Source organism: Humibacillus xanthopallidus (assembly GCF_006716675.1).
Lineage (GTDB): Bacteria > Actinomycetota > Actinomycetes > Actinomycetales > Dermatophilaceae > Humibacillus > Humibacillus xanthopallidus_B.
Genome location: NZ_VFPM01000001.1, coordinates 1,719,763 through 1,777,433 on the forward strand (window position 1 = coordinate 1,719,763; position 57,671 = coordinate 1,777,433).

Annotated in this window: 49 protein-coding genes and 1 pseudogene (1 of these 50 running past the window's edge); 22 read left to right on the forward strand and 28 right to left on the reverse strand. The window is 66.7% G+C overall.

Translation table 11 applies throughout. The features are described from left to right. The 8 genes from FBY41_RS07510 to FBY41_RS07545 form a co-directional block, all read right to left on the reverse strand. A protein-coding gene (locus FBY41_RS07510; protein WP_260439616.1) for a carbohydrate ABC transporter permease crosses the window boundary here: on the reverse strand, positions 1 to 790 show its 5' portion. It extends 86 nt beyond the left edge of the window; the window shows 790 of its 876 coding nt (coding positions 1-790); the start codon lies at positions 788 to 790; its stop codon lies beyond the left edge, outside the window. A 131-nt stretch (positions 791 to 921) separates the two neighbouring features. After that, on the reverse strand, positions 922 to 2,223 hold the full coding sequence (locus tag FBY41_RS07515) for an ABC transporter substrate-binding protein (protein WP_185748933.1): 1,302 nt from the start codon (positions 2,221 to 2,223) through the stop codon (positions 922 to 924). Positions 2,224 to 2,423: 200 nt separating this feature from the next. Next, positions 2,424 to 2,630 (reverse strand): hypothetical protein, encoded by a 207-nt coding sequence (locus FBY41_RS07520; RefSeq protein ID WP_141842789.1) that lies wholly within the window; start codon positions 2,628 to 2,630, stop codon positions 2,424 to 2,426. Positions 2,631 to 2,724: 94 nt separating this feature from the next. Next, positions 2,725 to 3,768, reverse strand: coding sequence for a LacI family DNA-binding transcriptional regulator (locus FBY41_RS07525; protein ID WP_141842791.1), 1,044 nt, complete (start codon positions 3,766 to 3,768; stop codon positions 2,725 to 2,727). Between the two features lie 91 nt (positions 3,769 to 3,859). Beyond that, entirely contained in the window at positions 3,860 to 5,713 is a 1,854-nt protein-coding gene (locus tag FBY41_RS07530) for an ABC transporter ATP-binding protein (protein ID WP_141842793.1), read from the reverse strand. Continuing rightward, positions 5,710 to 6,660, reverse strand: coding sequence for an ABC transporter permease (locus FBY41_RS07535; RefSeq protein WP_260439617.1), 951 nt, complete (start codon positions 6,658 to 6,660; stop codon positions 5,710 to 5,712). Before FBY41_RS07535 ends, FBY41_RS07530 begins: the two co-directional genes overlap by 4 nt. Beyond that, positions 6,657 to 7,646, reverse strand: coding sequence for an ABC transporter permease (locus FBY41_RS07540; protein ID WP_141842796.1), 990 nt, complete (start codon positions 7,644 to 7,646; stop codon positions 6,657 to 6,659). Before FBY41_RS07540 ends, FBY41_RS07535 begins: the two co-directional genes overlap by 4 nt. A 61-nt stretch (positions 7,647 to 7,707) precedes the next feature. Continuing rightward, positions 7,708 to 9,336, reverse strand: a complete 1,629-nt coding sequence (locus FBY41_RS07545; RefSeq protein ID WP_185748934.1) for an ABC transporter substrate-binding protein — start codon at positions 9,334 to 9,336, stop codon at positions 7,708 to 7,710. Between the two features lie 215 nt (positions 9,337 to 9,551). Here FBY41_RS07545 and FBY41_RS07550 point away from each other — a divergent pair, with 215 nt between their 5' ends. From FBY41_RS07550 to FBY41_RS07565, 4 genes are all read left to right on the forward strand, one after another. Next, positions 9,552 to 13,010, forward strand: coding sequence for a hypothetical protein (locus FBY41_RS07550; RefSeq protein ID WP_141842800.1), 3,459 nt, complete (start codon positions 9,552 to 9,554; stop codon positions 13,008 to 13,010). Between the two features lies 1 nt (position 13,011). Further along, positions 13,012 to 15,234, forward strand: a complete 2,223-nt coding sequence (locus tag FBY41_RS07555; protein ID WP_141842802.1) for a glycoside hydrolase family 3 N-terminal domain-containing protein — start codon at positions 13,012 to 13,014, stop codon at positions 15,232 to 15,234. After that, entirely contained in the window at positions 15,231 to 17,594 is a 2,364-nt protein-coding gene (locus FBY41_RS07560; protein ID WP_141842804.1) for a beta-galactosidase, read from the forward strand. Before FBY41_RS07555 ends, FBY41_RS07560 begins: the two co-directional genes overlap by 4 nt. A 328-nt stretch (positions 17,595 to 17,922) precedes the next feature. Continuing rightward, positions 17,923 to 20,472 (forward strand): NB-ARC domain-containing protein, encoded by a 2,550-nt coding sequence (locus FBY41_RS07565; protein WP_141842806.1) that lies wholly within the window; start codon positions 17,923 to 17,925, stop codon positions 20,470 to 20,472. 304 nt (positions 20,473 to 20,776) lie between these two features. Here FBY41_RS07565 and FBY41_RS07570 read toward each other — a convergent pair whose 3' ends face one another. Continuing rightward, a complete protein-coding gene (locus FBY41_RS07570) occupies positions 20,777 to 21,118 on the reverse strand; it encodes a hypothetical protein (RefSeq protein WP_141842808.1) in 342 nt (113 codons plus the stop codon). Positions 21,119 to 21,254: 136 nt separating this feature from the next. Between FBY41_RS07570 and FBY41_RS07575 the strand changes: the two genes are divergently transcribed. Continuing rightward, positions 21,255 to 21,515, forward strand: coding sequence for a DUF429 domain-containing protein (locus FBY41_RS07575; protein ID WP_141842810.1), 261 nt, complete (start codon positions 21,255 to 21,257; stop codon positions 21,513 to 21,515). Between the two features lie 306 nt (positions 21,516 to 21,821). Here FBY41_RS07575 and FBY41_RS07580 read toward each other — a convergent pair whose 3' ends face one another. Then, positions 21,822 to 22,346, reverse strand: a complete 525-nt coding sequence (locus tag FBY41_RS07580; RefSeq protein WP_185748935.1) for a hypothetical protein — start codon at positions 22,344 to 22,346, stop codon at positions 21,822 to 21,824. A 573-nt stretch (positions 22,347 to 22,919) separates the two neighbouring features. On the opposite strand from FBY41_RS07580, the gene FBY41_RS07585 reads away from it, so the two are divergent. Then, the gene (locus tag FBY41_RS07585) at positions 22,920 to 24,080 is read left to right on the forward strand and encodes a DUF4062 domain-containing protein (protein WP_185748936.1); all 1,161 of its coding nucleotides are present in this window, start codon (positions 22,920 to 22,922) and stop codon (positions 24,078 to 24,080) included. A 132-nt stretch (positions 24,081 to 24,212) separates the two neighbouring features. Here FBY41_RS07585 and FBY41_RS07590 read toward each other — a convergent pair whose 3' ends face one another. Continuing rightward, positions 24,213 to 24,689 carry a hypothetical protein gene (locus FBY41_RS07590; RefSeq protein WP_141842815.1) on the reverse strand — a complete coding sequence of 159 codons (477 nt, stop codon included), beginning with the start codon at positions 24,687 to 24,689 and terminating at the stop codon, positions 24,213 to 24,215. Between the two features lie 140 nt (positions 24,690 to 24,829). Here FBY41_RS07590 and FBY41_RS07595 point away from each other — a divergent pair, with 140 nt between their 5' ends. Continuing rightward, complete coding sequence (locus FBY41_RS07595; protein ID WP_141842816.1) at positions 24,830 to 25,420, forward strand: hypothetical protein; 591 nt, start codon at positions 24,830 to 24,832, stop codon at positions 25,418 to 25,420. Further along, the gene (locus FBY41_RS07600) at positions 25,414 to 26,019 is read left to right on the forward strand and encodes a restriction endonuclease (protein WP_141842818.1); all 606 of its coding nucleotides are present in this window, start codon (positions 25,414 to 25,416) and stop codon (positions 26,017 to 26,019) included. Before FBY41_RS07595 ends, FBY41_RS07600 begins: the two co-directional genes overlap by 7 nt. A 276-nt stretch (positions 26,020 to 26,295) precedes the next feature. On the opposite strand, the gene FBY41_RS07605 is transcribed toward FBY41_RS07600, so the two are convergent. The 4 genes from FBY41_RS07605 to FBY41_RS07620 all read right to left on the reverse strand — a co-directional run bounded on the left by FBY41_RS07605 (position 26,296) and on the right by FBY41_RS07620 (position 29,626). Beyond that, positions 26,296 to 26,673 carry a hypothetical protein gene (locus FBY41_RS07605; protein ID WP_141842821.1) on the reverse strand — a complete coding sequence of 126 codons (378 nt, stop codon included), beginning with the start codon at positions 26,671 to 26,673 and terminating at the stop codon, positions 26,296 to 26,298. Between the two features lie 598 nt (positions 26,674 to 27,271). Then, positions 27,272 to 27,838, reverse strand: coding sequence for a hypothetical protein (locus FBY41_RS07610; protein WP_141842824.1), 567 nt, complete (start codon positions 27,836 to 27,838; stop codon positions 27,272 to 27,274). A gap of 919 nt (positions 27,839 to 28,757) precedes the next feature. Then, complete coding sequence (locus tag FBY41_RS07615) at positions 28,758 to 29,447, reverse strand: DUF6338 family protein (RefSeq protein WP_141842826.1); 690 nt, start codon at positions 29,445 to 29,447, stop codon at positions 28,758 to 28,760. Beyond that, positions 29,447 to 29,626 (reverse strand): hypothetical protein, encoded by a 180-nt coding sequence (locus FBY41_RS07620; RefSeq protein ID WP_141842828.1) that lies wholly within the window; start codon positions 29,624 to 29,626, stop codon positions 29,447 to 29,449. Before FBY41_RS07620 ends, FBY41_RS07615 begins: the two co-directional genes overlap by 1 nt. Before the next feature lie 701 nt (positions 29,627 to 30,327). Here FBY41_RS07620 and FBY41_RS07625 point away from each other — a divergent pair. Continuing rightward, the gene (locus FBY41_RS07625; RefSeq protein ID WP_141842830.1) at positions 30,328 to 30,714 is read left to right on the forward strand and encodes a hypothetical protein; all 387 of its coding nucleotides are present in this window, start codon (positions 30,328 to 30,330) and stop codon (positions 30,712 to 30,714) included. 58 nt (positions 30,715 to 30,772) lie between these two features. Here FBY41_RS07625 and FBY41_RS07630 read toward each other — a convergent pair whose 3' ends face one another. From FBY41_RS07630 to FBY41_RS23350, 3 genes are all read right to left on the reverse strand, one after another. Beyond that, entirely contained in the window at positions 30,773 to 31,912 is a 1,140-nt protein-coding gene (locus FBY41_RS07630; protein WP_141842832.1) for a hypothetical protein, read from the reverse strand. Positions 31,913 to 32,390: 478 nt separating this feature from the next. Next, positions 32,391 to 33,212: a hypothetical protein gene (locus FBY41_RS07635; RefSeq protein ID WP_185748937.1), complete on the reverse strand. Its 822-nt coding sequence runs from the start codon at positions 33,210 to 33,212 to the stop codon at positions 32,391 to 32,393. A gap of 113 nt (positions 33,213 to 33,325) precedes the next feature. Further along, a complete protein-coding gene (locus FBY41_RS23350) occupies positions 33,326 to 33,544 on the reverse strand; it encodes a hypothetical protein (RefSeq protein WP_185748938.1) in 219 nt (72 codons plus the stop codon). A gap of 787 nt (positions 33,545 to 34,331) precedes the next feature. Between FBY41_RS23350 and FBY41_RS07640 the strand changes: the two genes are divergently transcribed. Further along, positions 34,332 to 35,204 (forward strand): tyrosine-type recombinase/integrase, encoded by an 873-nt coding sequence (locus tag FBY41_RS07640; protein WP_185748939.1) that lies wholly within the window; start codon positions 34,332 to 34,334, stop codon positions 35,202 to 35,204. A 2,386-nt stretch (positions 35,205 to 37,590) separates the two neighbouring features. Here FBY41_RS07640 and FBY41_RS07645 read toward each other — a convergent pair. Further along, on the reverse strand, positions 37,591 to 38,238 hold the full coding sequence (locus FBY41_RS07645; RefSeq protein WP_141842837.1) for a hypothetical protein: 648 nt from the start codon (positions 38,236 to 38,238) through the stop codon (positions 37,591 to 37,593). Between the two features lie 304 nt (positions 38,239 to 38,542). Here FBY41_RS07645 and FBY41_RS24255 point away from each other — a divergent pair. Together FBY41_RS24255 and FBY41_RS23855 are read left to right on the forward strand one after the other, a co-directional pair. After that, positions 38,543 to 38,776 (forward strand): annotated as a pseudogene (locus FBY41_RS24255) (site-specific integrase); the annotation flags it as partial. 112 nt (positions 38,777 to 38,888) lie between these two features. Next, positions 38,889 to 39,416, forward strand: a complete 528-nt coding sequence (locus FBY41_RS23855) for a tyrosine-type recombinase/integrase (protein WP_260439642.1) — start codon at positions 38,889 to 38,891, stop codon at positions 39,414 to 39,416. Positions 39,417 to 39,598: 182 nt separating this feature from the next. On the opposite strand, the gene FBY41_RS07660 is transcribed toward FBY41_RS23855, so the two are convergent. Both FBY41_RS07660 and FBY41_RS07665 read right to left on the reverse strand, forming a co-directional pair. Beyond that, on the reverse strand, positions 39,599 to 41,482 hold the full coding sequence (locus tag FBY41_RS07660; RefSeq protein ID WP_141842843.1) for an Ig-like domain-containing protein: 1,884 nt from the start codon (positions 41,480 to 41,482) through the stop codon (positions 39,599 to 39,601). A gap of 363 nt (positions 41,483 to 41,845) precedes the next feature. Next, entirely contained in the window at positions 41,846 to 42,259 is a 414-nt protein-coding gene (locus tag FBY41_RS07665) for an ester cyclase (RefSeq protein WP_141842845.1), read from the reverse strand. A 182-nt stretch (positions 42,260 to 42,441) separates the two neighbouring features. On the opposite strand from FBY41_RS07665, the gene FBY41_RS07670 reads away from it, so the two are divergent. Further along, positions 42,442 to 42,663 carry an alpha/beta fold hydrolase gene (locus FBY41_RS07670; RefSeq protein WP_141842848.1) on the forward strand — a complete coding sequence of 74 codons (222 nt, stop codon included), beginning with the start codon at positions 42,442 to 42,444 and terminating at the stop codon, positions 42,661 to 42,663. Between the two features lie 65 nt (positions 42,664 to 42,728). Here the strand turns inward: FBY41_RS07670 and FBY41_RS07675 are convergent, their stop codons facing one another. Next, the gene (locus FBY41_RS07675; protein ID WP_141843279.1) at positions 42,729 to 43,547 is read right to left on the reverse strand and encodes a nuclease-related domain-containing protein; all 819 of its coding nucleotides are present in this window, start codon (positions 43,545 to 43,547) and stop codon (positions 42,729 to 42,731) included. A gap of 342 nt (positions 43,548 to 43,889) precedes the next feature. Here FBY41_RS07675 and FBY41_RS07680 point away from each other — a divergent pair, with 342 nt between their 5' ends. Together FBY41_RS07680 and FBY41_RS07685 are read left to right on the forward strand one after the other, a co-directional pair. Next, complete coding sequence (locus FBY41_RS07680; protein WP_141842850.1) at positions 43,890 to 45,149, forward strand: IS256 family transposase; 1,260 nt, start codon at positions 43,890 to 43,892, stop codon at positions 45,147 to 45,149. A gap of 150 nt (positions 45,150 to 45,299) precedes the next feature. Next, a complete protein-coding gene (locus FBY41_RS07685; RefSeq protein WP_141842852.1) occupies positions 45,300 to 45,728 on the forward strand; it encodes a hypothetical protein in 429 nt (142 codons plus the stop codon). 331 nt (positions 45,729 to 46,059) lie between these two features. Here the strand turns inward: FBY41_RS07685 and FBY41_RS07690 are convergent, their stop codons facing one another. The 3 genes from FBY41_RS07690 to FBY41_RS07700 form a co-directional block, all read right to left on the reverse strand. Further along, positions 46,060 to 46,656, reverse strand: coding sequence for a dihydrofolate reductase family protein (locus tag FBY41_RS07690; protein ID WP_141842853.1), 597 nt, complete (start codon positions 46,654 to 46,656; stop codon positions 46,060 to 46,062). A gap of 535 nt (positions 46,657 to 47,191) precedes the next feature. Continuing rightward, positions 47,192 to 47,449, reverse strand: coding sequence for a hypothetical protein (locus tag FBY41_RS07695; protein ID WP_141842854.1), 258 nt, complete (start codon positions 47,447 to 47,449; stop codon positions 47,192 to 47,194). A 1,318-nt stretch (positions 47,450 to 48,767) separates the two neighbouring features. After that, the gene (locus tag FBY41_RS07700) at positions 48,768 to 49,226 is read right to left on the reverse strand and encodes a MarR family winged helix-turn-helix transcriptional regulator (protein WP_141842856.1); all 459 of its coding nucleotides are present in this window, start codon (positions 49,224 to 49,226) and stop codon (positions 48,768 to 48,770) included. A 75-nt stretch (positions 49,227 to 49,301) separates the two neighbouring features. Here FBY41_RS07700 and FBY41_RS07705 point away from each other — a divergent pair, with 75 nt between their 5' ends. The 3 genes from FBY41_RS07705 to FBY41_RS07715 all read left to right on the forward strand — a co-directional run bounded on the left by FBY41_RS07705 (position 49,302) and on the right by FBY41_RS07715 (position 51,444). Next, positions 49,302 to 49,931 carry a maleylpyruvate isomerase family mycothiol-dependent enzyme gene (locus tag FBY41_RS07705; protein ID WP_141842858.1) on the forward strand — a complete coding sequence of 210 codons (630 nt, stop codon included), beginning with the start codon at positions 49,302 to 49,304 and terminating at the stop codon, positions 49,929 to 49,931. Between the two features lie 245 nt (positions 49,932 to 50,176). Continuing rightward, entirely contained in the window at positions 50,177 to 50,797 is a 621-nt protein-coding gene (locus FBY41_RS07710) for a CG0192-related protein (RefSeq protein ID WP_141842860.1), read from the forward strand. 176 nt (positions 50,798 to 50,973) lie between these two features. Further along, the gene (locus FBY41_RS07715) at positions 50,974 to 51,444 is read left to right on the forward strand and encodes a UPF0158 family protein (protein ID WP_141842862.1); all 471 of its coding nucleotides are present in this window, start codon (positions 50,974 to 50,976) and stop codon (positions 51,442 to 51,444) included. Between the two features lie 142 nt (positions 51,445 to 51,586). Here FBY41_RS07715 and FBY41_RS07720 read toward each other — a convergent pair whose 3' ends face one another. Next, positions 51,587 to 52,351 carry an SDR family NAD(P)-dependent oxidoreductase gene (locus FBY41_RS07720; RefSeq protein ID WP_141842865.1) on the reverse strand — a complete coding sequence of 255 codons (765 nt, stop codon included), beginning with the start codon at positions 52,349 to 52,351 and terminating at the stop codon, positions 51,587 to 51,589. 539 nt (positions 52,352 to 52,890) lie between these two features. On the opposite strand from FBY41_RS07720, the gene FBY41_RS07725 reads away from it, so the two are divergent. Then, positions 52,891 to 53,328: a VOC family protein gene (locus tag FBY41_RS07725; RefSeq protein WP_141842867.1), complete on the forward strand. Its 438-nt coding sequence runs from the start codon at positions 52,891 to 52,893 to the stop codon at positions 53,326 to 53,328. A 48-nt stretch (positions 53,329 to 53,376) separates the two neighbouring features. Here FBY41_RS07725 and FBY41_RS07730 read toward each other — a convergent pair whose 3' ends face one another. Continuing rightward, positions 53,377 to 54,015 carry a hypothetical protein gene (locus tag FBY41_RS07730; RefSeq protein WP_185748941.1) on the reverse strand — a complete coding sequence of 213 codons (639 nt, stop codon included), beginning with the start codon at positions 54,013 to 54,015 and terminating at the stop codon, positions 53,377 to 53,379. Between the two features lie 195 nt (positions 54,016 to 54,210). Here FBY41_RS07730 and FBY41_RS07735 point away from each other — a divergent pair, with 195 nt between their 5' ends. From FBY41_RS07735 to heR, 3 genes are all read left to right on the forward strand, one after another. Further along, positions 54,211 to 54,735, forward strand: a complete 525-nt coding sequence (locus FBY41_RS07735) for a GNAT family N-acetyltransferase (RefSeq protein ID WP_185748942.1) — start codon at positions 54,211 to 54,213, stop codon at positions 54,733 to 54,735. A 53-nt stretch (positions 54,736 to 54,788) separates the two neighbouring features. Next, complete coding sequence (locus tag FBY41_RS07740; RefSeq protein WP_141842874.1) at positions 54,789 to 55,217, forward strand: GNAT family N-acetyltransferase; 429 nt, start codon at positions 54,789 to 54,791, stop codon at positions 55,215 to 55,217. Between the two features lie 65 nt (positions 55,218 to 55,282). Further along, complete coding sequence (heR, locus tag FBY41_RS07745; protein WP_141842876.1) at positions 55,283 to 56,128, forward strand: heliorhodopsin HeR; 846 nt, start codon at positions 55,283 to 55,285, stop codon at positions 56,126 to 56,128. Between the two features lie 60 nt (positions 56,129 to 56,188). Here the strand turns inward: heR and FBY41_RS07750 are convergent, their stop codons facing one another. Next, on the reverse strand, positions 56,189 to 57,571 hold the full coding sequence (locus tag FBY41_RS07750; RefSeq protein ID WP_141842878.1) for an MFS transporter: 1,383 nt from the start codon (positions 57,569 to 57,571) through the stop codon (positions 56,189 to 56,191). Positions 57,572 to 57,671: the final 100 nt, after the last annotated feature.

The following is a 57,671-nucleotide window of genomic DNA, read 5'->3' on the forward strand; positions in this document are numbered from 1 at the left end:
CCGAGCCGTGCCCGAAGTCCTGACCCGAGCCGAGCGCCGTGTAGTAGAGGTAGACGAGCGGCGGGCGCGCATACGGCGGATACGTGCCGAAGGTCGACAGGATGTTGTAGAACTCGTCGAACGCCTGGAAGGCGTTGATGAGCAGGAGCAGCAGCACCGCCGTCGACGTCGCTCGCAGCTGCGGAAGGGTGATGTGCCGCAACACCTTCCACCCCTCGGCGCCGTCGATCGCAGCGGCTTCATAGAGCGTCGGACTGATCCGTTGGATGCCGGCGAGGAAGAGGATCATGTAGAAGCCGATCTGCAGCCAGAGGCGGGCCGTCACGATGACGAGCCAGTACCACGGCGGCTGCGCGAGGCTGAGCCACGGCACGGAGTCGATGCCGAACCACCCGAGCACGGCGTTGGCCAGGCCCGACCGGATGCCGCTGAAGATCGACATCTTCCAGATGAGCGAGGCGACGACGTACGAGCACGCGACCGGCAGGAAGAAGACGGACCGGAAGAACGCCTGCATGACCGTCGTCCGCGCGACGAGCAGCGCGACCCCGAGCGAGGCGACGAAGGTGACCGGCACGATGAACGCGGCGAAGACGAGGAACGTCACGAGGCTGCTGCGGAACGCCGGGTCGCGCAGCATGTCGACGTAGTTCCCGAGGCCCACGAAGGTCGTCGGGGTGACGGTGTTGTAGGAGTCGAAGAACGACAGGTAGATCGACCAGGCGATCGGCACGTAGACGAAGACGACGAGCCCGATGACGAACGGGCCGACGAAGACCCAGAACCACACGTTGCGGTCCTGCCGCCCCCGGAGACGTCGACCCAGCGACGGGCGTGGCTGGGTCTGCGTTGACGCGGCGGTGCCGGTGCCAGCCTCCCGCGCACCACCCCCGCGGTATGCCGTCGGGCCGGCTGCCGCGCTCAGCCGAGGACCCGCTTCAGCTCGGGCTCGGCCACGGCCTTGACCTTGGCGATCTCGGCCATCGGGTCGGCGCCCTCCTTGACGATGCGGCTCATCGCGTCGCCGAACGCGGTGGCGCACTTGGGAGTCCAGAGGATCGGGCTCTGGGCGTGACCGACCTCGGTCGCAAGCTTGGCGGCTTCGGCGGCCGGGCCGTCCGTGAGGGTCGTCGCCTGGCTGATGAGGCTCGTCCGCGACGGGATGTGGAAGCCGTACGCTGTCGCGAAGTCGAGCTGGTAGGCGGTCTGGTCGACCCAGAGCCACTTGACGAACGTCTTCGCGGCCTCGACGTCCCTGCTCTTGGCGCTGACGCACGAGCCGTAGGCGCCGACCGGCACCGACTGCTTGCCGCTGCTGTCGTAGGCCGGCCACGCCATGACGCCGAAGTCGTCGCCGAGCCCCTTCTTGATGTCGGGGAAGGTCCAGAGGCCGGTGAACTGCATGGCCGTGAGCCCCGAGGTCAGGGCCGAGGCGTCGAACCAGTCCTTCGGCGCACCGAGCAGCACGGCCTTTGCGTCCCACAGCTCGCGCAGCTTGCCGAGCGCCGCTCCGGCCTTGGGGTCGTCGAAGCCGAACTGGTTGTCGGCGGTGAGGTAGTCGAAGCCGGCCGACCACAGCATCGGGCCGCCCATCAGGCCGGCGCCGCCGTCGTTGCCGAGGAAGAGGCCCTTGACGTTGCCCTGGGTCAGCTTCTTGGCCGCGGCGATGAGCTCGTCGATCGTCTGGGGCGGCGTGACGCCGACCTTGTCGAGCATCGATGTGCGGTAGACGAGCAGCTGCATGTCGACGACCTGCGGGACGGCATACACCTTGTCGTCGTAGGTCATCCTCGCGAGGATGCTCGGGTTGAAGTCGCTCTTGGCGTCGCCGAGCAGGTCGGTGAGGTCGACGACCTGGCCGCCCTTGATCATGTCGATGGTGGGGCCGTTGCCGTACTCGAAGACGTCGGGGCCGGCGTCGGTGAGCAGCGAGGCAGCGGTGGACTGGTCGTAGTCGCCGGGCTTCCAGCTCACCTTGACGGTCGCGTCCGTGTAGGCGGCGGCGTACTTCTCCACCGCCTGCTGCGTGCCGGCCTCGCCGTACTGGTGGTACCACTGGTTGATCGTGGCGCCGCTCCCGCCGCCGCTCGCGCCACCCGTGGCCGCCGGCTCGCGTCCGGTGTTGCTGCCGCACGCGGCGAGCACGCCGGTCGCGGCGGCTGCACCGCCGAGCGAGAGGAGCGACCGCCGGGTGAGCGGTGTTCTGAACACGTGGTGCGCCATGGTGACTCCCAGCTGGCTCGGCACCGACCCGGGTCGGTGGATCACAGAGGTCGCGATAGCGACATTCTCGGCATACCCGATGAAAGGGATCGTATGCCGTGGAAGGAGTCATCAGGAGGTTCCCGACGCCGAGCGCTTCGCCGCGGTCAGCGCCGTCAGCGCGGTCAGCGCGGTCAGCGCGGTCAGTGCGGTCAGCGCGGTCAGCAGAGCCGCTCGGCGAGCATGAGGAACCAGTGGCGGGAGAAGCAGCGGAGCTTCACGTGGTCGCCGTCGCGCCACTCCACCCACGTCGGCATGCCGCACTCGGGGCAGTAGAGCGCGCGGTGGTCCTCGTCGCGCAACGGCGCCGCGCGTGGCACCGGGGCGAGGTCGACAGCGCGGGGGCGTCCCTGATCCTGCGTGGCCATGGCGGTCCTCCGTCCTCGAGAGATGAAGGACAGAGACACGGGCCGGATCCGGTGATACCGGACGAGACCCGACTTCTCGGGTGCCAGGGAGCCCTCAGCCGAGGAAGGCGGTCTCGTCCCAGTCGCAGCCGCAGGAGCCGCGGAGCACGAGCCGGGTGGGCAGCACCTGCGGGTGTACGTCGAAGGTGCGGCCCGCGATGCGCTCGTGCAGGCGGATCGCCGCCCACCGGCCGAGCTCACGCATCGGCTGCTGCACGGTCGTCAGCCCGGGCGCGAGGTAGCGCGAGGTCATGATGTCGTCGAACCCGACGACCGCGATCTCACCCGGCACCGAGCGGCCCGCCCGGGCGAGCAGCACCATCGTGGCGAGCGCGAGCTCGTCGTTGGCGCAGACGAGCCCATCGATCGTCGTCCCGGCGGCCTCGACGGCCTCGATCGCGCCCAGCACGGCCCGGCCGTGGATCTCCTCGTAGCCGACCCGCACCGGAGGTGCGACCTGCGCGCCACGGCGGCGGGCAAGGGCGTGCTGGAAGCCGCGGTAGCGCTCGGAGATGTCGTGCGAGCCCTCCGGGTCGCCGACGAAGACGAGGGCGCGGCGCCCGTGGTCGAGCAGGTGGCGGGTGAGCTCCGCCGAGCTGATGAAGTTCTCGACCTGCACGGCGTCGCAGCCCTCGATCGCGTCGCGGGCCACGAGGACCGTCGGTGTCGAGCGGACGACCTGGCGCACCATCGCGTCGCTGATCGTGTCGTTGCCGATGACGATGCCGTCGATGCGCCCGAGGATCTTGCGCACCGCCGCGTCCTTGTCCTTGGACGCGTCGCACACGACGACCACCGTCGACTGCCCGTCGGCGGCCGCCGTCGACTCGAAGCCCGAGAGCAGCTCTGAGTAGTAGGGCCCGCGCAGGCCGGGCAGCACGAGGCCGAGCGTCTCGTGGGTGGGCCGGTCGACGGGCCGGCCGGCCCGCAGCGGCACGTACTCGAGCTCCTCCACCGCGCGCAGCACCCGCTGCCGGGTGCGCGCCGACGCCGGGGTCGAGCCGTTGAGCACGCGCGACACGGTGGCGATGGACACGCCGGCATGCTCGGCCACCGTGTAGATCGTGACCGGGCGCGCGTCGTCGTGCTCGAGGGACACCGGGGCTCCTTCTTCCGGGTCCACTGTGCACGGCACCGTGCCCGCCCACAAGGCGAACCGACGCGGGGTGGAGGGCAGCCTCCGTATGCCGTCAGAACGGGTTGGGGATCGCCTCCAGCAGGGTGCGGGTGTAGTCGTCCTGCGGGTCGCGGATCACGTCGAGGGTGGGTCCGTGCTCGACGACCTTGCCCCCGTTGAGGACGATGACCTCGTCGGAGAGCATGCGCGCGCTCAGCAGGTCGTGCGTGATGTAGAGGATGCCGACGTCGCTCTCCTTGACGAGGTCGCTCAGCAGCTCGAGTACCTCCGCGCGGATGGACACGTCGAGGCTCGAGATCGGCTCGTCGGCGACGATGATGTCGGGCTGCACGGCGAGCGCCTTGGCGATGATGACGCGCTGGCGCTGACCGCCGGACAGCTCGTAGCCGTAGCGGTTGACGAAGCGGTCGGCCGGTGTGAGGGCGACCCTCTCGAGCAGCTCGAGGACGCGCTCGCGCAGCTGCTCGCCTCGCAGCCCCTGGTAGTTGGCGAGGGGGCGCGAGAGCACGTAGCCGAGCCGCTTCGCGGGGTTGATCGAGCTGTAGGGGTCCTGGAACACCATCTGGACGTCGCTGCGGTAGTCGCGCAGAGCCCGCCCCTTGAACCCGGAGACGAGCTTGTCGCCCTGGGGGCCGTGGAAGACGATGCGCCCCTGCGACGGGCTCTCGACTCCGGTGATCATCTTGGCGAGCGTCGACTTGCCGCTGCCGCTCTGGCCCACGAGCGCGGTCACCTCGCCGCGTCGCAGCTCGAAGCTGACGTCGCTGACTGCCTCGGTGCGCGTCACGGTGAAGCCGCGCCGGCGCTCGAAGACCTTCGAGACGTGCTCGACCGAGAGGACGACCTCGTTGGTCAGGGCGCTGCGTGACTCGTCGCCGGTCTTGACGAACTGCGGGCCCACGAAGCCGCGCTTCGGCTCGCCGAACCGCTCCGCGCCGCCATCCCTCCGCTGGAGGGCGGCGACGTGACAGGCGGCCCGGCCGCCGTTCAGGGGCTCGAGCGGCGGCGTCTTCTCGAGGCAGAGGTCGATCCTCTCGGGGCACCGCGGGGCGAAGCTGCAGCCGACGATGTCGAGACTGAGGTCGGGCGGACGACCCGGCACGTAGGTGATCTTGACGGTCTCGGCGCGAGGGTCGCCGTAGGAGCCGAGCAGGCCCTTCGTGTAGGGGTGCAGCGGCTCGCGCAGCAGCGCGCCCGCGCTCTGGTCCTCGACGATGCGGCCGGCATACATGACGAGGATGCGGTCGGACAGGTCGAGGACGGTGCCGATGTCGTGGCTGATGAAGAGCACGGCGAAACCCTGCTCCGACTGGAGCCGCCGCACGTTCTCGAGGATCGAGTGCTGGACCACGACGTCGAGACCGGTCGTCGGCTCGTCGAGCAGGATGAACTTCGGGTCGAGCGCGAGGGCGAGCGCGAGGTTGACCCGCTGACGCATGCCGCCGGAGAGCTCGTGCGGGAAGGCCGTCATGAACTTCGGGTCGATGATGACCATGTCGAAGAGCTCGCGGACGCGTCGGGTCACGGCCTCGCCGCGCAGGCTGGAGTGGTGCTCGATGGCGTCGCGGAACTGGGCCTCGACGCGCACGACCGGGTTGAGGGAGTTCATGCTGCTCTGGAAGACCGTCGAGACGTCGCGCCAGCGCAGCGAGCGCAGGTCGTCCTCGTGCAGCGCGGTGATGTCGGTGCCGTCGAAGGTGATCGAGCCGCCGCTGATGCGCCCCGGCCGCTGGAGCAGACGAAGCAGGGCAGTCCCGAGCGTCGTCTTGCCCGAGCCGGACTCGCCGATGAGGCCGACGAACTCTCCGGGCTCGATGGCGAAGCTGACCTCCTGCACGGCGTCGAGCGGGCGCGAGGCCTTGGGCTCGTAGCGGACGCTGAGGTCGCGGACGTCGAGGAGTGTCATGCGTCCTCCCGGAGGTGGGGGTTGCTCAGGAGGTCGACCCCGAAGTTGATGAAGGTCATGGCGGTCATGAGGATCGCGAGGACGAGGCCGGGAACGAAGACCCACAGCCACAGGCCCTGCGCGATGGCCCCCTGGGCGTTGGACTGGTAGAGCATCGTGCCCCACGAGACGCTCTGGCTGTCGCCGAGGCCGAGGGCGGCGAGACCTGCCTCCGCGGCGATGGCGCCGGTCGCTGCGCCGACGAAGCTCGCCGCGACGAGCGAGGTCATGTTGGGCATGATCTCGCGGAAGACGATGCGCCAGGTCCCCTCACCGGAGAACTTGGCGGCCGTGACGAAGTCGCGGTTGCGCAGCGTGATGATCTGGGCCCGCTTGGCCCGCGCCGCGCCGGCCCACGAGGTGATCGAGATGACCCCGACGATGAGCCAGATGCCGCGCACCTCCGAGTAGGCGACGAGCGTGATGATGAGTGGCAGCGCCGGGATGACGAGGGCGACGTTCGTCACGAACGAGAGCAGATCGTCGAGGATCGTGCCCTCGGCGTAGCCCGAGATCATGCCGATGACGGTCGCGATCACCGTCGCGATGAGCCCGGCGAAGAGGCCGACGAGCAGCGAGATCCGCGCGCCGTAGATGAGCTGCGAGGCGATGTCCTGCCCGCTCGTCGTCGTGCCCAGCCAGTTCGTCGAGCTCGGCCCGGCCAGGGGGACGAAGGAGCTGTCGAGAGGGTCGTGCGGCGCGATGAGCGGGGCGAAGACGGCGACGACCACATAGACCGCCACGATCCCGATGCCCACCCGCGCCTTCTTGCTGCTCCAGACCACCTGCCACCACTGGTCGGGGCGGGTCGCGTCGCTCACCTGCTCGACGGCGAGGTCCTGCCGGGGCTCGCCCTCGGCCATGAAGTCCTCGCCCGGGGTGGGCAGCGGAGTCGTCTCGGTCGTCATCCTTCGGCCCTCCTGGCTCGGGGGTCGAGCACGCCGTAGAGCAGGTCTGCCGCGAGATTGGCGACGAGCACACCGGCCGTCGTCAGCAGCATGAGCGTCTGCAGCAGGGGATAGTCCTTGTTCTCGACGGCCTCACCCATGAGGCGGCCGAGGCCGGGATAGTCGAAGACCGTCTCGACGAGGATCGCGCCGCCGAGCACGCCGCCGAGGGCGAGCGCGAAGCCGGTGACACTCGGGAGCAGCGCGTTGCGGGCGGCATACTTCAGGGCGACGTGCCGGTCGGGGAGACCCTTGGCCTTGGCGAGGCGGATGTAGTCCTCACCGAGGTTCATGATCATCGTGTTGCGCATGCCGAGGATCCAGCCGATCGGCGTGACGATGAGCAGGGCGAGGGCCGGCAGGAACGAGTGCGAGACCGCCTCCTGGATGAACGGCCAGTTGAAGCCGGGCGTCGCCTCCTCGTAGCCGCCCGAGGTCGGGAACCAGCCGACGGTGTAGCCGAAGACGTAGAGCAGCAGCAGGCCGATCCAGAAGGGCTGCAGCGTGCCGAGGAAGGTGGAACCGAGGGTCACGACGGAGTCGAGGCGCGAGTTGCGGCGCCACGCGGCATACGCCCCGAGCACCACGCCGACGACGAACGACACGACCTGCGTGAAGACGACGAGCACGACCGTCCACCAGAAGGCCTGGCCGATCACCTCGGTCACCGAGTAGGGGTAGTACGTGTAGGACAGGCCGAAGTTGCCGTGGACCAGCTCGCCGAGGTAGGTGACGTACTGGTTCCACAGGGAGCCGTCGGGCGCGCCGAGCATCGCACGCATGGCCTTGACCTGGGCGGGGTCGAGAGCGGCGTCCTTGCCGGCCAGCCGCTTGACCATGATCTCTGCGGGGTCGCCGGGCTGCAGGCGCGGGATGAGGAAGTTGAGCGTCACGACCGCCCACAGCGTGGCGATGAAGAAGCCGAACTTCCTTGCGACATAAGTCATCTGGGCCTCCCTGACCCAGCCGGAGCGACTGCGGGAGCCGCTCCGGCGTATGGGCGGGTGGTCACTTCGGGGCAGTGAGGTGGGTCATCCACAGGAGCTTGTCGTCCTGCGGGTTGGCGTACGGGTCCTCCTCGCTCGGCCAGCCGACTGCCTTGTCCGTGCGGTAGAGGATGCGGGCGGGCGCGTAGATGAGCGAGGTGACGGGGTACTCCGTCATCATCGTCTCGACGAGGGGGGCCAGGTACTTCTTCTGTGCCTCTTTGTCGGTCTGGGCGGCGAGCTGGCTCACCGCGGCGTCGACGGCCGGGTCCTTGAAGCGCTGGACGTTGGGGAAGATGTCGGTCTTCGTCGGGATGCGCTTGCTCGACAGCTTGTCACCGAGGTTCTTCGCCAGCTCGCACCCGCCGTGCAGGTACTCGAGCAGCAGCTGGAAGTCGCCGGTCTTCTTCTGGCCGTCGATCGAGTCGGGGGCCGATGCGGTCACCTTGGCGTCGACCCCGGCGTCGTTGAGGCCCTTGACGACCACGTCGGCGATGGCCTGGTAGTCGATCCAGCCGGCCTGCACCGAGAAGTTGACCGCGAGCGGCGAGCCGTCGGGGTTGGTGCGCTTGCCGTCGGCGCCCTTCTTGTAGCCGGCAGCGTCGAGCAGCTGGTTGGCCTTGGCGACGTCGAAGGGCACGACGGTGTCCTTGCCCGCGTACTCCTCCGGAAGGAGGGACTCCATCGAGGGCAGCTTGAGGCCCGTCTGGCTCGCCGGCTTCATGACGCCGTAGGTCGCCTTGAGCGACATCTCCTCCTTGTTCATCGCGTAGGAGATGGCCTCACGGAACTTCGCGTCGCTGAACGGCGGCTTCTCGTCGTTGCCCGTGAGCACGGTCATGCCGTTCGGCGCGTAGTAGAAGTGGTTGTTCTTCGGGTCGGAGTCGACGAACGTCTTCTTCGGGTTGGGGATCTCGCCGAAGTAGGCGTCGAGCTGGCCGGAGCGCAGCTTGAGCGCGGCCTGCGCCGCGTCGTACTGCCCCTCGAGCACGAGCTTCTGCACCTTGATCTTGTCGGCCTGCCAGTAGTCGGCGCGCCGCTCGAGGACGAGCTGGCGGCCGTTGTAGCTCGCGACCTTGAAGGGGCCGGTCGAGACGGGCGCCTTGTCCACGTACTTCGTCGGGTCGCCGACCTTGGAGTAGACGTGCTCAGGAAGCATCTTCGTGCTGATGATGCCGTCGTACTTCGGGGCGGCGTTGCCCGAGAAGACGAAGACGACCTTGTTGCCCTCGGCCGTGACGGACGTGGCCGGCGCTCCGAAGGTGTCGTTCCAGACCCCCGCCTTGTCGAAGGCCGGGTACTGCTTCATGAGGTTGAAGGTGAAGGCGACGTCCTTCGCCGTGAACGGCGTGCCGTCGCTCCACTTCACGCCCTGGCGGATGTCGAGGGTCAGCTTCTCGCCCCCCTCCCACGTCGCCTTCTCGGCGAGCCACGGCGTCTCCTCGCAGGTGAGGCTGTTGCGCACGATGAGCGGCTCGTAGAGCCACGTGCCGGTCAGCGGCTTGGGCGAGTTGGGGTTGTAGTTGACGAGCCCGCCGACGGCCGCGTCGGCCTCGGAGGGGAACGTCAGCTGGGCGATCATGCCGTCCGCCGAGGCGGCGCCGTTCTTCTGCGCCGCGCTTCCGGCGCAGGCGCTCAGGCCGAGTGCCATGGCGACAGTGAGGACCAGAGTGGTGGATCGAGTGCGCATCGTTGCGACCTCCCATGGGGTGACTGGGGGCCAACGTAACCGCCGGAAGGGGCCTGTCAACGGCTTGGAAAGCATGTAACTACTTTCATGGCCCAGCCACGCGGGGAATCGGCTTTCATTTGTTTTCAAGGGGATTCGAGACATCGAAAGCGAAGCGCTCCTGATAGGAAAGACGGGTGCTCGACGAAGAAGCCGTCCTGACCGCGCTGTCCCGCCAGCTGCTCACCAGCCCCGGTGGCGTGACGGCAGAGGTGCTGCACCACGGTGCACTCCACCGTCTCGAGGCCTTCGGCCTCAGCCTCCTGCTCGCGCCGGCCACCGTCGCCGAGGCGGGTCTGAGCAACGTGCACCTGCGCGTCCACCGGCCGGGCGGCATCCGTCGGCGCCCCCTGCTGGGGCCGGGCAGCGGCTCCTCGGTGCGGCTCGGTGACCGGGAGGTCGTCGTCGAGGGCGCCCACGACGGGGTCGACTACCGGCTTGCCCTGCGTCTGGGCACCGAGCACGCCACGTGGCACTGGCTGCTCGAGGTGACCAACACGAGTGCGGCACCGGTCACCGTCGACGCCGTCCTCACCCACGACCCGGCCCTGGCCCCGATGGGCGCCGTGCGCACCAACGAGTACTACGTGAGCCAGTACCTCGACCTGTCGCCCGTGCAGACGGCCGACCAGGGCGTGGCCGTGGCCGTGCGCCAGAACATGCCCGGTGAGCGCGCTCCCTGGCTGATGATCGGAGCGATCGGTGGCGGTGAGTCGTGGGCGACCGATGCGCTGCAGCTCGTCGAGCGCACGGCCGGCGGGGTCAGGTGGAGCGGCCTCGAGCGCCCGTCGCTGCCGAGCCGGCGCCTCCAGCACGAGCACTCCCTCGTCGCCGTGCAGGACCAGCCGACCGAGCTCGCGCCCGGGCAGACGCACCTCACGGGCTTCTGGGGGATCGTGCTGCCCGACCACCCCGAGGCCACGTCGGACGCCGACGCCCGGTGGGCCGCGGTGGCCCTGCACGACGCCCCGTCGACGAGCGAGGACGAGCCGCAGCTCGTCGGCACCGATGCGGGCACACTCTGGTCGTCTGCCGCCGCCCACCCGTCGGCGCCGCTCGACCGGGCCACGCTCGACCGGGCCGGGCTGCTCTCCGGTCGCACGCACATCGAGCGCGACGCCTCAGGCACCGAGGTCGCCTGGATGGTGAACGACGGCCAGTTCGTCACTGCAGCAAAGGATCTCGCCGTCCTGCGCCCTCACGGCCACATCCTGCGCACTGGAGAAACGCTCACCCCCGACTCGCGCGGACTCACCTCGACGGTGTGGATGGCCGGCACCTTCCACTCCCAGATCACCCGCGGACACGTCGGCCGCGACCCGGTCGCGACCGGGCGGCGCACCTACCTCGGGCTCCAGCGCGCCCACGGCGTGCGCGTCTTCGTCGAGGACGACGCCGCAGGCTGGCAGCTGCTCGAGTGCCCGAGCGCGTGGTTCCTCGGCCTCGACCACTGCCGATGGTGGTATGCCGCCGCGTCAGGTCCCGCGGTCGAGGTCACCTCCAGCGCGCCCGCCGACGAGCACATGCTCGGCCTGCGCATCACCCAGCACGGCGGAGCAGCCCGCCGCCTCCTGCTGGCCTGGCAGGTGGCCGACGACCTCGGAGAGCCGCCGGCCGTGGCGGTCGGCGAGCAGGCCGCGCACCTGCGAACGGCCGACGCCCCGCACGACTGGCGTCTCACGTGGTCGGCCCCCGGGGACGCCGAGGTCGGTGACGGCCGCCTCCAGGACGACGGCGTGTCACGCGGACCCGGCTGGCTCACCGTGCTGGTCGACCCCGTCGACGAGGTCGAGCTGACCCTGACCGCCGAGACGGGTCGCGGGCCGGACCGCCTCGGCGGCGACGAGGTGCTGCCGCGCTCGCCCGCTCTCGGCCGGGACTTCTGGCGCCGCACGGCCGGCGCCGTCTCGCTGACGAGCAGCACGGAGTCGCACCGGGCCCGAGCCGAGCAGCTGTCGGCGGCCCTGCCCTTCTTCGCACACAACGCCCTCGTCCACTACCTCTCGCCGCGCGGGCTCGAGCAGTTCTCCGGGGGCGCCTGGGGGACCCGCGACATCAGCCAGGGGCCGGTGGGCCTGCTCACGGCGCTCGGCGACCAGGCCTCGGTCCGCGATGTCCTCCTGCGTCTCTTCCGCGCCCAGAACGCCCGGGGCGACTGGCCGCAGGCCTTCGACTTCCTCCCACCCCTGGCGTCCGCGGGTCAGCAGGACTCGCACGGCGACGTCGTGTTCTGGCCGGTGCTCGCTGCGGGTGACTACCTGCGGACGACGCGTGACGCGAGCCTGCTCGACGAGCGACTGCCCTTCGTCGGCGACGACGGCCTGACGGTGGACGAGCCCGTCATCGAGCACCTGCGGCGTGCCGTCGCACGGATCACGGAGTGCACGGTTCCGGGGAGCCCGCTGCCCGCATACGGGCACGGCGACTGGAACGACTCGCTGCAGCCGGCCGACCCCGCCCTCGCGGCCCGGCTCGTGTCGACGTGGACCGCGGTGCTCCAGACCCAGGCGCTGCGCACGCTCGCGGAGGGCCTGCGCGCTGCGACCGACGGCGCGGCGGCGGACGGCTCAGCAACCGACGGCGCGGCGGCCGGCAGGCCGAGCGGCGCCGGGGGCGTCGCCGAGCTTGCCGACGACGCCGCCGCTCTCGCGGACCGCACCCACGAGGCGATCAGCGCACGTCTCGACGACGACCCCGTGCTGCCGGGCTACCTGCTCCACCACGACGACGGCACCGTCGAGCCGCTCGTGCACCCGCGCGACGAGCGCACTGGACTGGGCTACGGCGTGCTGCCGTGGATCCACGCCATCAGCGCCGACCTGCTGACCCCGGAGCAGGCCCGTCACCACCTCGACCTCATCGAGGAGCACCTCCTCGGCCCCGACGGCGCCCGGCTCTTCGACCGGCCGGTCGGCTATGTCGGTGGACCGATGACGATCTTCCAGCGGGCCGAGGCGAGCACCTTCTGGGGCCGCGAGATCGGGCTCATGTACGTCCACGCGCACCTGCGCTACGCCGAGGCCCTCGCGCGCGTCGGAGACGGAGACGCCCTCCTCACGGCCTTGGCGAAGGCGAGCCCTGTCGGCCTCGATTCGCTGGTGCCGCAGGCTCGCCCGCGTCAGACGAGCTGCTACTACTCCTCGTCCGACGGTGCGTTCTCCGACCGATACGACGCGCAGGAGCGATACGCCTCACTGCTCGCCGGGGACGTGCCGCTCGAGGGCGGCTGGCGCATCTACTCCTCCGGGCCGGGGCTCGTGCTCCGCCTCGTCACCGAGGTGCTCCTCGGCTTCCGCACCCGGGGCGAGCACATCGAGGTCGACCCCGTGCTGCCGCCGGGCAGCGAGCTCGTCGCCCACCTGCCCGTCGGTGGCCGGCCGGCCGTCGTGCGGTTCAGCGCCGGCACACTCGGCCACGGCGTACGTCGCATCACGGTGAGCGGGCGCGACCTGGAGCTGACCGCACTCACCAACCCCTACCGCCGCCCCGGGGTCGCCGTGCCGCGCGCGGCACTCGTCGGGGAGCACCCCCACCCCGACGGCCAGCCTGACCACTCGCCCGACCAACCCGTCGAGATCGCCGTGGAGACCCACTGACATGACGTCGCCCTCCGGCCCCTCCGAGCGGCCGTGGTTCGATGCCACGCTGCCCACCGAGACCCGCATCGACATCCTCATGGAGGCAATGACCCTGTCTGACAAGGTCGCCCAGACCCATCAGGTCGCCAACATCGACCCCGAGGCCGACGCCGATGCCCTGCGCGCCGGGCGCATCAGCTCGAGCCTCTACGCCTCGGGTGCCACCGCCGGCAACGAGCGTGACGCCGGGGTGCTCGTCGGCAACATCGACGCCGCGCAACGCCACGCCGTCGAGGGCAGCCGCCTCGGCATCCCGGTGCTCTTCGGCCGCGACGTCATCCACGGGCACCGCACGGTCGGCCCCATCCCGCTCGGCCTCGCTGCGTCGTTCGACCCCAGCCTCGCCGAGGAGGTCGCCGCCATCGCCGCGCGCGAGGCGGTGATCGACGGCGTGGCGTGGACGTTCGCCCCCATGGTCGACCTCTCCGAGGAGCCGCGGTGGGGCCGGGTCGCCGAGTCGCTCGGTGAGACCCCGGTGCTCTCGGGCCGGCTCGCCGCCGCGCTCGTGCGCGGCTTCCAGGGCGACGACGTCAGCGACCCCGACCGGCTCGCCGCGTGCGCCAAGCACTTCGTGGGCTACGGCCTCGCCGCCGGTGGGCGCGACTACGACACCGTCAGCGTCGGGGAGAACACCCTGCGCAACCTCCACCTGCGCCCCTTCAAGGCCGCCGTCGACGCCGGGGTCACGACCGTCATGGCGGCCTTCAACGACGTCGACGGCACGCCGATGCACGCCCACGAGCGCCTCATCCGCGACGTGCTCAAGGGCGAGTGGGGCTTCGACGGGGTCGTCGTCGCCGACTGGAACGGAGTCGGCCAGCTCGTCAACGCAGGCGTCGCGGCGGACCTGCGCGAGGCCGCCGCCCTCGCCATCCGGGCCGGCGTGGACCTCGACATGTGCAGCGGCGCCTACCTCGCGCACCTCGTGGAGCTCGTCGAGTCGGGTGAGGTCGACGTCGCGCTCGTCGACGACGCCGTGCGCCGGGTGCTGCGCCTCAAGCTCCGCCTCGGGCTCTTCGACCGCCCGTATGCCGTCCGCCCCGGCGCGTCGAACGCGCCGACCCCGGAGACCCGCGAGGTCGCCCTGCGGGCGGGGCAGGCAGCGCACGTGCTCGTCAAGAACGACGGAGTCCTCCCGCTCGACGCATCGGCCGGGTCGGCCGGGACGACGGGGTCGGCCGGGTCGACCGGGTCGACCGGGTCGGTCCTGCTGAGCGGCGCGTTCGTCGACGACGGCGACGCCCTTCTCGGCACCTGGGTGCTCGACGGGCGGCCCGAGGAGGTCGTGACACCGGGCGTGGCCCTGCGCGAGCGCCTCGGCGACCACGTCACCGTCGCCGACGGCCGCTTCTCCGACGTGACGCTCATGCAGGCGCGGGTCGCGGAGACGACGGTCCTGCTGCTCGGCGAGCACCGCTCCCGCTCCGGAGAGGCGCAGTCGGTCACCGACATCGGCCTGCCTCCGGGCCAGCTGGACGTGCTCCGTGCGGTCGCGGCGCTCGGCAAGCCGCTCGTGGCCGTCGTCTACACGGGGCGGCCGCTCGACCTCAGCGAGGTGCTCGACCTCGCGGGCGCGGTGCTCGTCGTGTGGCACCCGGGCACCGAGGCCGGCAACGCCCTCGCCGACGTCCTGCTCGGTGAGGTGGAGCCGCACGGTCGCCTGCCGATGACCTTCCCGCTCTCGACCGGGCACATCCCGACGAGCACGCACCAGCGGCCGACCGGCCGGCTCATCCGGGCCGACGTCGACCACCGGGAGGGCCGCTACATCGACGCCCTCACCTACTCGCGCCTGCCCTTCGGGTTCGGCCTGTCCTACACGACGGTCGAGTACTCCGCGCCCACCGTGTCGTCCCCGACGCTGGCGACGGACGGCTCGGTCACGGTGTCGGTCACCGTCACGAACACCGGCGATCGGCCGTGCCGCGAGGTCGTGCAGCTCTACTTACGCGACCCGGTGGCGGAGGTGACCCGTCCCCTGGTCGAGCTCACCGACTGGTCGCTCGTCGACCTCGAACCCGGCCAGGCGCGCGAGGTCACCTTCGACGTGCGGGCCGAGCAGGCGGCATACGCCGGCCGTGACCTGACGACCCGCGTCGACGAGGGCGAGATCGTCCTGCTGACAGGGCCCGACGCCGCCCACCTGGGCGCCGTCTCCGTGACGGTGAGGAGGAGCTCATGATCGAGATCACGCAGCGCGAGATCCGCATCGACGGTCGGCCGAGCATCGTCATGTCAGGCGAGGTGCACTACTTCCGTGTCGCGCGGGCGGAGTGGGGGCAGCGGCTCGACCTGCTCGTCGAGGCGGGGTGCGACACCGTCGCCTCCTACATCCCGTGGCTCTTCCACGAGCTGCCGGACGGCACGATCGACGTGACGGGAGCGACCCGCGACGAGCGTGACGTCGGCGCCTTCATCGACCTCGCCGCGGAGAAGGGGCTGCGCTTCCTCGCCCGCCCCGGCCCGTTCGTCATGGCCGAGCTGAAGAACGAGGGCATCCCGTTCCGCGTCTATCGCGACCACCCCGAGGTCGTGCCGGTGGGCTGGGACGGACGCCCCGCCACGTCGCGGACCGTCGACTACCTCGCGCCGGCGTTCGTCGCGGAGACCGGTCGGTGGTTCGACGCGATCATGCCGGTGCTGGCGCCGCGGCTGCAGCCTGCGGGCGGCCCGATCGTCGGCGTGCAGCTCGACAACGAGATCGGGATGCTCGCGTGGGTGACCAACTCGCCGGACCTCACCGATGGGCTGGTCGAAGCGTTCGGCGAATTCGTTCTCGAGCGTCATGGCTCGGGCTCGGGCTCGGGGTCGGGCACCGGCGTCGGGGCCCTGCCGTATGCCGTGTCGCCGGGTGAGGACGGATGGGCCGCCCTCGTGCGTTCACCGACGGAGGACGTGGCCGGCGCACTGCGGCTCGAGCTCGGGCTCTTCATGCGGCGGCGGTTCGCGGACTACGTCGCGCTGCTGCGGCGGATGTGCGAGGAGCGCGGCGTGGCCGGCGTGCCGTTCCTCATCAACATCCACGGCACCGAGGGCGGCAACGGAGCCCCCTTCCCGATCGGCATCAGCCAGCTCGTCGACACGTATGCCGGCATCCCGGGGATGGTGTCGGGCTCGGACCACTACCTCGGCGAGGCCACGCTGGGCACGATGACCGACCTCTACGTCATGAACGCCTTCATGGCCGCGGTGCACGATCAGGACCAGCCGCTCACCTCGCTTGAGTTCGAGGCGGGCTCGGGTGACTACGGCGGTGGGGCGGAGATGCAGTACGACCCCTCGACCGCGGACCTCAAGACGCGTCTCTGCCTCGCCCAGGGCAACCGGCTCATCAACTACTACCTCTTCGCCGGGGGCATCAATCCGCCGCTCGACGAGCGCGTCGGCGACGGCAACGACCGGCTCTCGTTCACCGGGGAGCGCCACGGCACAGCGGCGCCCGTGGGGCCCGAGGGCCAGCGAGGCTACGCCTACGAGGCGACTCGCAGCGCCGTGCTCGCCGTCAAGGCCAACGAGCCATGGCTCGCGCGGATGACCGAGGACCACGACGACGTGACACTGGGGCTCGTGCTGGACGCCTACATGACGGAGTACCACCACCCGGGGTCGTCGGTGATGACGGAGGTCGTCGACGACCTCACGGCGCACCGCGGTGCCGGGGAGCGCAAGGCCCTCGCACGCTCGCTGCTGCTCGGCGGATTCCGTTTCGGCGCAACGCATCTGGAGCGGAATGATCCTCGTCCGGGCTCAACCGTGGTGCTCGGCGCTGGTCGTCATCTGTCGCGGGTGGTCCAGGAGCGCCTCATCGGGCACGTCGTCGCCGGCGGCAACCTTGTGCTCCTCGGGCCGCTGCCCGAGCGCGAGCTCGACGGGTCGCCGTGTCGGCTGCTTGCCGACGCGCTCGGTGTGACGGGAGGCGAGGTGCGACGCGACTCCGGACACTTCTTCCCGTCCCTCGTGGCACACGGCTGGGCGGCGCCCTGGCCCGAGACCCGGGCCGGCTGGGTGCAGTCGCTCACCCACAGCCGCGGCGACGTGGTCCTTACCGACGTCGACGGAGCGGTGTGCGGCGTCGATGTGCCGCTCGGAAAGGGGCGTGTCGTGGTGCTTGCTGCCCAGGTGCCCTCTGACGCAGGGTTCTTCTCCCGCGCGCTCGGGTCGCTCGGTGTGCGGCCCGGCCTGCGCCTGGAGACGCAGTGGCCCGGCGTCATTGCGACGACCACGAGCACCGACGACGGTCAGCGTGCGCTGCACCTCATCAACACGTCGGGCGCTTCGGCATCCGTGACGGTGGCGCTCGACGGAACGGCGATCGCTGGGGGCGTGACCCTGAGCGTGCCAGCGCGGTCGGGGCACATCCTGCCGCTCGGACTCTCGGTCGGCAGACGTCGGATCGACTGGGCCTCGGCCGAGATCGCCGGCGTCGGCGCTGACGGGGCGGTGCGGTTCCGGACCGGGCTGAACGCGGACGGTGGGACGACGGTCATCGTCGACGGGAGGCCTGGCGCACTCGACCCGGGGAAGCACGTCCGGCGCCCCTGACACCCACCATGAGCAGGGACGGCCGAGCCCCGTCGAGTCATCGCGATCGCCATTCTTCCCTCGGCCTCCGGGAACACCGGTAGCCCCTTCCGCCCAGAAAGGGCGCGGAGGCGGCGGGTGCTGCCTGCAGACTCGGGCGTCCATTGAGCGGCCAGGCCATCTCATTGGATGGCTTGCACTGTTAGGGACGGCCTGACGCCTGATGTGCACGTAAGGTTCGAGGACCGCTGGACCTCGGCGCCGTGCCGAGGTCCAGCCCAAAGTGGCGCGCGCTGGTTCACGGCGGCCTGAGCCACGTCCGACTCGCAATCGAACTCCAGGGGACATCTTGAGTTTCAGCGCCGCTCGCCTGACATGCTTTGCCCTGCTCTCGGCACTGGAGGAAGACCTTCGCGCCGAGATAGAGGCTGTCGCCCCAGACCTAGACATTGTCGAGAGCTTCGGCCCCGATCGAGCTGAGCAAATTAGGCGGCGCCGAGCCCGCGACCATGGACGTCCGCAATCGGATTCGCTTGTGACGCTGTTGCCTTACCTTGACTTTGCAGACGCGTTCACCATCTTGAACAAGCAGTACAACAAGCTTTCGGAATCCCTGAAGGTCCTTTTGGACGAGTTGAAGCCTTACAACGGGCAACTCTTCGCTGCCCGAAACCGGGTAGCGCACTCGCGTCCGATGGAAATCGACGACCTTCCAAATGTAATTGATGCCACACGCGCATTGATTCATAAGCGCGGCGATCACTTTCCAAGCCTAACCGCAACGCATGATCGGATCGCTCAAGACCCCTCGCATGTCCTCGCGCTTACGGTCGACCTAATCGCAGATCCGGACCGAGCTCCCCAGAACAACCTTCCAGTACCCGACTTCGATGAGACTGGGTTCTTCGGCCGCCGCGCCCAGGTCGACCGCGTTAAGAAGGCTGTCAAAGGTGCGTACCCCGTAGTATCGATTCTCGGGGACGGCGGCTTGGGTAAAACGGCCCTTGCACTCAAGGTGGCCTACGAACTTCTTGACGACCACAAACAGTCCTTCGATGCGTTCGTTTGGGTCACGGCTAAAGCCACCGTCCTGACCGTGAACGAAATTCGTCGCATAAATGACGCGGTGCAAGACTCGCTTGGACTCTTCACCCTTGCCGCTGCAGAACTTGGAGGAGATTCCAGTGCCGATCCCACCCAAGAGCTGCTCAGCTACCTAGAAACCTTCAAAGTACTTCTGATCCTAGACAATATGGAAACCGTCCTGGACCAGCGGCTCCGCGACTTCCTTCTGGATCTTCCTATGGGAAGTAAGGTGATGATTACCAGTCGCATCGGCCTAGGTATTGAAAACCCGGTGCAGCTCGCGCCGCTTACGGCTGACGAGTCTGCTAACCTCCTGCGTGCTGTCTCACGTGTCCGACAGGTCCCCGCCCTGACATCGCTCACGCAGACCCAGGTCCAGTCTTTGGCCGGAGCGATGTCAGGGCATCCTGCTTATATCAAATGGTTCGTCTCGGGAGTTCAGGCAGGACGACGGCCCGAGGAACTGCTGTCAAACAATGAACTTCTCCTCGACTTCTGCATGTCAAATGTGTACGAATATCTTGACGAAAGTCCCAAGGCAGTTCTCCGGTCTATGCAATCCCTACCCGGGGCCAAAACCCAAGCCGAACTTGCGTTCGTTAACCAGTGCAATTCCAGCGACATTCAGGCCGCGCTGCTCGCGCTGATCACCACCAACTTCGTCCAAATGCAAAGCCTTTCGCCATCGCAGGTTCTCGAAACCACCTATCAACTTAGCGATTTTGGAAGGCAGTACCTAGACAAGGCTCATCCTGTCTCCCCGGCGGAACACGCATGGCTTGTGGCCCGGCACGGCGAACTGAGCGCCCTGGGGGACACCCTGCGTGCCGAGAATTCCGCGTCCCCTTTCGATCCGTACACGGTTGACGTTCGAAGCACTGGCGACTTTCATGTAGCCAAGCTGCTGCGCGACGCAATGCAGGCGGTACATGGAGGCGACGGCGAGGCAGCCCTGGCACTATGCAAAGAAGCTCAAGGTTTGTCTCCGACGTACCATGAGGCGTGGCGTGTTGAGGCCCTCGTTCACGATCTACGCGGCGATTTCCCCTCCGCGGCGCTGGCGTACGACCGTGCTGTCGAATTGGCCCCTGACGCGGCCCCGCTCAATTACTTTTACGGCATCTATTTGTCCACCCACGGTGCCAACCCAAAGCAAGGGCTGCGTCGCCTGCAGAAAGCTATGCAGGAGACCGGATCAGACAGCGCGGTGCTCGCCCAGATCGCCCGCACTCACACTCTTCTCGCCGACTGGTCCTCCGCAATCTCTACGGCGACACATGCGGCTCGGACGGGCCGATTGCAGCCAAGAGAGACCTCGGAGGCCCTGCTCTGGGGCCTCCGAGCTGCAGCTGTGGGAGCGCAAACACTGGCCGAAGCGGGCGCCCACGCGCAATCCCTTGAACTCATCGAGGAGTCGCTCCCCGTGTGTGCTGCCGTCGCATCAGACTTTCCCTTGGGAATCGCTTTCGATCGGATTTTGCAGCTCATAGAGGTATGTGAGGGAATCGCGAGGGAGGCATCCGATGACTTCGTGGCGCGCAAGTCGGCGCAGTTCGAAGGAGCGTTAGACGCAATCCACTTGGAGCGAGGGCCGCATGATTCGGGTAGACGCATAGGTAGAATCACGACTCTGTTCCCGGAGAAGTATTTTGGATTCATCAAATGCGGTAAGACAGATTACTTCTTTCACGGCCGCGCGCTCCCAAGCGCTGATGTCTGGGATGTCTTGGTTGAGGGAACCCCGGTCGCGTTCCGACCCATTGACGATCATCCAAGGGGCGCCCGTGCCGGCGAGCCTGTACCACTAACGTAGGCTTGCATTGCCTTGCGCGCGGCACGGTCGAAGGGCTCTACGAAACCGAAACACGTGCCTATTAGCCACACAACGGGGACGCAGACGGCCTCATGCCCGTCAAGTCTTGCATTCCGTGAGCTAGACGGGCCGTCGAGTGACTTTCCCTGTAGATGATGAACCGTCCTCTCTCATGGGCTGTAGCTGGGACGCCTCTAGTCGTTGCACGCAAACGCGGATCGTACGGCCTCGTCACCTCGATCGACCAAACCCAGAGCGCCAGCGCAACTCACGGTGAGCGCGTTGAAAGCGTTCGGGCGGGCCATCACTCCGGAGTGTCGTAGTTTGAGAAGATACGCCAGCGATTCCAGGCGTCTCCGTCCTGGGCGGCAGGGGCCATGTCTTGCACAACCTCGTAGTCCGCGTCGACAGCGTCGAGAAACGCCTTTGCCAAGAGTACGGCTGCGTAATTCTCACCGAAGTCGTAGACCTCACTCCACGAAGCAGACGGACTGACAATGTCGTTGGCCTCGTTGCGAAAGCGACCGTGCTCTGCGCCAGCAAGGATGGCGCCGGCGGGCACCCAAGAGTCTATGAGCTGGTCGAACTCCTCCGGGGACATTCGGACGGTCACGACGGCACGGCTGCGGCGGGGGAGATGTCTCATAGGGCCAGTCTGCTGTCCACAGGCCCTTGCCAGTGGGCGACGCGCCTGATCGACGGGAGTGCGAATGCGGCACGGGGCCAGCGTCCCTTCGGCGCCGAGTCCCCCGGCTGTCAGGGGCGAGGTGTGAGGATGTGGCATGCAAGAACTGACCTGGGGACTCGACGTCTCCACCGATAAGGCCGAGACTGCTGCCGTCGCCCTCGACTGGTCGATTCAGGGTGAAGCGCGCGTCGTCGAGGTCCGTCGCCCACTCCGGGCGGCAGAGATTGCGCCGCTCATCCACGAGCACAGAGTGTGCCGGTGGGCGGTCGACGTCCCGTTCGGGTGGCCCGACCTATTCGTCGCCCTCATGGCTAACCGGCACAGCGCGCCCTGCAGCGCACGAGATGCCGGCTGAGGCGGACTGGGAGAAGTGGCGAACCCGGCAGGTGGCACAACGACTCACCGACCGGTTCCTCACTGACGACAGCCGCATCAAGACACGCCCCCTGCCCGCCTCCTTTCAGTTGCTCGGTGCCACCGCCGCGATGTGGGTGCTGGTCGAGGCGCAGCCTGTGTCACTAGGCGTCCAGATCGAGTGGCCTGCTCGTAACACGAGGGGCAAGTGCATCGCGGGAGTGAAGGCAGGTCCAAAGGCTATTGCGTTGTGTTCCCGCGTCACTCCGCCGCATGCGACTGCGGCGATCGTCCCCGAGACTCCACCTCAGCCAGCAGGTGTCGCATTGACCACGAGGGTGACCACGAGGTAGCTCAGGCAACCCATCGCGGCCCAAACCATGAATCGATCCAGGAGCACCATGGGCCAGTACTTGCCGCGTGCGTGAGCGGCGGCAAGTCCACCGACTGTCGCAGGGAGGGCGACGAGCGCCGCGATCCAGGGGCCAAGGATGTAGAGACCTAGGACGACGACGAAGATGTCCAGAGTCCACCACCCGGAGCCATTACGTGGATTGGCTCCCGCCGAGATCGAATAAGCACAGAGCACGAGGGCCACGCCTGAGATCCAAGGTGCGCTGGTGTCCAGGCCCGGCGCCACGAAGGTCAGCAGGGTTCCAAAGTCCTTGGCCCATGGAAGGGTGCTGACAGCGGTCGCCACGCCGGCCACCGTTGTCGTCTTGACAAGGACGACGCCCATGGCCGTGGCGAGCAGCCACTCAGCCGTGCGCGAGGCTAGAAAGGGTTTGGCCGGCCGAGGGGATATAACAGCCTCGGTTTGCTCTGGACTCATCTTGAGCATCCCTTCTTCAGGTGTGGCTGCCGTGGTGGAACGTCGAAGGCGGGAGTCCAATAGGTGCGGGAATCGTCGTAGTGGCGGTGTGGTGGCTGATGACGGCGGGACGCGCGCTTTTCGACCCCGTTCGTTGGATCTGCGAACCTCATGGACGCCACTGCTCCATGCCGCGCCGACATCGGTCCGTCCGCACGTCTGCTGTCGGTGCCATGTCAGGTCGAGGTGGGAGCGCCGTAGGGCTAGCGCCATAGCGCCGAGATTGGTCGAATGCCTCACGGCGATGGCGAGCGATCTGTGGGATGAGTCTTTCCGCCGCGTAGGCCAAAGCCGCCGGCTTGGACATCCGTGGCCTTCCGCCATGATGCAGACTCCAACGTGGCGCGTGTCCGCCGCGCGCGAGGAGATGGTTGGCCCCGTGTGAGATGGCGGCTACTTCGCCGGATCTCGCGAACGACCTCACATTGCTCGAAGGAGCGTCCCTCTCTAGCCGGCGGCCGTCTGTGGTCCAGAGCGGTGCGACACGAGCGTTTTCAGGCATGCGCCATGCCGTTGGAACACGACAATGGTGCGGTGACCATCCAGATCGATCAATCCGGAACAGCGCACCGGCCGGACCCAGCCTCGTTCGCATCTTGGGCGAGCGACCAACGTGTATTCATCTCCTCGACGATGGGAGCTTTGACTCCGTTGCGGGGGGCGTTGGCGAACGCGATCGCAGACCTAGGCGCGTACCCGGTTTGGTTCGAGGATTTCGGTGGCCGTGACGACGATGCTGAGGTCGCCTACCTGGGTGAGGTTGCGACGAGCACCATCTACCTCGGAATCCTTGGACGCGACTATGGGCGCATCGACAAGGCGCAACGTCTGTCAGCGACCCACGCGGAGTACCGCGAAGCAGAACGTCTCGGCTTGCTCGTTTCGGTCTGGGTACAGCAGGAGGAAGACATGCTCGCCGACGAGTTCAACTTTCTGTCGGAGGTCCGCCTGTTTCACACCACGGGCTCGTTCAGTGACGAATCCGACCTTGTCTCTAAGGTCTCTCGTCGACTGGAGGCGATGTGCGCCGAGGCAGTTTCACCGTGGGCCAAGCTCGGTGACGCGGTGATCCGCGCGCGCGACATCACCGACGATGGTCGCCGTGTTGTTCTCCGGGCAGCTGTGCACTCGCGGGACGTTCTGGCGATCCTCGAGGGGCTGAGACCGACAAATTTCGGTGGCCGCGAGGTGCGGCTCACTTGGGCAGGACGATCAGTACCCGTCAGGGTCACCGATGTCACCACTACCACGACCGCCTCGCGGAGCACGGCGGTCGTCATCGAGATGCAGCGTGGAGACACGAGTTCGGGTGGCTCGCCCTTCGGCATGACCGCGAGCTTCAGCTTCGGAACGACGACGTACACCTCGGACGATCTGGCCGTCCTTGACATGCGGCGCCTGTTGTTTCAGGAGGAGCTCCCGAGCGGATTGCATACCTTCGGTGGCTCGATCCGTGACTTCACTGTCGACTTGCCGGGGCGGGCTGTTCCAATGGCGCTATACCAAGCCGTCTTCACACTCCTTGCCACCGAGGCCCTAGTTGAGTCTGGACGTGCCATGCACGTAGAGTCGGCTCAGATCTCACCGGTTGGTCCGGGCGGCCGGCGGATTCGGCTCGCCTGGGTGGGGCACACGGACCGCGGCGGGCGGCGGACGCGCGTGAGTCTCGATGGTGTGATGCCCGTCGACTCGTAGGAGTTCAAACGAGGGTGCGACTCTCCGCCACGTCGACATGCACATGAGGCGCGAGGCGCTGAGCGCTCAGAGCCGAGAGTTCGTGAACTACGTGTGCTTGAGTTCGCCGTGCCCGCCAGGACGCCTCGGCGACTACAGGCGGCTTTGCAACTCACGCACGAATTCCGTGGTCGCATGCTCGCGACCGCTGGGGTCTCTCGGGAACTCCACTGTTCCGCCAGGCACGTGGATGGCGTACTCGAAGCAACCATGGATATCCAGTCCGGATTCCACCCAACTGCGCTGGAAGATCCGAGCGTTGCGGACCTCAATTGACTCGACAGCCCGCACGGGATAGTGGTGGCCCAGGACTTTGGCGCCCTCGGGACGCCGGTCGTGTTCCAAGCTCCAGTGCGCCTCCGCACCGGGGTCTACGGTGACGACGACGATCCCAGTTTCATGTAGGGCGACAATCTGCCAGCGATTGTCGTCGAGCTGCAGGGTTACGAGGTGTTCGGGGGCCTCTCCGGTGAGGGCAATCAGTGTCATGATTGCGTCGCGCGGCGGCGCGCTGCCACGGTCTCTAAGACTTGGCAGCATCCGCTTGAGAGCCTCTTGGCTGATCTCCATGTGACACAGCATGGCCGAGCGCACCGACACTCCTAGTGAGCCCAGCCCGACCCTTATGGGCTCCTTCCCTCTCGTCCCCACAACGACGTCCGTCTTACCGCCGCGAAGCGGCAGTGTCCTACCGCCGCTATGGTGTGCCTGTGCCATCCATCGCGTTTCAGACGTGGTCTGGGCAGCGCGCGGCGCGACTCGCGCAGCTCACGGACGCCCACTCGATGGTGGGAGGCCCGGCGCCTGGGAGGCGAACACGCACCCAAGCCATCAACTGGGCGCTTGTCGTCATCCTGTCGTCTGAGTTGCAGGGGTTCTTCCGCGACCTACATGACGAAAGCGCCGAGTTCCTGGCACTACGCTTGGCGAGAGGCAACCAAAGCCACTTCACCTTAATGCGGAACAACTTCACCGCCAATCGCGAATTGGACAGGGTCAACCCGAAACCGGAGACCATCAAGGCGGACTTCGCCCGTCTCGGCGTAGACCTGTGGTCGGACATAGAAGCGCGGGTCCAGTCAGGTGCCCGATGGAGACAACAGCTGGACCGGTTAAATCAGGCGCGAAACGCCGTCGCCCACAACGATCCGGTTAGAGTGTCCAGACTGGTCGCGGCTGGTTATCCATTGAACCTGGCGACTGTCAATGCCTGGCGTGCGGCCTGCATAGGCGTTGCGAGAAATGCGGACAAGGTCGTAGGTGACCACATGATGAAAGCGACAGGAGTGCGTCCGTGGTGAGTGAGCAAGACGAACCGGGCGTGGGGGATCAAGTCCTCGTTCCGTGGGGCTTCGATGAGGTCGAAGGGGAGATCGTCGAGGTCTACAGCACAGGGTTGGGACCAAGGGCGACGGTAAGGCTTGTCGGCGAGCTTGACGGGCCTACCGTCGTCGTACCCCTTGACTCGCTTGTTGCAAGGACCGCCCACCGCGACGAGCCTGGTGGCGCCGCTGCCAGCGCGAGAGAGTACGAGGGTCTTGTCGACTCCGCGCTGAGGCGGGCGGCTGTGGAGTTCAACCTAGTCGGGCCCCGCCCCGGTGCGCCCGACACTGGCGTGGACTTCGAACTGTCGCTCGGCAAGCGTCGCCTCTTGGTCGAGGTGAAGCACTACGGTGGGAGCGGTCGTGTTTCCACGGATACTGTTCTGACGATTACCGGGCTCGCCAAGGGCGATGACGCGGCCCTCCTGGTAGCGAACGTTCCACTCGCTCCATCAGCGTTACATCGTCTGCAGCAGCTGGCTCAGGGCCGCACACGCGTGGGGTTCGCACAATGGCGTGGCACCGAGGACGACCCCGAACTTCGCGATGCTTTCGTGAGGCTCCTGTCGAATTGGTAGTGAGCGCAGCTATCTGGCGGCTTTGTGGGTGATCATTGAGTCCGCCTCCCGGTAGCGCTAGCAACGAGCGGGCGCTTCGCCATCCTCGGCGTAAGCTCGATCTCTCGCGAGGACGTTCACCCAAGATGGATCGGCACTCGCCAGGTGTTCTCGAATGGCCTTCGTGGTGCCACGAGTCTGCTCGGCCCAAGGTGGGTCACTTCGCCGCGTTGAGCCCGACACGTGGCACTGGATGGAGGCAGTTCTGAGCGACTTCCACTGCGGGTTTGCTCGAACTCACCTAGCGGCCGAGCGATCGGCAGCACGACGCCGATAACCTTCAACGCGGCGTGCGCAGGCATGGTTACGACGAGTCTGCTGCAGCAGTTCCTCATGACGCCGCTGCATCAGACGCTGCTCCTCCTCGCGCGACTTCGCGGTATCGCGAAGTCGCAGCTGCTCCACCTGCCAGATGCCCCAGCCGACGCCGCACAACGCTCCGAGGATTCCGACCACGCGGTCTGGGTGTACGGCCAACAGGCTCAACGCCGGCGCGCCCGAGAAGGCACTTGCGGCGAGAACACGACGAATACCCGACGACCAGTTCGCACTCGATTCCAGCGAAGCACGAAGGCCAACATTGGGCCGATCGCGGGCCCGGCGGATGCCAGCCACAGCCACGTCCCGGGTGCTTGCTCGGCCGCGTTCGTGGTCACGGCCGCGAGCATCAGCAGGAGGCAGAGCAACACACCGGTGGTGGTGATTGCTCTGACCAAACGTTCAGTGGTTGGTGCCCAGAGGATGTAGAGAAGTCGCCGCACGCCCTCATCGTTCACCACCGCGGTGACATTCACGGGTTGATGACGAGATTCACGGAGCACACGCCCTCCGTGACGTGAATACAGCGACGGGCGGCACCTGCAGGCAGCCCGATGCCTTCGGCACCGGCCGACGCATATATGGCGTATACATGCCCACGGCCGAGTGCAAGCCGCCGAGGGGCTCTCGGCGGAGCCAGTCACGCGATGGCGGGTCCATCCGACAGAGTCCACCATCAGGGCGACTGCAGTCCCGAGTGCAGTCGTTGCGTGGGTACCGCGATGGCACCAGAACGGGGCGGCGAAGGCGCACACCGACATAGGGCGGTGCCTGACGGGAGAGCTTCGCCTCAACAACTGCGAGGAGAGGACAGGGGCATGCGTCATCACATGGCGCGCGGGGTCAGAGCCGGCGGGAGCAACGAGGAGAACTCACACGATGTCCTGACGCGAGGTCAAGAAGGCAAGCCCTCGGTGTAGGCCTGAATGCACAGGTCGATCAGCGCGACGCGGCCGTTGACTACCTCGTCCAGATCGACGTCCGGGTACTCGTCGAACGTGCCAATGTCGGCTTCCACCTGAACCCAGAAGCGGGAGATACGCCGCAGGGTCTCGAGTGCCGCGACAAAGAGCTCCACATCCGGCTCAAGGTCGGGGTCGATCAGGTAGCGGTGCAGCTCGTGCGTGAGCTGATGCCTGTGTTGGTAGATCTCGTCCAAATGCGCGGCCTCCTCCTCGTCTAGCGCCTCCGAGTTCTGCAGCCACAGCAGCGACGACTGAAAGGCGCTCTTCGGAACCAGCGCCAGGACTTTGCGGCGATACGTGTCCTCGCCGTCGTCCGGTACCCACACGCCTCCGTGCACGTCGACATATCCGTAGAACGCCTTGACGTCGTCGATCACCACGCTCTTGAGCATCTCGTGGGTTAACTGGAACAGACCCGCGAACGCGAGAGTCGAGCGCACCCGAGCAGGGTCGAGTTTGGCCTCGAGCCGGGCCTCGTACGAAGATCCGTCCGTCACTGAGTCACCGTCTCATCCTGCGCAGACCATTCGGTGCATCTCGGCGCAGCAGACCCAGGAAATCCTGCTCGCAAGATCGCGGCGAGGGGCGCGTCTTATCGCCGCGTATGCGGGTCTGAAGGATGCTCAGTGAGTTCGTTCACTGAGACCTGAGAGGTCTACCTTGGACAGCTGTCCATGGGCCGTTCGCTCCCACCTCGTCCCACGCGCGTCCGTGAACGCGATGGCCACCCGAATATCTACCCGAGCGTCATCGGGGCGCGGTCTTGCTAGCAACTCTCCGACCCCCGCGCACTTGATCTCTCGATGGTGAGGTGTGGACCCAGTTGGCGAAAGCACGTGGAATCTCTGAGCGCCCAGCGCGTCTTCATTTTCACTGTATTGCACCTCAATGTCGTAGACGGGCACTGGCGATGCATTCTGCAACGCAAGGTTAGCCCGTAAGGACCGGCCGTCTGGGAGGGCCATCGCCACGTGCGGTTGGCTAGTCCACGAGACCCAAGAGGCCACAAGTTCCGCCTGTTGACGCTCGTCCGCCAAATCTCGAGCCGCTTCACGGTTCTGCTCGATGCCGTACAGGTCCCTCGCCGTGCGCCCAGCCCAGACCGCTGCCCCGACCGCCAATATGGTGGCCCCCGCCGTTATCCAGTCCGGTATGTCAGCCACGGAGGCACCCGTCCACAATGCAGTCATACCCCCTGAAGTTCATGCCTGAACCATAGGCGCACGGCACGCCTCTACAGGGCCGCGGACCAGGTCAGTGCTGGCACTTGGGTCGCGTGGCGAGTCCTACCGCCGCGTAGCGCGCTGGTGGACGAGCCTTCGACCTCCACAATGACGCACAAGAGGGCGGGGCCCCGAGGCCGTGAGGAGTCCGTCGGGGGTCAGCGCCACTGGCCCTTAGAGTCGCTCTGAACTCCTAAGACGGTGGGTGGCTACCGGAGCCAGGCACACGCCTCGCACTGCCCTTCCGCGCCGTGACGGTCGCTCCGGGGTCGGGCACCTGGGTCAAGGTGAGGTGCTGAATGTCAGAACCGAGAGCAACGAAATAGCCGATGGGCAACTGAACCGGTGTTTGATCGTCTCGGTGACGTGCGATCGGTGCCTTCAAAGCGACCCCCCGGGATGCCTCATCAACATCAAGCTGATAGCCGTGCAGGACGCCCTCAACGGTGGACCCGTCGCCTAACCGAATCTGCGCGACGGGAACGTGTCCAGGTGCTGTGCGCCCGAAGGTTGCCTTCATGATGCTCGGGGAGTAGCGCCGCTTCATTAGCCGGCGTGCTCCGGCGGCAGCCAGTAGGGCGAACAGAACCGACAAGACGAGCACGCCGATCGTCACGAGAGCGATGTAGCGCAGATCTTCGGGGGTCAGGGTGCCGGGAGGCTTCTGAACAGCGGTCAGCACTGCAAGGGCCGTTCCTGGAGCGAAGACAAAGCCCATTGTGAATGCTAAACCCGTGGTTCCGAGCCCTATGAATAACAGCTCAAGCACCTCGCCGACGGCGGACCGCCTATACGGCTCACGCCTCTCGCGCGTCAGCTCTAGGTAGAGGTAGCCGGGGACCATGGCTAGCGCGATGAGCAGCGCGGCCCCCGATGTCGGCATCAGTCGTCGCTGCCGCTCGAATCCGGCGCCTGGGCTCCGTGGTCCAAGCCTGCCAACATCGGCAGCTCGAAAGAGGCCGAGGGCTCGACGTACACGATCTCGGCAGACTTCTCGAAGGAGTGGCTGAGGTCGGCCCGTTCTTCTGCCACCTCGCGCTCTAGATTCGGCTGATCACTCATGTGACTCATTCTGGCAGGAACTCCTGACATCCGAAGGACTCGCTCGCCGACGCACCTTGCACGAGGACATCTACGTGCCCTCCGGGTCTGACCCCGGTCGTTGGTAGCAGACTCCTCCTGCGTTCAGTGTCTGGGCCGTCGAGGCAATCGACCGCTCGGTGCAAAGCTCGGAGAACGCGCTGCCCCTCCGCGACCACGGATGCAAGGTGGACGACCACTCTCCCCACTCTCGAGCCAAGCGCTCGATGGCCAGCCGCCAGTTACACCTTCTGGCGGACCCGGACGTGCTGCCTCCGGCCATTCGAGCAAGTCTGCATTCGGGGCACCTGTGGGATGTACTCCCTCAATCCGTGCTCAGGTGAACTGGCTACCGCACGTTCAAGGCAGTTGATCCAAACCGCATGCCCCTACGTCCTTCCGCCGCCTATCGCCCACCGCGGGGCCGGCGTACAGCGCCGGGAGTGGGGCCGGCTGGAGCACGCCGTGAGGGCCACCCGTCCGGCAGCGCCGAGAGCGCTGTTCAAGACCCTCACCGCGTGACGCCGTGAGCTGCTCACCTTCTGCCGGACCGGGGTCACGAACGCGCACGCCGGGGCGGCGACCCTGACCGCGAAAACCTTCAAAAGGCTCGGCGTGGGTACCGCAACCACGACAACTACCGATGCCGCATCATTGGCTGGGCGCCCAAGCCCGATCGCGGCGTGAACACCCAGACCACGCTCAAAGTTGAAGAGCCGCCAAAGGGCGGCGTGCGATCAGACATCATGCGTGACCACGGGGTCACCCTCCGGGCTTCGCTACAGACCTACACCGTCAGAAGCGCAGAACTTGTCGAGACTGCGTCGCAAGAGCAGGACGGACACGACGGCCGCCTCGGCGTGCTCGAACTTGAGCGTCTCGGCCACCGCGGCAATCAATCCCTGCCCAAGGGCCACCTCGCCATCACCAAGACGCGACTCGCCGGCCTCCGTGCAGAGGCGCTGACGCAGCGCTCGCTGGGCGTCGTTCCATTTGTCACGACCGAACCTTCTCAGACGACTTCGCCCAAGGCTGCCCATACCCAGCGCGTCCTCGCCAAGCAGCAGTAGCCCGAGCTCTTCGTAGAGCTCAGCGTCCGTCATCTGTTCATATCGAGCGACGTCGGAACTACTCATATGATTCTCCTTGCAGGGTTACGAGGTCGGATCTAACGATGAGAGCCGCCAGCGCGGACTCAATGACACGGTCTCGCGCCGCACACTCACGGGGAAGTTCGTCCCATAAAGGGCAATTCATGAACTCGTCCACGATCACATCCAAGCCGAGCGGTTGATCCGGCGCTGTCCAGGTATCCGCATCCGAAATGCCACACCGGCTGAGTGTCTCCACGAGGTCGTGAGCCCGGGCTGGGGATCCTTTGCCGAGTTCATAGGAGAGACGCAGCTCGGGGTTGTTCATTAGGCGCAACTCCTCCAAGAACCCAAGCAGTTCCGCCCGTCCCAAGCCCAGCATCTTGTCCAGCACACGAGCAGTCTCGTAATCGGACGCAGAGCGCATGCCGGAGTTCCAAGACCGGCTGTCGGCCAATGCAGCCCACGCCTCGTCGGACAAGGGTTCCGTGAGGTCGCCGGCGGCGTTCGCCACCCACAACAGCCCACGGAGTTCGTCCGCTCTCCTCTGGAACATTGGTTCAAAATCCGCCAAGCGGGCGATTCGCGCGCCGAGGGTTGGATGTGAAGACGGCGGACGAATGTACGGGTACTTACCAACGAAGTCTGCGGTGATCAGGCTAATCAGCGCTCCATCGATGGCCAGTCTGGTCCTCGACAGCGCGCATACCTTGGCGACGGGCCACGCGAAACTGTCCGCCTCGAGTTCCTGGACAGATCCTTCCTGCGGTTTCATGACGTGCTTGGCGCTCACGTGCCCCGCTTCGTGCGCAAGGGTGAAGAACAGAATGTAGGGCGTCAAGCGTTGATTGATCTTCTTTAGGCCGTGCGTGGCCGAAACCCCAAAGAAAACCTGCTGGAGCGCGTAGAAACGCAAGACGGCAAGGCAGGCGTTCCCCCCCGCATCGGTCGAGTCCTCCTCCAGGGCGCGAAGCGCATCGGCGAGCATGCTGCCCGAGGACATGAATGCCGAACTGATGGAGATGGTGGGCGGGTCAAGGGTCAGATTGGTCTGCGCGCAAGGGTCATCGGAGCTCGTGACCACGGCGATTGCGTTCGCGAGCGGTTGGCTCGCGATGGGCCCGTGAACCGTGACGGCCGCCTCGCGGACGACTTCTAACGCTGCAGGCAACATCATGCCTAGAACTTCGCTAGGTGCCGTGAAGATTAGCCGACGGCGCCCCCACCGTCGGCTTGCTGCGATCAGTTCTTTAGACCTCGGGTCTCTCGACAAGCTGTCGATCAATCCAGGCCAATCACCTTCGAGTTTCGAGACTCGTGGATCGACAGCTCTCTTGCGTTTCCACCACACTCCAACCTCCGCACACGAGTTCGGTCTTCAAGCCACCCAGGGCCTGAGAAGATCATGGGACAGTTGCGCCTCCTGCAACCGTGGGAGACCGACTCGTCTCAGGTGGTGAGCACCCGCATGTCAAGTCGTCAGACCTCTCCGGGGTTGAACCCCCCGCGCGCTCGCCTCAACATGGTGACGGGTAAGTGCACCAACTCAACGGGCGTCCGGTCACCGTGATCTCGACTCGGATGCGAGCGCGGTCAACCGCCGCCGGCAGGGGGGCGCCCATTTCGCCGTGTAAGGCGGCGAGCCCTGCTGATGATCAGGGCGCGCAGCGAGGGACGGTCCTTGACTTGTAGAAGTCGAACCTCACACCGCTCGAATCGGGGACAACGATGACCGGGTCTCGACCGCGACGCCATTCTTCCGGCGCTAGGATGTAGCGCCCGCCAGAGCGAATGAGAAGGCGAAGACCTGTGTAGCAGTACCGATACTGCGCCGAGTCATCGCTGATTTCTACACCCAGCGTGCCGGCACCGGTGATGTGGAGGTCCTTACTGCTCAGGAGCATCACTGCTGGTCGCCCTTGGAGATTCGCCGCAAGGTCCTGAGCCACTTGCATTCCGCGATAGGACGCGTAGCTGGAGACGGTCCAGAAGCCCAGAACCAAGATGAGCATGGTGACCATGGCACGGACGACACCTTGTGCGCTGGGACCGCCACCCCCTACCGCTGTGCGCTCGTCGCTCCGACGACTGAGCCACCAACCGCCGTAAGCCGCCACAATCGATCCGGACAGGAGAAGGACCGGGACGACCGGCCACGCCGTACGGAAAATGACTATGCCCGCCACGGCTGCGGCGCCCACTGCAACGGCGATCGCTCCCAGAACTAACAGTGGGAGGCCGATCACGAGGCTCTTCTGTTGTTGTCGAAGCACTTGGTGAACGACGAGTCCGAACAGCACCACCACCAACGCCATGGCGGCCGGCCAGTATGCAGAGCCCACGCTCCTCAACACGTAGTCCCTGAACGAGAGGTCGAGCACGTCCAACTCGATCCCGAAGTAGCTGAAAGTCGATGCAGCTCTGGCCCAGCCGAAGTAGAAGAGCAGCGCACCCACCAGACCTGTCAGGCCAGCCACTCTCGCAGCCGTCTCCAATGCCCGGCTCATGGCGGATTCGGGCCGCTGCTGCGACGTGTTTTGCTGTTTTGCCCGGGCGGCCCGTCTAGATGACGCGGGGAGGCGACCGCGAGCTACTCGGTCAGCGTCAGCGCGGCGCATTCGTCGAATCCTAAAGATCGAGCCCTTTCAGATGCCGTTCGTCCTGACGCAACGTAGCGCTCCCTCGCGTTGGCGATCACGGCCGAGTCGCTGCCCTGGTAGCTGTTCAGTAGGTCCCCTCCCGCGGTCGCGTAGTCGGCGAAGGCGGCCGCAAGTTCCGGGTAGCCAAGCGTCTCGAACTCGGTCGCCAACCGAGATGCTGTCTCGTTGATGGCGTCCTGAGTGGACGGATCCGGCCAACCGTCAGGCATGTGTGTGCGACTCACGGCCGCTGCCCTACACAGCTCATTGACGTCCACGGTTGTCGGCATGGGCTCAGGCGGGCCAGCGGCGCCCCCGTTTGGATCCGTATTCGCTGGCGCTGTGGCAGTGGGTTCAACCGGACCGCCGGCGCCGCCGTCAAGTTGCTCGCCATCGCCTTGTGGAGCCAGGCCACGCGAGGTTGTCGAACCGACTGTGGACCCAGTCTCAGCCGTCGATTCGCACGCGGCCCCCAGGAGGGCGACCGGGATCACGGCCATGCAGAACACGGCGGCACGCAACCATCGGATAGACATGACTGACTCCTATGGGCACCATTACCAACGTAACACCGAGTCCGTCGTGCGGTGCACGGAATCGATTCCCGGTGGACGCAATTCACGCACCACACCGAAGGGACCACCGGTGTGTACCGGCGCCGTCCAAATGAGAAGCGCCGCGCCTTGCCGCTTCTATCCTCCGCCCATGCCGTCCGCTGTCCACCGAGACCCAGTGCGTGTGCCTGTGATCGTCAGTCGCCCGACTCATCACTCCATGGCTTACAAGATGCGTCTATCCGCCGCCTGCGCGCGCGAGAACCGCAACGGGTCTAGCGTCTTCAAGTCCCAGACGCCCGGCCGCGTTGGCGGCGAGCGGGGTCTGGTCCGGTAGCCCGTCGCCGCGTGAGGTGACCCAATGTCCGTTCCCACGTCTCTCCTGCCATTCCAGCCCGCGACAATGTCGACGGCGCAACTGGCAGCGGTCTCCTACCTGGCCCGCTACGCCGGGCGCACCCACACCCTCTATGCCTTCCAACTCCGGGAATGGTTCGCCTGGTGCGAGCGCAACGGGCTCGACGCCCTGACCGGAATCCAGCGAGCCCACGTCGAGCTCTACATCCGCCAACTCGGCGACCGGGGGCTGATGGATTCCTCCGTCGTCACGATGATGCACGCCATCCGCGGCTACTTCCGGTTCGCCCACATCGACGGACTCATCGCCGCCGACCCAGCCGTGTACGCCCGGCTGCCCAAGATCCATCGCGACGAGACCCGCACCCAGGGCCTTGACCGGCTCGAGCTGATCCGGTTCCTTCAGGTCGCCCAGACCATCACCGTCCACCACGGCGCCCTCGCCTACCTGCTCGGCATCAACGCCCTCCGAGCCTCCGAAGCCGCAGCCGTGCGGATCGAAGACTACGCCGACACCCTCCGCGGCCACCGCGTGCTGCACCTGGTCGGCAAGGGCAACAAGCCCGTGACCATGCCTGTCACCGTCCCCGTCCTGCGCGCACTCGAGGCATGCCGCGGCACTCGCACCAACGGCCCACTGGTGCTCCGACCGGTCTCCGGCAAACCGGTGGATCGACGCGACGTCTACCGAATGGTCGCGCGCATCGCAAAGAATGCCGGCATCCCGCGGCACATCAGTCCCCACTCACTACGGCACGCCGCCATCACCAACGCCCTCGACGCCGGCGTCCCGCTCCGCGACGCGCCGATCCTCGCCCGTCACGCCGACCCGCGAACCACCGAGCACTACGACCGCGCCCGAGGCAACCTTGACCGACACGGCGTCCACTTCCTCACCGCCTACGTGGCCGGGGTCTGACCTGCCGGGACGCCGTCTGCGTCAACTCCGCCCAGTTAGGGCGTGTGTGGCGGACCGCGGCCTACCGCCCAGTTGGACCCTCGCGACAACCGCGAGGGCAGGTGTCGCGCGGAAGCCTCCGTCTCCGGACAGATGCGCAGATCCCCGCTGCAGAAAGCTCGACCGGAAAGGTCCATAGGATCTCAACCCCGTGACACGAGACGCTCGCACGCTCGGCCCGCTGAATAATCGTTTCCATCCGTGCGCGGCCAAGTGGAGTCTGGGTGAAAGTGACGAGTGAGGCTGCTTGGACGGGTAGTCGTCATCGACCGGAACGCGGGCCATCCTTGTCGATCCTGTCGAGTGCCGCGCCAAGCCTCCGGTTAACGATGTCTCTGCCCTTTTCGATAGATGGCCCCACGGCCCACACGACCGTAACGAGTGTTCCAAGCACAATGGCAAGAACGGGCCGGTCGCTATGGGCAAGGTAGCCTCCAACAGCGATCCCGCCCAACGGTCCAGGCTTGGCCTTTGCGACAAGATTTATCAACGCCTCGTATCCGCTTGGAGGAGACCCAAGCACGGATACGGGGAGTTCAATTATGAGCTCCGCCAACGGTCGAACCTGGCGCCGCGCCGAGCTATGAACCCATCTGCGCTCACGCCTTTGTGAACTGATATACGTTTCAGCCGCGAATCGATCGACTACCGCTCGGAACCGATCCTCACCGGACCCATATCCCGGAAGATCGTTAGGGTACCAACCCGAACCGTGCGCGGCATCAAGCACAGACCATTCCTCGTTCAGCAGCACTGCACCGTAGGCGCCCGATACCGAGACTTCGCGCTGCCCCAATAACCGCTCGAGGACTTGCGCCGGGGTGAATTGGTAAACGGAGGGAGATTCCCCCACACGGCTACCACCCATGAATTCGATTTCGGCAGGCGCTAACGAGAAGCTGAGGGACTGAATAGCCCACATGCCACTCGGCAGCGCAGCTTCGGCCGTGGACTCCACAAACCACTGAGAATCTCGGAGGGCACGCGGTTGGTTGGAAGGCTCGGTCACCCTCGACAGGCTACGGCAGGAGTACTTGACTGTCAGTCAAGCGGGCGCTGGCGCGGGGAACCACGTCACGGCGGATGTTCAATGTAGCCAAGCGCATTATCGATAGGGACCGGAGTGGCACGGGCGGCATCGTCGGCCGGCTCTTGCAGCCTGTCTGGATCTCGACCGCCCTGCCCACCGGCGTCCCACCGAGCACTACGACCGCACCCGAGCAACCCACGCCAGCACGGCCTGCTCTGGCACAGTGGGAGCGCCGTCTCCGCCGATGGTCACGGTTCCCAACTATTCAGAATGCCGGACTCCCGCCCCGTTTGCGGCCCAACGAGGCGACTCGACACAGTGTTGCGAGGTGCTCGCAACGACGTCAGCTGCCGCGCTGGCTGTCTAGACGAACGCTTGCGAGGCCGTCGTCATGTTCATCGCTCGTGACCCCTTCCAACGCCTGTCGGGGCCTAAGGGCCAGAGATGGCTGACAGCCAGTCTGGGCGGAGGCGTCCTGTGGACAAGGGTCGTGGCCTGGAGGCGGGCCGCCAAGCTAGCGGCGAGGCGCGTGTCCCACTCACAGTCGCATCGATCACCGATCGCGAGAGGAACGTCCCATCCGGTAACGAGCCCGGCGGGCCCTGCGCCACCTTTGCAATGGGGACAGATCCACACGTTTCGACCGGTCGACCCATGGTGGCCCCCACACGTGAATCCAAAGGCTAAACCGGCGCGACTTCCTGCGGACAGAAGCCTGACCCCACGAGACTTCTACATCGACCAGAGCCAGGGGTGCATCCGTCCACGTGATGGAGATGGTGAGGGTGTCCCCGGGTTTGCACGTCACTAGGCGGTTGCCCAAGTTGTCGTTGGGCTGCTCTTCAGAGGTTATGTGGGCATCGCAGTTCACTCCGGTTACCCACACATCCACAGCCTGGCCAGTGCCCGCATTGACGAGAGTAATCCTGCCGGAGCCACCTTCGCCAAGAGGCCCGGCTCCTGCACCTCCCTGAGCGAAGACCCAGTAGGGCCGTGGCAGGTCTGCCCATCGGAGGGCGACGGCCAGCGCAGCGGCGAGCAGGGCAGCTAGCACGGCGCCGACTACTGCTGCCCAGAAGTTCGACTCGGTCCAGGTGGACGCGGTTACGAGCATGAACGCTTCATCCTTTTTGCTGTGGAGACTGCAACTTCACCGGCCACCTGCTGACGCATGTTCCCTGATGAGCACGCTGCATTCGCCATCGCCCAAGGTGCCCACCCTACAGCTCCTCGACCGGGTCTGGACGTCGCCCCATTCAATAGCACGGGTCATACCGCCGCGAAGCGGCAGGGTCCTTCCGCTGAATGCGACATAGATCATCGCGATCCGGCGGCCCTGCTCTTCGTGAGGCCTACGTCACTCGAAGCTCTCGCCTTTGGCGGCTCCACTCTTGACGATCGCGGTGGGACCTCGGAAAACATTCGGCGGTACCGACGTCGAAGTACGAGCGCTTGGAGGCTGCCGGAAAGGGAGTCGGTGCCGATTTCGACCCGCATCATACCAACCAGGTGGTCTACGGCGCTCGCGTGAAAATAGACAATGGGCGCGCGTTCCTCAGCGAGCTTCTGCATCTGGGCCTCGTCGGCCTGTGCCATATCCGCGATGTCCAGCGCAGTTCCAACCATCCTGCTGGCGTGTTCGGCTATTGGCTCTGTCCCTACCAAGGCGATCTCGCGCACGGAGACCTTCATCTCCCTCAGAGCCGTATGCATCCGGTCTCGCTCCTCCGGGTGGGTGGATCGTGTCTTCTCGTGGAGGCAAGCATGGAGCCATGGCCCGCAGGCTTCCAAGAACTCAGCCGTTGCGCGCACGAATGCCGCATACACCATCCTCCGCTCCTGCGCCCGCCAACTCCGCCTCGTGAACCAATAGGCCAGCAAGGCAGCGGCAAGCGCGCCGAGGAATGAGGCGACGAGATCGACGGGCAAAGATTCATACCCAGCAGGGGCGGCAGCGAAGTTCATGTCGCTTTGAGTGGCGAAGCGTTGGATCGGTTCCGAGCCGGACCGGACCTAAGACCTGATCGCGCAGGCGCCAGCGAGCCATGCGGACACAGTCCTTCCGCCGCGAAGCGGCAGTGTCCTTCCGCCGCGAAGCGGCAGTGTCCTTCCGCCGCGTGCAGACGCACGTGATGGAAGGGTCTAGCGTCGATGCGGTCCAGGTGCCCGGCCGCGTTGGCGGCGAGCGGGTCTGGTCCGGTAGCCAGTCGCCGCGTGAGGTGACTCCATGTCCGCTCCCACGACTCTTCTCCCGTTCCAGCCCGCGACGATGTCGACGGCCCAACTGGCCGCGGTGTCCTACCTGGCCCGGTACTCCGGGCGAACCCACGCCCTGTACGCCTTCCAGCTGCGGGAGTGGTTCGCCTGGTGTGACAGCAACGGGATCGACGCCCTGACCGGGGTGCAGCGAGCCCATGTCGAGCTCTACATCCGCCAGCTCGGCGACCGAGGGCTGATGGACTCCTCCGTCAACACGATGATGCACGCCGTCCGCGGCTACTTCCGCTTCGCCTACATCCGACGGCCTCATCACCGCCGACCCGGCCGTCTACGCCCGGCTTCCGAAGATCCACCGGGACGAGACCCGCACCCAAGGCCTGGACCGGCTCGAGCTGATCCGTTTCCTTCAGGTTGCCCCGACCATCACCGTCCACCACGGGGCCCTGGCGTACCTGCTCGGCATCAACGCCCTCCGGGCGTCAGAGGCTGCAGCGGTGCGGATCGAGGACTACGCCGACACGATGCGCGGCCACCGGGTCCTGCACCTGGTCGGCAAGGGCAACAAGCCCGCGACCATGCCCGTGACGGTCCCGGTCCTGCGCGTCTTGGAGGTGTGCCGCGGTCAGCGCGTCAGTGGGCCGCTGGTATTGCGGCCCGTCTCGGGGAAGCCGATCGACCGCCGTGATGTGTACCGGATGGTTGCCCGGATCGCGACAGCCGCTGGGATCCCGCGGCACATCAGCCCGCACTCGCTGCGGCACGCCGCCATCACTAACGCCCTCGACGCCGGTGTCCCGCTGCGGGACGCGCAGATCCTGGCCCGGCACGCCGACCCGCGCACCACCGAGCACTACGACCGTGCCCGAGGCAACCTCGACCGGCACGGCGTCCACTTCCTCACCGCCTACGTCGCCGGCGTCTGATCGGGCTGGGCTGAACCGCATCGATTCCGCCCAGTTAGGGCGTGTCCGGAACCTGCTGCCTACCGCCGCCTGTCGACCATCCTGACGCAGCGCTGTCGCGTGGCGCGAGGTCCCGATCGGGCCAGAAGGGGCAAGCCGTTGGGGCCGGCTTTGCAGCCCACCCCAACGGTCTTGAAAGTGTGTTACTTGTGGATGACGATGGATCCACCGCCAACGGTCTGTGGGGCTGCGCTGTCGAGGTCGTCTCCTGCGCCGAGGACGTTGTCGTAGACAACGGCGCCAGAGGCCAGGTTCCAGATCTTGATCCGGAACTTGTCGCTCCCGCCGCCACCGGCAAGTTGCCCATCGGTCGCGGTGAGGAGGAACCCAAACCCGGTCTCATTATTGACCGAGCCGGTGCCCTTGTATTGAGCCTTGGCCCCGGCGACGACCAGCCACTGGTAGGCGTCGCTGTGGAAGTTGAAGCCTGCCAGGCCGAACTGGAACTCGGTTTCTCCGGTCGGCACCGTCGCGCCCTTTTGATACTTGGACACGAACCCGAAGGTCGCCTTTCCGGTCAACGAGGGCTGAGTCACGTACGAGCCCGCCGCCGAGGTGATCCAGCCGCCGCCCGTGACGAACCCGGCGGTCGCGTCGTAGACGACGACCATCACCGAGTCAGTCCCGACGCCACCGTCCTTATCGGTGATCGTTGCTGTGATCGTGTACACCCCAGCCCCGCCGTACACCATGCTCTGGGTGCAGGTTCCGGACCCGGCGCTCTCTGTCACCACCGGAGCGGCGGATGTGCCGGTCCCGTCCCAGTTCACGCTGCAGGTGTGCGTGTCAGCGGTCCCGGGGTCGGTGAACGAAACCGTGAGCGGCACGGGCGAACCAAGCGGGTACAACGTCCCCGCGGCGGGGGAGGTGATGCTGACGGTCGGAGCCACGTTGAGAACGGTGAGGGCGAACGTCGCCGTCGCCGACTGGCCGATGGGATCGACGGCTGTGATCGTCACAGTCTGGCTGTCAGCCGGGCCGTCCGCGGGTGTGTAGCTCCAGGACCACGTGCCGTCCCCGTTGTCTACGACGGATCCGATGCTCGCCGTGAGCGTCACCGCCTGACTTTCAGGATCGTCGTATGTACCCGTGTTGGAGGCTGCGGATCCTTCGTTGACTTGCACCGTGGCGCTGTCCGCTTTGACGGTTGGCGGCAGGTTGGCCTGAAGGGGCTCGCCCTTGATGGTCAGGCCCGACACTCCCGATCCCGTGGGAATCGTGGTGAGGACCGCGCCGGAGGTGATGTCGACGCGGTGGATTTCTCCCGTGACGTACTCGGCGGTCCAGAATGAGGTGCGATCCGGATCGAGGTTGAGCGCGAACAACAACTGGTGTCCAGGGAGATATGTCTGGACGATGGCTCCAGCCGAGTCCAAGCGGACGACACGGTCCGTGTCCGCCACCAGCGCGCCGCCGTCACCCAGGTTGCGGATGGCGTACGCGTGGAGACCGGGAAGCCCGGTCGAGAAGTCCGCCATCTGGGTGCCAGTGCACACGTTGAACTGCTTCACCGTGTTCCCTTCGGAGGTGTACCGCATCGTGCACTGGTCGGCCATCAAGTCGATCCAGTCCACCCCCCGGTCCTCAACCGCAGGACTCCACGTGTTCTTGACGACGCCGGCAGCGTCGAGCTTGAGGAGCGCACCGCTGTCGACTCGGCCCACGAACGCTTCACCGGCGCTGTTGAACAAGGTCGACTCGACGTTGCCGCCGAAGTCGGTGGGCCCAAAGAAGTTCAGGAAGGTGCCCGAACTGTCGAACTTGGCGACCTTCCGAGCCCCGAAGGTGGTGGAGTAGAAGTTGCCCCCACTGTCGAATGTGCCGCCGGTCATCTCGCTTGAGGTGCCGGCATTGAGCGTTCCCTTGGACGTTCCGTCAGGGCCAAGCCACCGGACCGTACCTGTTCGGGTTCCAGCGAGAACATCCCCGTTCTGGAACGTGGTCACCGCGCCCGCCGGTGGGCTGAGCGCGATAAGTCCCGCGATCAATGCGGGCGAAGCGACAAGTCCAATCACGCGTCGTTTCATGACGCATCCCCTCAATCGAATGTGCGCGCCGGATGTGAACCAAGGCGTCGGCGTGCTCGACGCCTTGGTTCACGCTCCTACCACCCCGTTCCGGTGCGATAGGGACCAAAGGCCCTAAACCCGCTCGCCAGCGACAATTGCCGAACTGACCAAGGCTCAGCCCCCGCGGCAGCTCGTTCATGCGCGGGCTGTGCGAGCTGCGTCCTACCGCCGCCAGTCGACCAACCGAGGCCCCAAATCGATCTAGCAGCCGCCTGTCGGACGCGTCCCCACCGCAGGCCCGATCAGCGGTGATTGCGCTGATCAAGGCGATTGCCAGACGGCCACACGTAGGTGCCAGCCAGCGCAGACGGCCCGAAGGAGTCACCTCTCAGCGTCAGCGGGGGCCATCATGGCGTCGCGACCCACTGGAAAGAAGTCTCCCCAGCACTGGGCGATCTTGCCGTCGGCAAATCGGTAGATGACCAGCTCCTGTGTACTGATCCTCCGGCCCGTGGGAGCAATGCCGTCGAAGGGGCCGGTGTGCCTTTCCTGACCGATCAACCGTGCGGCGATCATGTCCTGCTCGACGACCAGGTCTTGCAGTTCCCAGCGGTAGTCGGGGAAGGCTGTGTGCACGGTCTTGAGCCTGTCGATGTAGCCGGCCAGCCCATCAGTGGCACCCGACCCACTCACCTGCTCGGAGACGAAGTCGCCGAGCAGGACAAAACGGTGCTCGTTGCAGCACGCGAGGTACTGCTCGTACAGGGCGACGATCTTGGCGCGCTCGAGTTCCATGGGCGCATAGTGACACGGCGCGGCGCTGGTGCATCACGCCCGCGACTTCAGGTCAAGAAGGTGACGAGTGCCCTCATCGCGGAATCTGACGGTCGCAATGGCGGGCGTTCACCCGCGCCCTGAGCGGCGACTCTGCCGGGCTTGCCTGCATTCGCTGTCCCACATCGACATACCGCCAGACGATGACCGACTCCACAATACGGTGCATCAAGGACAGAGCGTCCCCAGGCAGCGTGGTTCTGGTTCACCCCCTGTGGGGGAACCCGCAGGACTGGCGGTGGGTCGGTGAGCTCATCGAGGACGCCGGGGCCGAGGTGGTCGCGCCTGACCTTCCCTCTCACCGCTCTCCCGAGGCCGGCCTGCTCAAGGACGCCGACGAGGTCAGGGCCGTGATACGGGCCTGACTGCCTCACCTCACGAGCTCGTGGCCCGTTGTGTCGCGGTGCCACAGTCCGCCGCCGGCAACGCTTCAGGCGGCACGAAGTGCGCTCGCGAGCTTCCGGTGCAGCTCGGCGATGGTCGCGGCGGTGGAGGGGCCTTCTGCCTGGAGCTGGGGGTAGAGCTTGTTCGGCCACAGGGCCTGCACGCCACGGGTGGTGAACGTGCCGCCGATCAGGGGCCAATCGGCTTCCACGAAGCAGAGCACACCGTGCACCGGCACGTCGATGTCCAGCAAACCGCGCACGACCTCGACCTGCTTGAGCACTCCGTCGACGAGTCGGGTGCAGTCGCGAGAGCCCACGAGCAGTCGTTCAACGCGGGGCCGGAAAAGGCCGCCCTCGACCTTGAGGTGGGGACGTCCGCGGTACTTCTTGGCATCGATGACATAGACACCGCTGGCGGTCACTGCCAGGTGGTCGATGTTCGCCCTGGTTCTCGGGATCCGCCGGTCGTGCAGCAGCCGCAGCGTGTCTGAGGCAAGGCCTTCGAGGCCCTTGCCGAGTCGTTCCTCCCCAACTGCGCCGGTGTCCCAGGCGGTCGTTGACTGTCGCTCGCCGGAGAGAGCGAGAATCAGACCGCCGAGTTTCGGGTGGTTGGCTCGGATGCGTTCTTCACGCTTGGCCTCGCGCCGTTCGTACTCTCGGCGCGCTGACCCTCCTGGCGTTCCGGGCTCGACGACGTCCTCGACAGCGGGGTCGACGGCCTCCACGGAAGGGGTGTCGATCGGTGCGCTCGCGTCGTGGCTGACGCAGCGTACCGTCTTCGTCGTCCGTTCATAGATCGCTTCGGCCCTCGCGGGAAGGTGCAGGCCGCAGATCCGGCAGGAGCCGGCGTAACGCAGACGCATGCGCTTTTCGTCAATTCCCCCGTCCACCTATTCACCGTACGGGTGCACTCTCCCCAGAGGAGGGAGTCGACCGCGTACTGAAGTTGTGTCACTTCGCCGCCTGCGGGAACGTCCGAGGGACATCGACATTGAACTCCGCCGATGGCGTTCGAGCATCGGCCACGCCGGCCCTACTCGACCCTCATCGTGCGGGCCGCACCAGTCCAGGCGCGTGCGTCCTTAGTTGAGTCCAGCAGAGTGGTGTACGACGATCCCGGTGAGCGTGTCCTGCTGATGTAGGTGCGGTCACCGCTGTGATCCTTCGAGTGATCTCTCACAACCGACTCGAAGAAGGACACCGCGATGACCGCGAAGCCCATTATTGACCCTTCCGTCTTCCTGCATGAGCAGCTGGCCCAGGCCAGTCCCGACCTGATGCGGGAGCTGCTGTCCACGTTCATCGACGCCCTGCTCTCGGCGCAGGCCGACAGCGTGTGCGGCGCCGAGTACGGCACCCGCAGCGACGAGCGCATCAACCGGCGCAACGGCTACCGGCACCGTGATCTCGACACCCGCGCCGGCACGCTCGACATCGCGATCCCGAAGCTGCGCGAAGGGTCCTTCTTCCCGGACTGGCTGCTCGAGCGGCACCGCCGCGCTGAGGCGGCGCTGACGACGGTGGTCGCGACCTGCTACCTCCTCGGGGTCAGCACCCGCCGGATGGACAAGCTCGTCAAAACGCTCGGGATCACGGGCCTGTCCAAGTCGCAGGTGTCGGTGATGGCCAAGGACCTCGACGAGCAGGTCGCCGCGTTCCGCACCCGCCCACTGTCCGACGGGCCGTACACGTTCCTCGCGGCCGACGCGCTCACGATGAAGGTCCGCGAGGCCGGCCGCGTGGTGAAGGTGGCGGTCATGGTCGCGACCGGCGTCAACGCCGACGGGTACCGGGAGGTCCTCGGGATCCACACCGCCACAACAGAATCCGGTACCGGCTGGTTGGGCTTCTTCCGGGACCTGACCGCCCGCGGCTTGTCCGGGGTCGCCCTCGTCACCTCCGACGCGCACGCCGGGCTGGTCGAGGCCATCGGTGCGACCCTGCCGAACGCGTCCTGGCAGCGGTGCCGCACCCACTACGCCGCGAACCTCATGAGCGTGACCCCGAAGAGCCAGTGGGGCTGGGTCAAGGCGCTGCTGCACTCCGTGTACGACCAGCCCGACGCCGACGCGGTGCACGCTCAGTTCGACCGGGTCCTGGAAGGCCTGTACGAGAAGCTCCCGGTCGTGGCGGAGCACCTCGAGCTGGCCCGCGCCGACATCCTCGCGTTCACCGTGTTCCCGAAGGAGATCTGGCGTCAGGTCTGGTCGAACAACCCGAACGAGCGGCTCAACCGGGAGATCCGCCGCCGCACCGACGTCGTCGGCATCTTCCCGAACCGTGAGGCGATCATCCGCCTCGTCGGGGCCGTCCTCGCGGAGCAGCACGACGAGTGGGCCGAGCAACGCCGCTACCTCGGCCTCGAAGCCCTCAAGAACGCCCGCGCCGTCCTGACCGCCCGCACCACAGACGACCAGCCTGAGGAGGTGCCCACCGACCTGATCGCCGGCGCGATCACCTGCTAACCGAACCACCCCGACGGATCACCGTCGTACACCACCGATTGGGACTTGACCGCGTCCTTCAACTGTTCGCGGACCTTCCCCGACCGGTCCGACACAGCTGGTCGGCGTACGGTTGCTCGTGTCTGCACGTCTAACTACCAGGGGGGTCCGATGCGGTCGTTCGACGAACTGGCCACGCGGCTGCTCGGGAGCTGGGACCTCCAAGGCTCCCATCCGCTGCTGCCTGGTGACGACATCACCGGCCGGGCCACGTTCGAGTGGCTGGACGGGCACAAGTTCCTGATCTGGCGCTCGCAATACGACCATCCGCAGATCCCAGACGCGATGGCAGTCATCGGCTGGGCCGACGACCAGCTCCTCATGCACTACTTCGACTACCGCGGGGTACACCGGCTCTACGAGGTTGCCGTCGAGGGCAACCAGTGGCGGTTCTGGCGCGATGACGCAGGCTTCCAGCAGTCCTTCATCGCCAGATTTGACGATGAAGACACGATGAGCGGGCGAGGCCGAATGAACCGCGATGACGCCGGCTGGGAAGACGACCTGGCCATGACCTTCCGGCGCAGGACGGCAGGATGATCACGCTGATACAGAGACCGTGTCAGTGCGTCCTTCCGCCGCGAAGCGGCAGTGTCCTTCCGCCGCGAAGCGGCAGTGTCCTTCCGCCGCGAAGCGGCAGTGTCCTTCCGCCGCGAAGCGGCAGTGTCCTTCCGCCGCGAAGCGGCAGTGTCCTTCCGCCGCGAAGCGGCAGTGTCCTTCCGCCGCGAAGCGGCAGTGTCCTTCCGCCGCGAAGCGGCAGTGTCCTTCCGCCGCGAAGCGGCAGTGTCCTTCCGCCGCGATTCGCCCACCGTGGGGCCGGCGCCACAGCGCCGCGAGTTTCCTTGGGTAGAGGATGTCGGGTGTCTTCGTGTCAGCGGCGGACGGGGTAACGGAGGTGGAGGACCCGGTCGCCCTGGATGACGACCGAGGGGTCATCGAGGAGGTGCTGGCCGGTGATCCCGCCGAAGTACTTCTTGCCCTCGCCCATGACGACGGGGACGACGTCCATGGCGACTTCGTCGACCAGCCCGAGCTGGAGCGCCTGTCCGCCCACCTCACCGGCGCAGATGGCGACTACCCGGTCGCCGGCGCGGCGCTTGGACTCCTGAACTGCCTCGGTCACGTCCGAGAAGAAGGGGACGTCGGCCTCGGGGTGCCACCCTTCGGGCTTGGGCCGGTGCGACACCACGACGAGGTGCTCGCCTGCCGGCGGGTTGGCGTCCCAGCCGTTGGTGAGGTCGAACAGGCGCCGGCCCATGATCGTCGCGCCGATGCTGTCCCAGAAAGCGCGGGTGTACCCCGCAGAGGCGGTGCTCACGCGGAACTGGGCGTGCTGACGCTCACCGGCCTCGCCGGTGAGCGGCTGGTCACCGTTGAAGTACCACTCGAAGAGCGGACCCGGGTTGTCGTCCTGGCCGGCGATGAAGCCGTCGACCGACACCACTGCGTGCAGAACCACTGTTGCCATCCCTCGAGACTGGCAGACACGGATCGCCATGGTGCTCTCACTCAAAGCAGAGGGGCACCGGCCTACGGCGTCGTTGCGCCGCCAACCGACACGAGAGCCGCCCCAAGGTTTAGCGTCGTTGGACCCATCCGGCAGGCCGCGTCGACGGCGAGCGGGGGTCTGGCCCGCGTCCGGTCGCCGCGCGAGGTGACACTGTGCCCGCTCCGACGACTCTGCTTCCGTCCCCGCGACGCGCTGGCCGAGGCCCTGCCCGGCGGAGGGCTGGTGCAGACCACCCGCGACGGGATGACCCTGCGCCGGTTCCTGGCCAACCTGATCGAGGCGTACGCCGCCACACCGGGTGCGCCGACCTGCTCTGCCAGCAGGTCGACGGGAGTACCGGGGAGGGGGCTCCGCAGGACTGGCCCGTCCTATGACTCATGGCTGCTCGAGCCCGCGTACATGCGCCAGCAGCCCGGGCTGGCTTCGGCTTCGTCGCATCATCGCGAGCACCGGCGGCAGCACGGCGCTCAACCCCTGACCCGTCACGGGTCTTTCAGGCCTGCCCGCGAGTGGCGCGAGCGTCGATTCGTTGCGCGGTCACCCGAGCGTCGTCGCGGCTGAGGCCCAACTCCGCTGCTCGGGCGTCCAGCTCGCGGTCCCGCTGGTCCAAGGCACGTTCCCGAACGTCGCCGTCCACGTCTCGCTCGTCAGCAAGCTCATCACGCCCGTCACCAACGAAGTTGCGCTTCTCGGCGTCCCACTGGCGTTCTACGTCTTGCGATTGCGCAGCCCTCAGATCGCTCCCCTTCATGGCCCGAGGCCAAGTCGACTCTACGCCCGCGCCCGGGCCCCGCCCCGTGGAGAGGCTGTCGGGATAACGCTCGATGGTCGAACCGGAGCAAGGTGCGTCACGCGGGTTCGCGCTCTTGTCAGCGAGGCGGGCTCAAGGTGGTTGCGGCTGAGGTAAGTCCCGCCGACCGTGTTCTCGACCTCCCAACTCAGGGCGCTTGCCCGCGGCACCCTGGGGTCCTGTCGAGGGGCGTCACGCGAACGTCAAGGGCGCCGGAGACATCTCATGTGGAAGCGGGTGACGGCGGCGCTCTCGGTCTCCCTGATCAACGGCACAGCCGCATCGCGCAAGGACACGGAAGCCGGCCTTGGAATCCCACGCCAACGGTCACCAAGCGCGTTCATATAGCAGCGTCAGGACACCGTCAGCCGTGGTCGCTCCAGGACAACGGATGCACCGACCTGGACCTGGGTCAGCAGGGACCGCGCTGAATCATCTAGCCCGACACCACCCAGACCGCGAACGGCGGGCCCGGCATCGTCCTCGGCGGGCGTGTCGTGGCTGATGATGACACTCTGCGCGAGTCCGGGCTTCAAGACGCCTGATGCCACTGAGCCCTTCCCGTCCCCGCAGATGGGAAGGGCTCGGGTTCGATTGCCGCGTTCTCGCCTTAAAGGCGGCAGTCACCAAGGATTCCGCCATAGTTCCAGACTACGCCGAGCCCCATAACCATCATTACTGCCAGCTGAAAGGTCCGGCTGTAAAGTGATGAGCACCCGGCTTGAACACCGAGGGCAGACTCTTGCTGATACTTGTCTCCTCGGCTTCGAATTCGGTTTGACGCTGCGACGGTGTCATTCGATTCGACTTGTCGTTTGACTCGTCGTGTAGGTCCGTTTGACTCTCGGCCACAGCTTGCACCCCCCTGGGTTGCACTCTGATTGCATACCTACGCTGTCAGATTTCTGTGCCCGCCCCCAGTGTCGAAGGTCCCTACTCCCGAAGCATTCTCGCGTTTCGTCACGGGCAGCGACATACTTATGGACGGCGGTGGGACCACCTCCCGCTTCGACGACCCCTTCGCCGGCCGGCCCCCACCCCGAGGGCCGACGACATCCACTGAGGACGACGACCGATCGAGCGGCAGAGGTCGCACCGGCGGGACACGAACCGACCATGGATTATCTCCAAGGGCGAAAGGAGGGGCAGCGGTGGCTGTGCCAGGCGCGTTTAACCGCCGCCAGCCGGGCCACTGCCGCATCGCTCGACATGATCAGGCTGGACCAGTGCGCACTGCGTTCAGCGCCGGTGTTGGTCGACTGCAGATGCTCCAGCTCGCTCAGGCTTTCGGTCGCAGGAAGGGGTCGGTGATCTCGCGCAGTGCGGTCAGGGCCTCCTTGAGCTGAAGGGTTCGACGCGCACCAAGGTGAGCGCGCCACGCGGCCTCGACGTCGTGGAGAACCGGGAGGCTGATCTCGATCAGCTGCTGCCCACGGGGGGTGATGCTGACGAGCCGGGCCCGGGCATCCTGGGGGTCGATTGAGCGCTGGACGTATCCGGCGGCCTCGAGCTGGTCGATGATGGAACCGACCGTCTGCTTGGGCAGCTGAGCCGCTTCGGCGAGCTCGGCGAGCCGGGATCCTTCGGGGGAGATGCGTTGGAAGACCCGGGCTTGGTTGAGCGGTAGGTCGTGTCCGTGCGCCCGCAATGCCTCCATCACGCCGGACTCGAGGTACCGGTACGGGATGTAGAGCAAGAGCCCGAGGTTCGGGTCCGCGGGCGCTGAAGCGTCGTCCATGCTCCGATCCTTGCACAAGGACCGAGCATCGGACTATTTTGGTCCGAGGTTCGGCGTATCGAGAGGAGGCGAAGCATGGATGAGGACTACTGGTCAGCGGTCCGCGGCATGCGGCTCGGCATCGCGGACATGCTGCAGTCGTTGACCGCCGCAGAGTGGGACGAGCCGTCACTGTGCCGTGGATGGCGGGTCCGCGATGTCGCCGGTCACCTGGCCGTGGTGCCCGTCATCACCACATGGCAGATGATGAGGGTTGCTCCGCGGGCAGGTTTCGACCCGAATCGGATCAACACCGTCGTTGCTACCCGGGAGGGGTCCCGGCCGCCCGAGCAGATCCTCGCCTCGCTGCGGGAGCGCGCGGGGGCAAGGGGCACCGCGAGAATGCTGGCGTCGCGCAACGCCCTCTTCGACGTCATCGTGCACAGCCAGGACATCGCCATCCCACTCGGCCGGGACTTCTCGGTGCCTGTCCCTCTCGTCGACCGGGGGCTCCAGCGGGTGTGGGAGATGGGATGGCCCTTCCAGGCGCGCAAGAGGCTGGCGCGGTTCACCCTGCGCGCGACCGACACTGACTGGCGCGTCGGTGACGGCCCCGAGGTGAGCGGGCCGGCACTGGCACTGCTGCTCCTGCTCACCGGTCGTAAGGACGCCGCAACCGGACACCTGCACGGCCCTGGGCTCGCGTCTCTTGAGACCACTCCGTAGTCAGGCCAGCTGTCAGCCACCCGCACCTTCCGAGTTCTGACCGCCGCTGACCAACCAGTCGATACCAACGCCGTCTGGGTACCTGCGCGAGGTACGCCCTACCGCCGTCTGTCCGCGCGAGACTTTCACGGACATGGCCGGTGCCCGTGGGGCGACAGACGTAGCGGGTCTGCGTATGGGCCTACGGCCCAGTTGGAACCCGACGAAAGCGTCGGTGAACCAAGCCCACCTGCCATACTCCCGGGATGGCCGTCCACCACCCAGCCACGATCGTCCCCACCAAGATGGAACTGCTGCAGGCCTGGGTGCCGGACCAACCGTGGTGCGGCACCGCGGACGCCTCCAGCCTCACCAAGCTGGGCTCATACCGCTTCGACGACCCCGACGGCGAGGTCGGCATCGAGACGCACCTGCTCGGCACCGCTGACGGGCAGGTCCTGCAGGTGCCGCTGACCTACCGCGGCGCTCCCCGCGAGGCCGCCGAGGACTCGTTGATCAGCACGATGACGCACACGACGCTCGGTGATCGATGGATCTACGACGGCTGCCACGACCCCGTCTACGTCCGGGCGCTGGCGACGGCGATCATGACTGGTGGCCGTGAAGCGGACCTCTTCATGGCCACCGACGAGGGCTTGGTCCAGGAGCCAGTCACCACGCACGTGCACGGGAGCGGTTCCTCCCCGACGACGGCACTGCCTGAGCTGTCGGCGCTTGCGGTCGCCCACGAGGACACCATCACGCGTATCCACGCAGGCATCGAGATCACCCTGCTACGGACGCCGACCCTCGGCGCCTCGGAACTGATGCTCAGCGGGACCTGGCCCGGACAGGAAACGGCGCTGCTCCTTGCAACCATCGGTTGACTGCCGCACACGCAACCAGCGCCATCACTTCGCCCGGATCCATGCGGCGCCCGATGACGCGGTCATAACTGTGATCCGCCCTCTCGTCGAGGCGCGTCACTCCGCCGCGAGATCGACGCCACCGGCTGCGAGCGCCGCAGGCCCGAGTCGACGGACTCGAGTTCTACGCTGAACGGGTGCTCGACTTGGCCAGCATCGACGTTGAGGAGATTGCCGCCGCATTGGCGGATCCCACGGACTATGACCATCGGTGGCTGTTGGATCCGCGCACGGGCGAGGTCGTCTTCTGGACCAGCGACACGGGCATCGACGGTGAGAACCCCATCGAGATCGACGAGCTCGACCTCATCCTCATCGATCCGCTCCCGTCCTACATCTGGTACCGGGACATGGTCGACTTCGCCGACGGCATCAGCAACGGAACTGCCCGACGACGACTGGCTGCCGCGCTCGAAGGACGAGGAGCGTTTCGTCGTTTCAAGCACCAGATCTACGACAGCTTCCCCGATCTCATCCCGTACTGGCATGCCTTCCGCGACGTCCGCGCCCACGGTCGCGCCGTCGACTGGCTCCTCGAGAACGAGCTCATCGACGACGACGCTGCCGCAAAGTTCGCCGCTGACCATCCAGAACCAACATTGCCCTGACGCAGCCCCCGTGACGACGATGCGGGGGGCAAGAAGAGCGCATCACACCGGCGCCAGGTTCGCCTGTGTAGGCGCCGGCCGGACCGCCAAGTGGAGGCGGCATCCACCGCGCCGGCCTGTGTCTCGAATCCGGTCGACAACCTCAGATGGCCGACCAGCCGCCGTCACACGCGACGATGGCACCGTTCATGTTCCCTGCGTCATCGCTCAGGAGATAGGTGATCGTGGCGGCCAGGTCATCGGAGGTCGCGGGCGCCGGGATCGTCGTCTGCATGATGGGGCCCAGGACGGCCGCTGCGTGCTCTGAGTGGAACGGCGCCTCGATGTTGGTCATCACCGCACCCGGGGCGACCGCGTTGCATCGGATCCCGTTGCCCCGGTAGAAGACGGCCACGCTCCTGGTGAACCCATTCACGGCGTGCTTGGACGCCGTATAGGCCACGCCGGCCGCTGAGGCGCGGAAGCTGGCCTCGGACGACACGTTCACGATGGAGCCGTGCCCGGCAGCGATCATGAGGGGCAGTACGGCCCGCGTCAGGCGCATGACGGCGTTGAGGTTGACGTCGAAGACCCGTTGCCACGTGGCGTCGTCGACCTCAGCCGGCGGGAGGAAGGCGTCCATGATCCCGGCGATGTTGGCGAGGACGTCCACCCGGCCGTTGCAGGCGGCGACGACTGCTTCCACGTCGTCAGGACTGACGAGGTCACCGGGCACCACGGTGAAGTCCAGGTCGGGGAAGTCGTCGACGAGTCCCTTGAGCCGTGGCTCGGAGATGTCGGCGGTGATGACGCGTGCGCCCTCCTGGGCGAGGCGCACGGCGGTGGCGCGACCGATGCCGGACCCGGCCCCGGTGACGATGGCCGTCTTGCCGGCGAACCGGCCGGCCGTGAACGCAGTGGCAGACATGGCAGGACCTCTCTGAACGCGGACAGTCGTGCGCTGTCCACCTTGGGTCTACGCCCCCAGCCGTGTTTCCGACAGGGACCAACGGCCCCCTGTCCGCCGGTGCGCCGAGACGGTCGGGTGGAGTCACTCGGCGGTCGCCGAGGAGGTCTGAGCACCGTCGTGGCGCTACTCGTACTCGGTGAGAGTGGGATGTCTCCGCACCAGCTGTGCAGGCGGTTCGTTTGAAACAGTCGATCGCCGCCACGTTCGATCGGCGCTCAACCCCCTTCTGGCTGCGGGCTATGGTTCAGACGCCGCTCCTGGACCGGTACGGGTACGCGCTTCTGGTGCGCCGTGGCTTCGGGCACCTCGCCCGTCACCCGGGCGTGGAGCCGGATCCCCGAGTGGTCGCCGAGGCTCGCAACGTCGGCTGGACTGTCGATCTGGAGCCGTGGACCTAGCGAGCCGACCGCGTGGTCGGTCCTCCCCGGAGAACCGCAGCCGGAACCGGGCCGCCGGCGGACCTGAGGAAATCGCGCGAAGTCGGTAGCGTCCCACGCATGCCCATCAGACTCGAGAACGTCGGGATCGCCGTGCGCGACCTCGAGGCAGCTATCGCCTTCTTCACCGACCTCGGGCTGACCGTCCTCGGTCGTGACACGGTCAGCGGCGAATGGACCGACACCGCGGTCGGCCTCGACGGCAACCACGCCAAGATCGCCATGCTCCAGACACCAGACGGAGACGGTCGCCTCGAGCTCTTCGAGTACATCCACCCCGACGCGATCGAGACAGAGCCCACCCGACCCAACGAGATCGGCATGCACCGCGTCGCCTTCTCGGTCGACGACATCGACGACGCCCTCGAGATCGCCGCGAGACACGGCTGCCACCCGCTTCGCGGCGTCGCGACGTACGCGGACGTGTACAAGCTGACGTACGTCCGCGGCCCCAGCGGCATCATCGTGATGCTCGCCGAGGACTTGACGAAGGGCTGACCCCGCCGCCGAACTGGTCCGCCGGCCAAGGGTTCTGGGCCGGGCGCCTCAGGGGCCGACGGAGTCGACGACCTCGCCCAACGGCATACGGTGCACGTGGGCCGAGGCGGGCACGTTTTGCACGAACCCGAGCTGCACCTGAAACCTCGTCGCGCCGAGCTGTGCCAGGCCCACCGACCAACGCCCCTCGGCCTCGTGGTGCTCCTCATCGGTGAGGGAGAGATCGTCGGGGTCGACATCCGGGAACGCGTGCGCCACCGCCGCCAGTGCTCCGCTGATGGCATCGTCCCTCGAGAGCGCGCCTCCTGCCGCTCGAGACGTGCGCGCCACCGTGGCGAAGGCGGCCTGGACCGCACGAGTGAGGTCCGTGACGGGTTGGGCGCCGGGTGCGTCCTCGTCAACAGCGAGCCGTATCGACAGGTGCGCCTCACCCAGCCCGCCGCGGTCGCTGCGGTGCGATCGGGCCACGTCCACCACCCACGACGGCGGACCGCCCACCGCATCGAGCACCGGCTCGAGGCCCTCGAGCAGGGACACCTCGTCGAACCGACCACCCCCGTCCCTCGCGTCGCCGGCGGGCGTGAGGTCCAAGAGGTAGACGTCATGCGGCACGTCCTCGAGGGACCTCGCGCAGGCGACGGTGACTCGGAGGCTGGCCACATGTCCCTGACGAAGCGCGGTGAGCATGACCCCAGCCTTCACCTCTCGCGCCCGCAGGACAACGACGGGCGCTCCCCGGGACCCTCGTCAAGTCACCCGAGCCGGCACCAGGCAGAGTGGTGTCGCACGTCCCGGCCGTCGGGCGCTGTCTCTCACCCACGTACCCTCAAGCGGACGTCGCGCGCAGTGCTGGCGCCGACTCGCTGCGAGTACATTGCCGAAGTGCCTCGGCAGCCCGTTCGCCTGATCACCGCACGGTTGTCGCTGCGGCAGCCAGCGCAGGCTGATGCCGCAGCGATCCTCGAGATCCTCTCGAATCCGTATGTCGTGCAGCACAACCCGTCGGATCTGATGACGGATCTCGAGGCCGCCGAGGCATTGGTGAGGCACTGGCTGGGACATTGGGAGACCTACGGCTTCGGAAACTGTTGCGTGTTCGACGAGAAGACCGGTCGACTGGTTGGCAGCTGTGGAGTCCGGTGGATGACGATCCATGGGGACCGCGTCCTCAATCTCATGTACCGCTTTCATCCATCGACCTGGGGACACGGCTACGCCACGGAAGCCGCGGCCGCCGTGCTGCACTGGGCGCAGGAGTCGCTTCCCGCCGAGCTCGTCGTCGCCCGCATCAGGCCCACGAATCTTGCCAGTCAGAGGGTCGCCACGAAGATCGGCCTGCGACGAGATCCTGCCTTCGACGACCAGGGCGAGGATGGCGTGGACTGGGCGTTCAGCGACCGCCCGTGAGCTCGGTCGGTGAGTGGACGTGACCCGCTCGGGCAACGTGCCAGGGTTTGTGCGTGATCACCACGATGACGAGCGGCGACCTCGACGCCTGCGTGTCCCTCTACGTCGACACCTTCAATGCGCCGCCGTGGAACGAGTCGTGGACTGACGACGATGCCGCGCAGCGGCTCGGTGACTTCCTCGCAACTCCGCGGGCATACGGTGTCTGCTCGCTGAGCTCAGATGGGCAGGTACTCGGGTTCGCGCTCGGCCATCTCGAACGCTCACAAGGCGACGACCACTTCCTGCTCAAGGAGATGTGCGTCCGCACGAGCATGCAGCGCGAGGGGCACGGCACCCGGTTGCTTCAGGCTCTCACCGACCATCTCGCGCACGTGCGGCACTGGTACCTCCTCACCGCGCGTGACAGCGACGCGTCAGCCTTCTACGAAAGGAACGGCTTCCGCCCCGCCGGACGTCTGGGCGTTTTCGTCCGCCCCTGAACTGGCCACTCGAGGGCGATGCGTTGACCGGTCGGGGACCCCTCCCAAGAGTGCGACACTGCGGCATGAGCACCTACCCGCTGGAACTTCAGACTCGATCCGTCGAGGTCGGCAGCGACGCCGCCAAGCGACTGCGGGTCTTCAACGCGGTGATGGGGTTGCTGCACCTGCTCTCCGGCTCGGCCATGCTCGCCCTGAGCAACGACTTCGCACTTCCGGTGTCCACCTTCGCGCTGAACGGACCGCCCGGGACGCCACTCTCCCAAGGCGTCACGAACCTCGTGTTCGAGGTCCCGCTGGGGGCGGCAACCGCGTCCTTCCTTTTCCTGTCGGCGTTCTTCCACTTCCTCATCGCCTCGCCGTGGGGCTTTCCGCGCTACGTCGACGAGCTGTCGAAGGGACGCAACCGCTTCCGTTGGGTGGAGTACAGCCTCTCCTCGACGCTGATGATCGTCCTCATCAGCCTGGTGCTGGGGATCTCCGACCTCGCCGCCCTCATCGGGCTCGGCATCGCCAACGTCTCGATGATCCTGTTCGGGTGGCTGATGGAGATGTCCAACAACGGTTTGATGCACGGCAAGGGAGGGCATTCGGTCCGCGGGCAGCGCGCGTGGTGGACGCCCTTCTGGTTCGGCTGCATCGCCGGTGTCGGACCGTGGCTGGCGGCTGCGGCATACCTCGTCGTCAACGTGGCCGTGAAGGACGGGCCCGGCCCGCCGGGATTCGTCTACGGGATCATCGTCTCGCTCTTCGTGTTCTTCAACAGCTTCGCCATCAACCAGTGGTTGCAGTACAAGCAGGTCGGCAGGTGGCAGAACTACCTGACCGGTGAGCGCACCTACATCGTCCTCAGTCTCGTCGCGAAGAGCCTGCTGGCCTGGCAGGTCTTCGCCAACGTCCTCGTCGGCTGACTGGGCAGCGTCCCCGCCCAAGGGGCGCCGCCAAGGCCACCCAACGCCAGCCGGACCCCGTCACCGCATCGGGTCGGCGGCTCCCTCCCGCGTCGGGTCGCCGGCGCCGACCACATCGACCACACCGGGCGCCCCGGGCGAGCCAACAGCCAGACCCTCCTCCGGCTCAGGCGCGGAAGCGCGCGCGTCGGCGAGCACATCAGCCGGCACGTGCAGCGTGAGGAACTCCTTCGCCCGCCGCGTCGCCGGGTGGATGCCGACCGTTGCGACGACGATGATCGCGGCGATGACGAGCCAGCCGCCAGCGCCCCAGTTCATCGCGAGGAACGTGTAGACCGCGGGAGCCCAGACCTTCCCGAGGGTGGCGCTCAGCTCAGCGGCACCCTGGTAGGCCCCCCGCTGCCGCGGGTCCATGAGCTCGGCCTCGAACGACCAGCTCGCGGCCGACATGTAGAGCTCGGCCCCCGTCACCGTGACGTGCCCGAGCCACACGAGCGCGATCGTCACCCAGCCGACCGTGTCGTGCGTCGCCAGCGTGATGATGCAGGACACGACGAAGAAGACGGACGAGATCCGGACGGCCCGCAGGGCGGTCGGCACGTTCCGCACGCCACGCGAGGTCACCATCGGCAGGAAGATGCACATGACGGTGTTCGTGCCGAAGAGGAACGCGAGGAGCACCCGCGGAGCGTCCGTCTTCTCCACGAGCCACAGCGGGATGACGACGTTGAGCAGGACCTGGTTCGTCCAGAACACGCCGATGAAGAACGACGTGAGCAGCCATCCCGGGTTACGCAGCGGACCGGGCCCGGGGACCTTCACCTTCCGCTCTTCGGGGGTGCGCTCGTCGTGCGCCGCCTTCGGGAGGCGGCCGATCGCGACGGCGTTCACGAGGAACATCAGGGCCGTGAACCACGGCAGCGCGTGCAGGACGTCGTTGGAGTGGAACGCGAGGGCGATGCCCCCGAGCATCGAACCGAGGGTGAAGCCGACGTTGAGCGCGGAGTACATGTACGCGCGCGACTTCACGCGCTCGCCGGCCGGGAGCACGTCGATCGTGTAGGCCCCGTATGCCGCCCCGCCGAGCGCGCCGATGACCTCCATCCCCACGGCCATCGCGACGTAGCCATCGAAGCCGGTGATGAACGGCCACACCGAGAACATCGCGGCCTGGCCGGCCGCGCTGAGCGCCCACATCCTCCGCGGGCCGAAACGGTCGACGAGCTTGCCCATCGGCAGCGCCGCGAGGAACGCCGCGACCCCCGCGATGGTCAGGCCGAGCCCGACCTGGGCGGCCGAGAGCCCGACGATCTGGGTGAAGAACACCGCCGATCCGGTCATGAACGTGCCCTCGCCCAGCGCGAAGAGCAGCGACTGGGCCGAGAGCCGCCCGGCCAGAGGTGACGGAGGACGCACGTGACGACGGAGGGCTGCAACAATCACGCGAGGATTCTTCAGACCCTGCCAGGCCGGTGTCACCCCAATTTTCCGCTTTGTGACGCGGCGTCCACGGCCCGAGGTCATCGGCCGGGGACGCCGCCCT

Coding starts and splice junctions, on each gene's coding strand:
- FBY41_RS07515 (WP_185748933.1), bottom strand. CDS start 2,223: ATGGCGCACCACGTGTTCAGAACACCGCTCACCCGGCGGTCGCTCCTC.
- FBY41_RS07520 (WP_141842789.1), bottom strand. CDS start 2,630: ATGGCCACGCAGGATCAGGGACGCCCCCGCGCTGTCGACCTCGCCCCG.
- FBY41_RS07530 (WP_141842793.1), bottom strand. CDS start 5,713: ATGACACTCCTCGACGTCCGCGACCTCAGCGTCCGCTACGAGCCCAAG.
- FBY41_RS07535 (WP_260439617.1), bottom strand. CDS start 6,660: ATGACGACCGAGACGACTCCGCTGCCCACCCCGGGCGAGGACTTCATG.
- FBY41_RS07540 (WP_141842796.1), bottom strand. CDS start 7,646: ATGACTTATGTCGCAAGGAAGTTCGGCTTCTTCATCGCCACGCTGTGG.
- FBY41_RS07545 (WP_185748934.1), bottom strand. CDS start 9,336: ATGGCACTCGGCCTGAGCGCCTGCGCCGGAAGCGCGGCGCAGAAGAAC.
- FBY41_RS07555 (WP_141842802.1), top strand. CDS start 13,012: ATGACGTCGCCCTCCGGCCCCTCCGAGCGGCCGTGGTTCGATGCCACG.
- FBY41_RS07560 (WP_141842804.1), top strand. CDS start 15,231: ATGATCGAGATCACGCAGCGCGAGATCCGCATCGACGGTCGGCCGAGC.
- FBY41_RS07570 (WP_141842808.1), bottom strand. CDS start 21,118: ATGAGACATCTCCCCCGCCGCAGCCGTGCCGTCGTGACCGTCCGAATG.
- FBY41_RS07575 (WP_141842810.1), top strand. CDS start 21,255: ATGCAAGAACTGACCTGGGGACTCGACGTCTCCACCGATAAGGCCGAG.
- FBY41_RS07580 (WP_185748935.1), bottom strand. CDS start 22,346: ATGAGTCCAGAGCAAACCGAGGCTGTTATATCCCCTCGGCCGGCCAAA.
- FBY41_RS07590 (WP_141842815.1), bottom strand. CDS start 24,689: ATGGAGATCAGCCAAGAGGCTCTCAAGCGGATGCTGCCAAGTCTTAGA.
- FBY41_RS07615 (WP_141842826.1), bottom strand. CDS start 29,447: ATGCCGACATCGGGGGCCGCGCTGCTCATCGCGCTAGCCATGGTCCCC.
- FBY41_RS07620 (WP_141842828.1), bottom strand. CDS start 29,626: ATGAGTGATCAGCCGAATCTAGAGCGCGAGGTGGCAGAAGAACGGGCC.
- FBY41_RS07630 (WP_141842832.1), bottom strand. CDS start 31,912: ATGATGTTGCCTGCAGCGTTAGAAGTCGTCCGCGAGGCGGCCGTCACG.
- FBY41_RS07640 (WP_185748939.1), top strand. CDS start 34,332: ATGTCGACGGCGCAACTGGCAGCGGTCTCCTACCTGGCCCGCTACGCC.
- FBY41_RS07645 (WP_141842837.1), bottom strand. CDS start 38,238: ATGAACTTCGCTGCCGCCCCTGCTGGGTATGAATCTTTGCCCGTCGAT.
- FBY41_RS07660 (WP_141842843.1), bottom strand. CDS start 41,482: ATGAAACGACGCGTGATTGGACTTGTCGCTTCGCCCGCATTGATCGCG.
- FBY41_RS07665 (WP_141842845.1), bottom strand. CDS start 42,259: ATGGAACTCGAGCGCGCCAAGATCGTCGCCCTGTACGAGCAGTACCTC.
- FBY41_RS07670 (WP_141842848.1), top strand. CDS start 42,442: ATGACCGACTCCACAATACGGTGCATCAAGGACAGAGCGTCCCCAGGC.
- FBY41_RS07675 (WP_141843279.1), bottom strand. CDS start 43,547: ATGCGTCTGCGTTACGCCGGCTCCTGCCGGATCTGCGGCCTGCACCTT.
- FBY41_RS07680 (WP_141842850.1), top strand. CDS start 43,890: ATGACCGCGAAGCCCATTATTGACCCTTCCGTCTTCCTGCATGAGCAG.
- FBY41_RS07685 (WP_141842852.1), top strand. CDS start 45,300: ATGCGGTCGTTCGACGAACTGGCCACGCGGCTGCTCGGGAGCTGGGAC.
- FBY41_RS07690 (WP_141842853.1), bottom strand. CDS start 46,656: ATGGCAACAGTGGTTCTGCACGCAGTGGTGTCGGTCGACGGCTTCATC.
- FBY41_RS07695 (WP_141842854.1), bottom strand. CDS start 47,449: ATGAAGGGGAGCGATCTGAGGGCTGCGCAATCGCAAGACGTAGAACGC.
- FBY41_RS07700 (WP_141842856.1), bottom strand. CDS start 49,226: ATGGACGACGCTTCAGCGCCCGCGGACCCGAACCTCGGGCTCTTGCTC.
- FBY41_RS07705 (WP_141842858.1), top strand. CDS start 49,302: ATGGATGAGGACTACTGGTCAGCGGTCCGCGGCATGCGGCTCGGCATC.
- FBY41_RS07710 (WP_141842860.1), top strand. CDS start 50,177: ATGGCCGTCCACCACCCAGCCACGATCGTCCCCACCAAGATGGAACTG.
- FBY41_RS07720 (WP_141842865.1), bottom strand. CDS start 52,351: ATGTCTGCCACTGCGTTCACGGCCGGCCGGTTCGCCGGCAAGACGGCC.
- FBY41_RS07725 (WP_141842867.1), top strand. CDS start 52,891: ATGCCCATCAGACTCGAGAACGTCGGGATCGCCGTGCGCGACCTCGAG.
- FBY41_RS07730 (WP_185748941.1), bottom strand. CDS start 54,015: ATGCTCACCGCGCTTCGTCAGGGACATGTGGCCAGCCTCCGAGTCACC.
- heR (WP_141842876.1), top strand. CDS start 55,283: ATGAGCACCTACCCGCTGGAACTTCAGACTCGATCCGTCGAGGTCGGC.